The sequence below is a fragment of the Microbulbifer harenosus genome, assembly GCF_005771435.1.
Classification (GTDB): domain Bacteria; phylum Pseudomonadota; class Gammaproteobacteria; order Pseudomonadales; family Cellvibrionaceae; genus Microbulbifer; species Microbulbifer harenosus.
Genome location: NZ_VANI01000011.1, coordinates 228,495 through 273,729 on the forward strand (window position 1 = coordinate 228,495; position 45,235 = coordinate 273,729).

The window sequence follows — 45,235 nt, forward strand, 5'->3', positions numbered from 1 at the left end:
GAAGATGACGACTTTGTACAACCCGGCGTGCTGGTGCGGGAGGTGATGGACGACGCGGCGCGGGACCGCCTGGTTTCCAATGTGGTTGGGCATCTCAAGGCGGGCGTGTCCGACGAGGTCCTGAAGCGCGCCTTCGAGTACTGGCGCAAGGTGGACAAAGACGTGGGAGACCGCATTGAGCAGGGCGTGAAGAAAAAGTAAGGCGATGTGGATGATCGGGACGCGCCCGATCCCCCGGAAAGCTGGGCCAGGAAACTGGCCCTGGAACTTCAGCTTGTCTGATTCAGGTCGTCGAACTGGTCGATCTGGCGCACCATCATTTCCGCCGCCTTGGCGGTGTTGTAGTCCATCACCAACTGCGGTTCATCGGTAAATACACCGTCGACGCCCATGGCGGCGACGAGATGCAGGTCGTGGCCATTGTTGACGGTATACACGTAGTTTTTCAGCCCCCGCCGGCGGCCGTCCGCGATCATTTCCTGGCAGACGAAGTCCAGCCCTAGATGTTGGGAGTAGGCCTGCAGTGGCTCGGTGCTGGCGGCGAGGTCCAGTGGCACGCCATAGATAAGCACACCACGGCGTACCTGCGGGATCAGTTTGAGGCACTCGTGAATCTGGCGGTGATCGAAGGACGACAGGATGTACTGTTCGTAGCTGGCACCGTTGTCGCGGATGTAGGACTCGAGTTCCCTTGCGGCGAGCGCCGCGCAGTTGGGTCCCTTTAGCTCGATATTGAGCTGTACGTTGTTGCCCACCAGTTCCAGCACTTCCCGCAGAGTCGGTACCTGTTCGCCGCCGGGTAGCAGCATCTGGCGCAACACTGCAGGGGCCACCTCCGTCAGCAGCTCCTGGCCGGCGAGCAGTCGGCCCAGGCGGCGGTCGTGCTTCACGATCAGTTCCCCACCCACATTCCACACATCGATCTCGACGCCGTCGATATCAAATTCCAGCGCGTGGGTGATGGCCTGCAGGGTGTTTTCCGTGGCCCGTTTCGGGTAGCCACGGTGGGCAAAACAGAAGAGCGTATCGGTACTGTACATTTCGACGTCCACGGTTGCGGAGGCCTCCCAAGGGTGTACCAGAAGTATGAATGTGAGGTTACAGCGACACAAAGCCGTCGCCGTCAAATTCTACCGTGACTAGGGGGGTATGGCGCCAGAATGTACCGAAGTGGGGTATATGACCCTTACTCGCCCGCCAGCGCCCGGTAGCGGCCGCGGTGGAAGATCAAAGGCTCGCCGCCGCTGGCGGAGAATTCCAGTACCTCACCGAGCAGGATGGTGTGGTCGCCGCCGTCGATGTTCTGTGCGCGGCGGCAGTGGAACAGGGCGGCGCAGTCGTCCAGTTGCGGGACATTGCCCGGGCCTGCGTGCCATTTCACCTGTCCGAACTTGTCGGCGCCACGGCCGGCGAACAGGTTGGAGACGTGCTGTTGATCGCCCTTCAGTACGTGCACCACAAAACGCTCGCACTGGGTGAAGGCGGCGTAACCCAGCGAGCCGCGGTCGATGCTCCACAGAATCAGCGCCGGGTCGAGAGAGACGGAATTGAAGCTGTTGACAGTCATGCCCACCGGTTTGCCACTGGCGTCGAGAGTGGTGACCACGGTGACGCCGGTGGCGAACTGGCCCAGGGTGTCGCGCAGGGCGCGGCTGCGCTCCACCGGGGACTGCTCGGAACTGCCAGAATGGTCAATGCTGGCCTGGGCTGCGGAGTTGCTGGGTACCGTCATAGATCGATCAAAAGTTGTTCAAATTTTGTGCTGGCGGCCATTTTACGGGAAAAATGCCCGCGTTGCGTGATTTTCTTTGGACGCACCGGCTATGGGGGTAATAGCCGGCGCGTGCAGACAGCGCAAAACGGTGCAGAAGACTGCCGGGTCTTCAATCCATCAGGGGCGCGCAGCGCTTGCTGAGGGCGTCGCGCTCGGTGATGGCGTTGCCGGTCAGGGCAAATCCCAGCAGTTTGCCGGCGCCATCCAGGAACTCGGCGCGCACACCGGCAGCGGTTGCTGTGACTTGCCATTCTCCCTGGCTACCGTGCCGCGGCGGGCACACCACGGTGGGGCGCAGAGTTGTTTTCACGGCCACCGGCAGGCTGCCGTAGTGCACCGGAGTCGGTGTTCCGGTGAGGGTCTGCGCCAGGGCGCGGGCGCTCTGGGTGAGCGGGGCGACAAAGTAGAGACTGTGGCCGTCCACCTCGGCACAGTCGCCCAGAGCGAAGATATTGGCGTCGCTGGTGCGCAGTTCCCGGTCGGTGACGATACCGCGGTTGGTGGCGATACCCGCCACGTCAGCGAGGCCGGCGTTCGGTATCAGACCGAGCGCGGCGAGGGCGATGTCCGCTTCGATGATCGTGTCATCCCCGCTTGGGCCACCCGCCAGCTGCGCGCGGATACCGTCGGCGCGGCGGGCAATGGACGCAACGCCAGCGCCGAAGTGGAAGCGCACACCGGCCTGCTCGAGGGTCTGCTGGATATCGCGTCCCGCGGCCTCCGGCAGCAGGTTGGCCAGTGGCCAGGGTTGCAGGTCCACCAGATCCACCTCGTAGCCCGCCTGCACCAGGTCGTTGGCAAATTCGCAGCCGATCAGTCCGGCGCCGATCAGCAGCACGCGTTTGCGGTTGGCGAGAGCGGTGCGGAAGCGGTGGTAATCCTCCAGGGTGTTGACCCGGAACAGGCGCGACAGGCCGTCGCCTGCAATGGCGGGCAGAGGTGCACAGCTGGCACCGGTGGCAAACACTAGGCGGCCATAGCGCACTTCCGAGCGAAGGCCGCCGTTGTCGGAGACCAGGGTCAGCAAGCGGGACTCGCGGTTCACATCGGTCACATGGGTGTGCACCAGAATTTCCGCGTTCAGCTCCCGCGCCATGTCCTCGGCGCTGGCGGTGGCCAGTTGCGCCGGCGTCTTGCCGTGGGCGAGGGACGCGGACAGCAGCGGTTTGGAATAGAAGGTGCCGTCGTCGCCTGTGATCAGAAGCAGCGGCGTACGCTGGTCCAGCTTGCGGAATTCCTTCGCCAGGTGATAGCCGGCGAGGCCGGTGCCGATGATGACCAGCGGATCGGTGTCGTCCAGTGCCGGCACTTCCTGAGGCGGCGGCAGTTCTTCCGCTTCCGGCTGGCTCACCAGCACCATGTCGAAGTCTTCCTTACCCACGCCGCACTCGGGGCAGGTCCAGTCGTCGGGGATGTCTTCCCAGCGGGTGCCGGCGGGGATGCCTTCTTCCGGAGCGCCCCGGGACTCGTCGTACACCCAGCCGCACACCATGCACTCCCAGATGCGGCCGGCAGCGGCTTGAGGCTTGGCGGCGGCCGCGGGTTTGCTTTCCACGGCGGTTGTGGCCGCGGCTTTCGGCGCTTTGCTGACGACCGCGAGCATCAGGAATTCGTCTTTGCTGGCGCCGCACTCGGGGCAGGTCCAGTCGTCGGGTACATCTTCCCAGCGGGTGCCCGGGGGAATGCCGTCGTCCGGCGAGCCCTTGGCCTCGTCGTAAATCCAGCCACAAATCTGGCATTCCCAAACACGAAAATCGGACATGAAAACCTTTTATCTACAAAGTGGTGTAAATCGAGAGGCTGGGGAGTGTAGGGAAAAACGGGGGGAAAGTTAACTTGTGGCTAACGCAAACCGGTAGCCACAAGGGAAACGGCTTGAGTCAGTCCTTGGTGGGCTGGGCCAGGTTGGTGAGCGCGCGGTGGTAGATGTCCTGAATCTGCGCGGTGTTTTCCACTGTGACCTGCAGATCGTTGACCAGTCCGTTGGACAGGCCATAACACCAGCCGTGGACCGAGAGGTTCTGGCCGCGCTCCCAAGCGTCGCGCACCGGCGTGGTCTGGCACACGTGGATCACCTGTTCCAGCACATTAAGCTCACACAACAGGTCCACCCGGTCCTCTTCCGGGAAGAGTTCGATCAGGGTGTGGTGTTTGTCGCGCACATCCTTGATATGGCGCAGCCAGCTTTCGATCAGTCCCAGGCGGGTGTCTTCCAGCGCTGCGCGCACACCGCCGCAGCCATAGTGGCCCACCACCATGATGTGTTTGACCTTAAGCACCTCCACCGCATACTGCACCACCGACAGGCAGTTCAGGTCGGATGGCACCACCACATTGGCCACGTTGCGGTGTACGAAGAGTTCGCCGGGCAGCAGGTCGACAATCTGGTTGGCGGGCACGCGGCTGTCGGCGCAGCCGATCCACAGGTACTCGGGGGACTGCTGTTCTGAGAGTTTGAGGAAGAAATCGGGCTTTTCCCGGCGGGTGGCTTCGGACCACTCGCGGTTTTTCTGGATCAGGTCATTTAGCTGTGACAAAGCAATCATTCCGTCGTGTGCATTGACCGCGCAGGATAGCGTTTTTGGGCTGGCGCGCCAATGCAGTGCCGCGGCAAATGAAACGGGGCGGCGGATTCTGTATCGAACGCCGGTATCACATCTGCTAACCTGCCGCGTCATCGGATGTTCGCCAGCCAACCAATCCAGTCGTTCAGTGAAAGGAGAGGCCTGATGGGTCTTCGCAATACCGTGCTCCGCCGCCCGCGCCGTCTGAACAAACACAATGCCACGCTTTCGCGCCGGCGCCTGAAGATGCGCTGGCTGTTGGCCCAGCGCGCCCGTGTGCGCAATTACCGCCGCTTTTTTCACACCCAATGCGAAATTGCCGCGCTCGCCGAGACCAAGCGGCAGGCGGGCGAACAACAGCAATGACTTTCGAAAAACAAGTATTGGAGACAGAGGTTTGACGATTCAGGAAAACGCGCAATTGGAAATGGTGCTGGTGGATTACCGCGATCAGAAACAGGCCGCCGATCTGTTGGCCTTGCTGGATGAGTACGCGCGAGACCCCTTTGGCGGCGGCGAACCACTGCCGGATATCTGCCACCGTGAACTGGTCGAGCGGCTCGCCGCTTTTCCCGGGGCATTTTCCGTCATCGCCTATCGCGGGGAGCAGCCGCTGGGGCTGGCGAACTGTTTTATGGGGTTTTCCACATTCTTGTGCAAACCGCTGGTGAATATCCACGATGTCGTGGTGAGTGACGCGGCGCGCGGGCAGGGTGTGTGCACGCGGCTACTGGAAAAGGTGGCGCAGGAAGCCCGCGAGCGCGGCTGCGCAAAGATTACTCTGGAAGTGCTGGAAAAAAACCACCCCGCCCGCGCCGCCTATCGCAAATGCGGTTTTCGGCCCTATGCACTGGATGAAGAGTACGGGCAGGCGGAGTTCTGGCAGCGCTATCTGTAGCGCTGCCAGAGAATAGATTTAACGGTTCAGCAGACCTTTGATCGCGTGCGGCAGGTCCGCCGGGAAGATGATGTTTTTGGCATTGTCGGACGCGGAGAGATTTTCCAGCGCGCCGATATAGCGCTCGCCCAGCAGATACATCACCGGCAGCTCCTTGTCGCTGATCGCGCGGGTGACGCGCTCGATGGCCTCGCGGCTGGCATCGGCGAGAACGATCTGTGCCTGCGCATCCCGCTTGGAGGCTTCAAGACGGCCGTCCGCTTCCAGGATTGCCGCCTGCTTTTCACCTTCCGCACGGGTCACGGTCGCGCGGCGCTGACGTTCCGCCGCGGCCTGTTCTTCCATCGCCTTCTGCATGGTCGCCGAGGGGTTGATGTCCTGAATCTCAACCGTCTTCAGATTGATGCCCCAGTCCGCGATATCGTCGGAAATGCCTTCCTTAAGCTTCGCCTTGATCAGGTCGCGGGACGACAGCGCCGAGTCCAGTGACATTTCACCGACGATGGAGCGCAGTGCTGTCTGTACCAGATTCTGAATGGCGATCTCGTAATCCTCCACCCCGTACACGGCCTTCTCCGGCGACACGATATTGATATAGGCCACCGCGTTGGCAATGATCGTGGCGTTGTCTTCGGTGATTACCTCCTGGGAGGGAATATCCAGCACGATATCCTTGGTGGTCACCTTGTACGGCACCTGATCCACATAGGGAATAATGATATTCATACCCGGGTTCAGGGTGCTGTGGTATTTGCCCAGCCGCTGCACGATATGTTTGGAGCCCTGGGGCACAATCCGCACACCCATGCCAATGGTGACGATCACCAGAATCACCAGTGCGACTACTACAGATAATCCTTCCACGTTGGTTTCCCCCAAAAATCGGAATCGAAGTTGTTTGATAATGATGGTTTTATGACGGTGGTCAGCGGGTTCTCAGTGAGGGCTTACCACCAGGGTGTTGCCTGAAATATTGATGACCTTCACCCGCTCGCCAATGGCGATTTCACTGGTGCTCATGAACGACCATTCGTCCTCGCCGAGGATCGGCGCCGGGAAGCGCAGACGGCCGCGGGGTTTGCCGATATTCGATTCGATCACCGACCCCACCTGGCCGGTGAGCGCTTCCATCGCCATGCCGGAGGTGGTGCGGTCTTTCCAGTTGGGTTTGATGAATTTCAGCCACAGAAATACCAGAGCGGCCGACATTCCCGCCCACAGCAGCAACTGCGCGGCGATGGGCATGCCCACCAGTATCAGCAATACCCCCATGGCAAGTGCGGCGAGTCCGAACCAGAACAGGATAAATCCGGAAACAAAAATTTCCGCGGTGACCAACAACAGCCCGAGAACGAGCCAGTGCCAGTAAGCGATATGCGTATTGAGCCATTCGAGCATGTGGTCCTTCCCCCTGAATATTTTCCTGGCAAGTGTCGCTGTAACAAATTGGTAGCAGCAAACCCGGCGATTATGCCCGAAAGTTGTTCCGCACGGGCATCTCGTGTGTTGATGGCGAAAAGGCGCAGGCTTGGTGTGCCGACTCACGGGGTTTTCCCGTTCAGCAAATATTCAGCTTGGTGATACTGGCATCCTGTGTTCAGACCCAACAAAAAGTTCCCGCAAACGTCATAAATTCGCAGCAAATCCGTATGCCTGTGCAATACTTTTTGTATGCGAAAGCGCAAGAAAACATGCATCAAACTTGTGCGTGTGCACCGATCAAATCACTTTCAGCATCAAGAGAAATCACGGACGAAGATCTTATGCGAATGACTGCTAACCTGGCCCAGGGCCGCTACCAATACAGTTGCGATGGCCGAACCATGCCGGTGCATGATGACTGGCAGCTGGGGCGCGATGCAAAGGGCAATCTGGCGCTGGTCGCCCGGCGGTTGGTGGGCGACGAAGGGCACGGAATGGAAGTGCGTGCGCTGATGGCCGCGGGCCTGGTCACCGAGTGTCGCGTGTTGTGGAAAGATGAAATGGGCGAGGTTAATGCCCGCTATCGTCTCGCTCCCCGCGCCGGCGAGGTACCTGCTATGGGTTCCCCCATCGAGGCGGAGTGGGCCGGTCCCAACGGGTTGCAACAGAGTGTGCTCGACGGCGACAACCGGCTGCTGTTTCCGCTGATGCGGATTTTCATGGGGCCGCTGTTGCTGCGCCTGTGTGATATGGAGTTTGGCGTGGAAGTGGTCGCACCGGATATCGTCGACCCCTCACAGCGCGGTAAATTGTTGGCGCCCCGGGTGAATCACCGTCGCGCGGCCAGTTTGCCCGGCGATGCCAATATCCAGGGCGTTCACGATCTGGGGGCGGATATCCGCGTGTTTTCCTACCTCGGCGACGAAGCGGAGCGCGACGCGCATTGCTTCGTAGATCGGCGCGGCCTGCTGGTGGGTTACGACTGGCCGAGCAGCACCGGGCGCCTGTGGCAGGTGCGCCTGCGGGATCTGGAGTGGTCCCCGGAGCTGGTTTCCCTCTGTTGAGACGAATACGCTTCGGGCACAGATCAGGATCTGACCCGTTGCACAACTCTGGTTAATAAAGCGTGTACACTGGCACTCTGCATCTGTTCAGGAGCGCCTGTTTTGTCTGCACCGCGTCGTTATTTCCCTCTGATTCTGTTGCTGTTGTGTAGTGTCCAAATTCTGCCTCACGCTGCCGCCCAGGTGGTTGAGCCACCAAATGACGCGTTGCCACAGGAAGCAGAAGGCGGCGCCGACGAACCGGACGTCGAGCTGCTGCAGATGGACGATTCGCTGCAGAGTGAGGAGACGCGCCAGCAGAACTGTCTGCGGGAACAGCTGGTTACCGCACCCGCCAATATCACCCTGGAAGAAATGCGTATTCGCTGCAAACTGGCGGTGATACGCGACAATCCGCAAGCGGAGACCCCGCTGTTTGCCACGGTGCCGGAAGCGGAACCGCTCTCTGAAGGAGAAGTGTTGTTCAGTGAGCGCGCCAAGGCCATTCGCGAAGCGGCAGAAAACCCGTTTACTCTCGCATCCCACAAGGTCAACTACCTGTTGCCCGTCACCTACAACCCGTCGCCCAACAAGGCGGGCCTTGAAGGCGAATTGGTGAACGGCGAGCCCGTCGATCTGGATTCGATAGAGGTGCAATTCCAGCTCTCGGTGCAGGTACCGGTGTGGCGGGGATTTCTGGGTAAGGCGTCGTTCATGAGTGTCGCCTACACCAACCGCTCCTTCTGGCAAGCCTACAACTCCGACGATTCCTCACCGTTTCGCGAGACCAACCACGAGCCGGAGCTGATCATGACCTGGTTGAACGATTGGACAGTGTTCGGCTTCCAGAATGTCGCCAACCAGCTCGCCGTCAATCATCAGTCCAATGGCCGCAGCGAACCTTATTCCCGCAGTTGGAACCGTATTTACGCCAATTTGGTGTTTGAAAAGGACGAGTATTTTCTTGCGTTCAAGCCCTGGTACCGCATTCCCGAAAAGCGCGAAGACGACGACAATCCGGATCTCGAGTATTACCTGGGACACTTCGAACTCACCGGCGGCGTGGATCTGGGGCAACATGCGGTGTCGATCATGCTGCGCAACAATCTGCGCTCCGACAACAAGGGCGCGGGTGAGCTGCGCTGGAGTTTCCCCATGGGGCGGCGGGTGCGTGGCTACGTGAAGTACTTCAACGGCTACGGCGAGAGCCTGATCGACTACGATGAATCGGTACAGACCCTGGGGATTGGCTTTGAGCTGGCCCGGGGCACCGGAAGCTGAAGCGCCCTGCTGAAAATCTGCAAGGTCCAAGGATGGGATTTGACGACACCTACAAACTGAGCGCCCATGCGGTAATCACAAATGATGCCGGTGACGTGCTGCAAGTGCGCGCTACTTACGCCGACAAATCCTGGGGGCTGCCCGGCGGCGCACTGGATCTCGGTGAAACCATCCATGAGGCGCTGCACCGGGAGTGCCGTGAGGAACTCGGGCGTGACATCGTCATCGACTATCTGAGCGGCGTCTATTACCACCGCGTATACAACTCCCACGTGTTTATTTTTCGTGCACACTTTAAGGGCAATGGCGAAATTCGCCTGTCTTCCGAGCATTCCTCCTACGATTATTTCCCACTCGTCGAGTTAACCCCGGTACAGCGGGTGCGGGTAGTGGATTGCCTTCAATTCAGCGGTGAGGTGCGCAGCGCAAAATTTTGACTTGCGCTGTATTTGTGATCACAAATCCGATATGGTTCGGGTTTAGTGGAATGAGGGGGCAGATTGCCGCCGGCGCCATCTAGCGCCTTTTCCCTCCTTTTGCTTCCACCTTCTATGCTGAAAGATAAGAAGAAATGTTATGGATCTGGAAGTGACGATGCCTGATCTGGGCAACCTGAGCGAGCAGCGCCAGCCACTGGAATGCCGCGTGGCCCTGGTGAGCAGTGATCGCGAGCTGAGTAACAGTTGGGTGAGTGCGCTGAACGCCACCGCCGCGCAACACGAAAACCCCCTCGGGCTGCGGTTTGAGGCGGTGACCGTGGGGGCAGTGGAGAAGCGCCTCCTCAACGAGGACAAGCTGCAGGCACTGATCATCGATGGTGGCAGCAGTCCGGACGAGTTGAAGGATGCGGAACTGCTGGCCGATCGCATGCACGACCTCCGCGCGCAGCTGAATGTCTTCCTGGTGGCGCAAGATTCTTTCTTGAGCGACCAGGGCGGGGCGCCCGCGTCGGTACGCAAGCGCTTTGACGAGCTGTTCGATCGCCGCGAGGGCAACTTCAACCACATGTTCCGCCTGGTGCAGGCATTCATTGCCCGCCGGGCCTCCACGCCCTTTGCCGATACCCTCAAGGAATACGTGTTTTCCGCCCGCGATGCCTGGCACACCCCCGGCCACTCCGGCGGCGACAGCCTGCGCAACAGCCCGTGGGTGGGGGATTTTTACCGTTTTATGGGTGAACACGTGTTCAATACCGATCTCTCGGTATCGGTGCAGGTGCTCGACAGTCTGCTGGAGCCGCACTCGGTGATCCAGGAGGCGCAGGACCTCGCTGCCCAGGCCTTCGGTGCCGAGCACACTTTCTTTCTAACCAATGGCACATCCACCGCCAACAAGGTGGTTATCCAACAGATCCTCGGCGGCGGCGGCAAGATCATCGTTGACCAGGCCTGCCACAAGTCGGTGCACCACGCCATTGTCATGAACCGGGTGGAACCGGTCTATCTCAAGTCCACCCTGCATCCGGAATTTGGCATCTACGGCCCGGTGCGCCGCGCGGATATCGAACAGGCGCTGGATGACCATCCGGATGCGGGGCTGCTGGTCATCACCTCCTGCACCTACGACGGTCTGCGCTATGACCTGAAGCCGATCATCGACTATGCCCACGAGCGCGGTGTGAAGGTGTTGATCGACGAGGCCTGGTACGCCCACGGCTACTTCCACACCGAGCTGCGCCCCACCGCGCTCGAATGCGGGGCTGATTACGTCACCCAGAGTACCCACAAAATGCTGTCGGCCTTTTCCCAGGCGAGCATGATCCATGTGCAGGACCCGGATTTCGATGAATTCCGCTTCCGCGAGAATCTCAATATGTACGCGTCCACCAGTCCGCAGTACTCGATGATTGCGAGCCTGGATGTGGCCCGCAAACAGATGGTGATGGAAGGCTACGGCTGTCTGCGCCATTGCCTGCTCATGGTGGAAACCCTGCGCCGGGAAGTGGACGCCACCGGCGTGTTCCGCGCGCTCACCCGCGAAGACCTGATCCCGGCGCCGCTTGCCAATGACAATATCTGTCTGGACCCCACCAAGGTCACCATCGATGTCAGTGCGAGCGGTTATTCCGGTAAGGAGATCCAGGTAAAACTGTTCGACCAGTTCGGCATTCAGGTGGAAAAAACCACCTACAACACCGTTACCGTGTTGGTGACTCTTGGCAGTACCGAGAGCAAACTGCTGCGTCTGGTGCACGCACTGAAAGAGCTGGCACGCAACCCGCGTCGCCGCAGTCATATCAGCGCGTCGCGTCAGCTGCCGGAGTTCACCCAGCTGAACTGTCTGCCGGCGGATGCCTATTTCGCCGAGACCGAAGAGCTGCCGCTGATGGACAACGGCGTGGTGGCCGAGAAAAAACTGGTGGGACGCACCTGCGCCGATGAAATCGTACCCTATCCACCGGGGATTCCCGTGCTGGTGCCAGGGCAGGAAATTTCCGCGCAGATTGTGCAGTTCCTGCAGCAGCTGTTACAGGGGCAGAACACCACGGAAATTCACGGGTTGATTTTCCGCTCCGACGAGCCAATGTTGCGTGTTGTGAAGAAAAACTAAACTCTCGCGCTGATACCGCTCTCGCTATTTGGCTTCGTATCCTGACCATTTTCCGGGCTCCTCGTTAGAGGGGTCTGTTGATTTATGGTCACTTTTCTCCGTGTTTTATGACGAATCGTCAGCACTCCTGATTTTCTCGCAATCCCCTTGTATTCAATCTTGCGCCAGGCGGTAGGCGCAGCTATAGTTGCGCCCGCTAAACAAGGTGCGAATGATAATGTTTTGCGTTTAGTTGTGCGCATTGGCGCGGGTATGCCGCTCGCACATTCCGGCTTTCTCACACAATTCCATCGGAGCTGATATGTCACTGCGATCACCTGCGGCTGCCCGTTTTCTGGCGGCGTCACTTCTGTTTGTCGGTATTGCCGAGGCCAACGCCGAGCGCGCGGCGCGGCCGGGGGTAAAGGAAAACCTCGAAGAAGTGGTGGTGACCGCCACGGGTCTCTCCAAAGCGAGTTCGGCGACCAAAGCTGGTATTCCCATCATTGAATCGGCGCAGACCGTGTCTGTTATCAGCCGCGAAGAGATCGACCTGCGCGCTGCCTCCACCATCGCCGATGCCCTGTCTTACACTGCCGGTGTGCAGCCCGAGGCGTTCGGTATCGACAGCCGCACCGATGAAATTTCCGTACGCGGTTTTGGTGCCGGTGGCTTCTCTAGCAACAGCAACTTTGTCGATGGCTTGCGCCTGCCGGCCGGTGGCCAGTGGACCCGTTTCGGTTTCGATACCTTTGGCCTGCAGCAGGTGGAGGTACTGAAAGGCCCATCCAGCGTGCTCTACGGCCAGTCTGCGCCGGGCGGTATGGTGAACATGGTGACCAAGCGCGCAGATGGCAACACCACCCGTGAACTGTTGGTTCAGGGCCAGGGTTACACGGACCTGGACAATTTTTCCGGCCGCATCGCTTCCGATTTTGGCGGCAATCTGAATGAAGCCGGCACCGTCAGCGGGCGTCTCGTCACCGTCGCCGAAGACGGCGGCAGTCAGGTGAATGACGTCGACAAGAGCCGCTACTACCTGTCGCCGAGCGTGACCTGGAAACCGAGCGACGCCACTACCTGGACCCTCCTGACCCAGTATCAACGGGACGAGGGCGGCTCCACTTTTCAGTTCCTGCCGGCACTCGGTTCACTGGAGTCGTCTAACGGTCAGTACATCGAAAACGACGCGAATATTGGCGAGCCGGATTGGAACACATTTGACCGCGACCAGTTGCTGGTGGGTTCCTTCCTTGAGCACGATATCAACGACAGCCTGACCCTACGCAACAATCTGCGCTACACCCACATTGAAACGCTTTATCAGGTCACCGTGCTGTCTGGCAACACCATTGCCGATTGCTCTGCCACGGCTTTTGGCGACCAGTGTATCGACGGGCAGACCATCGGCCGCCGCGCCGTGCAGGGTGATGGCGAGAGCGACGGCTATGCCGTCGACACCCAGCTTGAGGGCCGTTTCGATACCGGCAACCTGCAGCACACCGTGCTCGGTGGCGTCGACTACTTCCATACCGAGTGGGAGCACTTCCGCGATCTGGTGAGCCTGCCGGGCCTGCCCCGCGGTCAGGTCGACCCCCTGTGGGACATCTTCAACCCCGAGTCCCGCGGCAGTGGCACCTATGTGGACAATATGAATCCGCAGGTATACAGCGCTGCGGTGAGCAAGCAGAGCGGCGTATACCTGCAGGACCAGATCAGCACCGGCAAGCTGCGTTTCAATATTGGCGGCCGCTACGACTGGACCGACGATACCAGCACCAATCTTCTGACCGGGAGCGAATTTGAGACCGAAGCGGATGCGTTCACCTGGCGCACTGGCGCGGTCTACCTGTTCGACAATGGTTTCGCGCCCTATGTAAGTTACTCGGAATCGTTTCTGCCGCAGCTGGTCGATCCGTCCAGCACTTTGAACGGCGTGCTGTTCGACCCGACCACCGGCGAGCAGATTGAGGCGGGGCTCCGTTTCCAGAGTGGCAACAATGTCTACGTAAGCCTGGGTGGTTTCGAGATAACCCAGCAGAATGTGTCCACCCCGGATCCGAACGGCGCCCTGTGCGGCAATTCCACCTGCCGCGTACAGACCGGTGAAGCGCAGGTGCGCGGAGTAGAGCTGGAAGGCCGCGCGGCGCTCGCGTCCGGCACCACCCTGATCGCCTCGGCCTCGTGCCTGGACGCCGAGGTGACCAAGTCCAACGATCCGATTGTTGGCAACACCATGCCGCAGGTGCCAGACATGCTGGCGTCGCTGTTTATCGACCACCGCATTGAGCAGGGCGCGCTGGCGGGGCTCGGATTCGGCGCCGGCGTGCGCTACACCGGTGAGAGTTTCGGCGACACCAATAACACGCTCGAAATCGGTGATTACACCCTGTTTGACCTGCTGGCCCGCTACGACTTCGGCGTGGCGCGTCCAGAACTGGATGGCGTATCCCTGTCGCTGAATGCGCGCAACCTGAACGATGAGCGCTATGTGGCAACCTGTACCGCCACCGCGGCCTGTTACTACGGCCAGGGCCGCGTGGTGACCGCGCGTCTTCAGTACCGGTGGTAACCCGCAGTAAAAGAAGCCTGACACTGCACCCTCCGTTCTGGCTGTTTAACTTCGTCGGGGATATTGCGAATTAACAAGGGAATAACCCAGTGACAGTGCTACTTCTGAGTTCAGCTGCATTGCTAATCGCGCTCGGTGCGGGGCTGTTGTACCTCGCCAGCCCGAATCAACGCATTTTTTCTTCTGTTCTGCCGGCGCGCCCTCTGTTATGGGCCGGACTGCTACTGCTGGCGCTTGCGCTGGTACTGCTGCTGCAGTATTCCGGCACCGCAACATCGGTGTTTATTCTTCTCACCGGTGTGATGTTCACGTGGACCATTCCGCCGATGGTCATTGCTTACCTTCGACACAAGCGGGAGGTGCAATCGTGAGCGCGAAACTGCCCAAAGCACAGCAGCTCTCCAGTGCCAACTGGTTCGGTAAGGCGAGTGCCGGTGTGATTGCCGGTTTTATGCTGACCCTGGCCATATGCGGATTACTGGCCCACTTCGGGCCACTCGACGTGGGGTATTTTTCCGCACAGTCGCAGATCAGCATGTGGCTGATGTCCCCGGTGTGGGGGCTGATCATGAGTTTCTGCTTTCTGTTCCGTAACGGCGTGCACGCCTGGGCCTGGTTGGGTAGTGGCAATGCGGTTCTGTGGGGGCTGCTGTTGGGCAGCCAGTATCTGGTGGGGCAGGGCGGATAATCGGGTAGAGAATCATGAAGATACGTAGCGACATTGTGCGCATGTACCGCGACATCCACAGCTGGGTGGGTATTGTCTGCGGGCTTGCACTGTTCATCGCGTTTTATGCGGGCGCCATCACCATGTTCGAAGCGCCGCTGAAGCGCTGGGCGTCACCGCCGATGCATGTTACCGAGCACACACCGCTGGAGCGAACTCCGGAACTGGTGGAAAAAGTGCTGATGGAATACCCCAAGGCCGCGCTCAATTACGACATCACACTTGCACCAGACCTGGAGCGGCCGGCGCGCATGAGCTGGAACAGTGGCCCGCGCGGTAGCGGCACCACTTACTACGCAGAACTCGCGCAAGACGGCTCCCTGCTGGTACACAGTGAGGGGCCAAGTGCGGTGGGCCAGTTAGTGGATGACCTGCACCGGCAGATCGGGATTCTGGTGGACCACGATATCGCCATGCCGATCATGGGCATCATTTCGTTTTTGTATTTTATCGCGCTGGTATCCGGTGTAATCGTGCTGCTGCCGACGCTGGTGAAAGACCTGTTCATCTTGCGTATCGGAAAAAATCTGAAACGTATGTGGTTGGACTTTCACAATGCACTCGGACTGTTCAGCCTGCCGTTCCACATCATTATGGCGCTGACTGCCGTGGTGTTTGCCTTCCACGATCAGTTCTACGATGCCCAGGGCGCACTGCTGGCAAAGAACGATCGCATCGCCATGGAGGAGCACGCAGAGCTACACCGCAACCAGGTGCCGCTGAACCCGCAGCAGATCGTGGCGCGTCTGAAAGAACAGTCGCCGGACTTTGAGCCCGTGTATATCAATTATCACTACGAGGAAGACCACGGTGTTGAGATGCGTGTGGCGGGCAGCAACCCCCGTTACGGCATGCGCGGCGCGACGTTCGGTTTTGCCGGCGTCGACGCTTACACCGGCGACCTCACCATGACCGGCTACATGCCCGGTGAGCAGGACGGCTGGTTTGCCACGGTGACCAGTTTCTTTGCACTGCACTTCGGCAACTTCGGTGGCAACCCCGTGCGTTGGGCGTACTTTCTGCTCGGGCTTGCAGGCGCGGTATTGTTCTACACCGGCAACCTGCTGTGGATCGAGACCCATCGCAAAAAGCGCCGCAAAGGGTACGAGTATCTTGATGTGCAGCAGACGCGCGCGTCGAAAATTCTGGGTGCGCTGACGGTGGGTATTTCCCTCGGCTGTATCGCCGGCATCTCTTCTACCATCGCCGCCGCCAAGGTGCTGCCACAGTGGACGGATGCAGTGGGCGCGTGGCACACCGGGATTTACTATGCCGTATTTTTCCTGTTCAGTGCCTGGGCATTCATTCGCGGTGCCGCGAGGGGGGCGGTGGAGCTACTGTGTGCATCCGCCATCGCGACACTGCTGATTCCTCTGGTGAGTCTATTTTCGGCCTTCCTCCCCGGTTTTGGTTGGAACCACGGCGGCAGCAGTTATCTGATTGATATCGTGGCTGTCATTGGTGCCGGCAGTTTGGCATTGCTCGCGCGCAAAACCCTGCAGCGGATTCACCGTGCGCCGGAATATAGCATCTGGTATGTGGGCACTGACGAGAGTGCACAGTCGGCCGGAGCAACTGAACCGGAAACTGACGCGGTGAACGTCGCTTCCAGCCCGACCTGATGGAACGACGGTATCGAGGCTGAAACGAAAAAAGCTGCGCTCGGATGAACACAGCTTTTTTGAAAGAATATCGAGATCGGGCATTACCTGCGCCGATCGGACTTCTAATGCTTCGCCAGTACCCGCACAGGTTGCTCCGCAAAAAACGGAAGCTGGCTGGCGGGATCGATCACCTCACCGTTCTGACGCAGCTCCCAGTGCAGGTGTGGGCCTGTGGCTTTGCCGGTGCTACCCACCAGACCGAGGATCTGCCCCTGATTTCGCTGAACTCGGCTCGGCCTAAGTCTCAGTTTTTGCTATCGGAGCCGCTGTGCTCTCCAATCGCGTAGCGGATGCCTCCGAGAATATGCTGCAGAAACAGTGGGTCCCGATAGCTCTCCCCGGTATGTCCGCCGGCGGTATAGAAAGCGCGCCCGCCGTCGTACTCGTGATACCAGGCGATGGGGTGATTCTCCCCGTTCTCTCCGCCCTCATAGGTGGACTCGTCGAGCTTCATCAACACCCGGATATCCGGGTTCACGGATTTGAAGTTGTACCACTCGTCAAAGCGCCGCCAGCGGTTGCCCTCCAGTTCTGCCTGCAAAAAACCGGTGGCCGGGTGCTCGAAATCCACCACCACCTTCTCCGCCTCCTGCTGTTGCGGATGGTTGGCAAAATAGGCTCCCACCAGCTTGTTGTACCAGGGCCACTCGTATTCCGTATCCGTGGCGGCATGAATTCCCACAAAGCCGCCGCCGGAACGGATGTAGTGCTCGAAGGCCTTGCGCTGGCTGTTACTGAAAATATTGCCGGTGGTATTCAGAAACACCACCGCGTCATAGCCAGCCAGTGTGTCGCTGTTGAAGAGTGCCGCGTTCTCCGAGATGTCCACCGCTAGCCCTTCTTCCAGCCCTAATTCCAGCAGGGCTTTTTTGCCAACGATAATGGACTCATGGCGCCAGCCATTGGTTTTGGAAAAGACCAGGATTCGTTTTTCCGCCGCGGTTTCTGCGGCCTGCGCAAAGGCGGGTGACAGCAGAGCGCCGATGGCCAGGGCGACGGCAGAGGGGGAGAGCCATTTATTTTTATTCGGCATTTTGGTTTCCTCGGGGCTTTCATTGCGTTCAGTAGCGCAGTCTCTCAGAATAGGGCCTTGAATTGAACATGCCTCGGGAGAAGAGTGCTTTGTGAGCCGTCGCCCGTTACAACGCTTCTGCTGGCTGGCCCTGGCCTGGTCTTCCCTGGGCCTGGCGGTGGCTGGCGCCGTCTTGCCTCTGCTGCCCACAACACCATTTCTGTTGCTGTCGGCCTGGGCTGCGGCTAAAGGTTCTCCGCGGCTGGCTCACTGGCTGGAGGAGCACCCCCGATTCGGACCGCTTCTGCACGCCTGGCGCACCCAGGGGGCTGTACCTCTCTCGGCCAAGATAACGGCGTTGGGGTTGATGGTGTTTAGCTGGCTGACGCTCTTCTGGCTCGGAGCGGGCTGGATACTGCTGGCCATGCTCGGCCTGCTGTTTGCCACCGCGGGCACCTGGCTCGCAACCCGCCCGCTGCCGGGAGAGTGAAGATCCCGCTCGTCCTTTACGATAATGTCAGGGGCCAATTAGGGCCTGAGTCACGGCTCCATTTAAACTTGCCAACTTGAAGGCAGAAGCCTTGAACAATCATGTTTAAACAGTTGTCGACATTCATCTCTCGAATAGCCTCTTTACATCGACACAGGTTACTCAGCTATGGAGCCGGGGATGTGGTCGCTCCCATGGTGGCTTGGGGCCTGTACCTGATTGCCCTGACCTGCTACTGCCTGGTTTACAAGCAAGTCCTTTTGTCCAGCCCTGTCAACTGGGCGGTGGCCTGGGATACCCTGGGTTGGGCTTGCCGGGAATGGGGGGCGTGGTTGATTCTCACCCCTGTTGCGCTCAGATTCTTGCGATGCTACACCCATGCCGGTGACAAGTCGGTCGAGCCGTGGCTGGGGGTGGCTGTGCTGCTGATTGTTGCCCTGCTGATCAGAATCAGTCTCGATCTGATGGCCAAGACAGGAGACGAAATCGCTAGTCTGGTCATTCTGTTTCCACGCTATCTGGTGGCGTCTTTGGTGGTGCTGCTGGTGTGGCGCTTCTACCTTTGCCCCAAGGCTGTCCGGCGGACTTCGACAACCCCGGACGCAAACGAGGCCACCGCATCGGAACAGTGCCCAGAGTCTATCCTGGTGAATAAAGGCAGCGGCCTAACTCTGCTGCCCATTAAACAGATCCAGTGGTTAAGCGCATCCGGCAACTATGTGGAAGTGCATTGCGAAGAAGCGAGTTATCTGGTTCGTTCAACCATGCAGCAATTACAACGAAAGCTGCCGGCAGACAGCTTCCTGCGCATTCACCGCTCTTATATCGTCAATCGGGAGGCCATCAGCCAGATCACCGCGCGATCATCGGGAGGTGGCGAGGTTCTGTTGAACAACGGGAAAACACTGGCCCTGAGCAAGAAGTTCCGCCGGGAATTGCAGCAGTTCAAGCTTCAGTAACGGGCTTTTCGGCATGCGTTTCCGCCGCCTGTCTGATGGCCTTTCGAATACGGGTATAGGTGCCACAACGGCAGATATTGGTCATGTTGTCGGAAATTTGCTGGTCCGTCGGCTGATTGATGCGCTCCAGCAGCGAAACTGCCGCCATGATCTGTCCGGCCTGGCAATAGCCGCACTGGGGGACGTCCTGATCCAGCCAGGCCTGTTGCACCGGATGTAACTGCCCTGTGGGCGCCAAGCCTTCGATGGTGCGGATCTGGCTGCCCTGCAACTGCCCGACGGGTAACAGGCATGAGCGTACTGCGGTGCCGTTAATATGTACTGTACAGGCACCGCACTGACCTATGCCGCAGCCGAACTTACTGCCGGTCAAACGCAATTTTTCGCGAAGAAACCAGAGTAACGGCATCTCCTCTTCGCCCGGGCCCACTTCGACCTCTTGCTGGTTCACGGAAAAGTGAATGGCCATAGTTAAATCCTGATGTGCTCTGAAAATGGCATGCGGCGCAAACGCAGGCCGCTGGCGGCAAAAATGGCGTTGGCCAGGGCCGCCGGCGCGGGTGGGACGGGGGGCTCGCCCACACCAGTGGGTTCCCTGTCGCTTTCGATGATTTCTGTTTCTATCTCAAGTGGCGTTTCCCCCATACGCATCCAGCGCAACTGGCCGAAATTGCGGGTCTGCACCCGGCTGTCTTCGATGACGGCTTCATTGAACAGTGCGGCATTCAAACCGTCGATAAACCCCCCTTCCATTTGCGCGCGGATATGGTTGGGGTTGACCGCAAAGCCGCAGTCAATAGCACCCCAGGCCTTTTGCAGGGAAAGCTGTTTGTTGTCATCCACATGCACCTGCAGCACAAAGGCCACATAGGTGCCGAAGGTAACGTGCCCGGCGATGCCCAGCCCTTCTCCCTTTTCCAGCTTCCGCCCCCAGCCCGCCATTTCGGCGGCGGAGCGGTAGCAACGGGCCATACGCCCTGAGTCAAGGTGGTCGGCGGCCCAGTAATCAATGGGGTGGGCTTTGGCCGGTTCCATCAGGGCCAGCCGGAACGCCAGCGGGTCGGCAGCGGCCGCATGGGCCAGCTCATCCAGCATGGATTCAATGGCAAAGGCCTGCTGCATTTGTCTTGGCCCGCGCCAGGTTCCCAGGGGAAACGGCTCGTTTCCAGCCAGGCTTTCTATCCGGCAATCCCTGACCAGGTGTGCGGGAAAATTGTGGGATTCCGCCTCACCGGCGGTTTGCGCGTGGCGCATATGCCAGCCGTGAATCCGCCCCTGTTTCACGCCGGCGCGTATCTGCACAGCCGCCGCGGGAGCGAAGAAGTCCCGCTCCATATCGTTTTCACGGGTCCAGATCACCTGGACCGGCTGGCCGACTTTGTGGCTGAGCCAGATGGCCTCGCGCAGATAATCCGCCTCGCCTTTGCGGCCGAAGCCACCGCCCATGCGCTTGTTGATGACCTCCACCTTGAGGGCGTCTATGCCGGCGATCTCCTCCACCGCCAGTGCCGCCGCGTGGGGCCATTGGTGGCCCACCACTACGGTGGCGCTGTCCTTGCGCACGTCGGCGATGCAATTGAGGGGCTCCATGCAGGCGTGGGCGAGAAAGGAGCGCTCATAGCAGTGTTCCAGGACTTTATCGGCCTGCTGCAACGCCCGCGTCACCTCGCCGTCGTCCCGCAGGTGTTTGCCCGGTTGATCGGACCGTGCCAGGGCCTTGAGGGTTTCCCTGTGCGCCTTTGAGTTCAATCCCGCGTATTGATGGGTATCTTTCCAGGTTGTTTTCAGTGCGTCTTTGCCCCGCATGGCGGCCCAGAAGCTGTCCGCGAGCACGGCGACACCGGCGGCGCGCAACTGGGTTTCTCCGTCGGGCCAATGGGGGCCACTTTCGTGTGGCATTTCCACAACCTGCCTGACGCCGGGCACCGCCAGCGCGGCCTTTTTGTCATAGCCGGCAATTTGTGCACCCATAGCCGGAGCCCTGTCTATGGCCACCCGTAGGGCATTGGCATAATTTTCATCTATACCAAACAGAGGTGCGCCGGTGACGATGTCCCTGGCGTCGATGGCCGGCTGGTTTTTGCCCATGATATGAAACTGGGCGGGCTGCTTGAGCTTCAGCTTATTGGTATCCACCTGCCGGCGCGCGGCCTTTTCGGCCAGATCCCCGTAGCTGAATTTACGACCGGTGGGGGTGTCGATTATCTGACTCAGCCTGGCCGTCAGCCGCTCCGGGCTGCAATCCCACCGCTCCGCCGCCTCTTCTATCATCATGCGTCTGATCGTCGCGCCGGCGGTGCGCAGGTAGGTCCAGTTGTTTTTCAGCGTCTGGCTGCCCCCTGTGCCTATTTGCGCGTGGTCGTAGACCAGGTCTCCCTTCCGGTTACGTGTCAGGTAGGTGGGCATATTGAGGTCGAAGCGGATCAGGGACCAGTCCAGATCCATTTCGTCTGCCAGTATCATCGGCCCCGCAGTGCGCATGAACTGCCCCATCTCCATAATGGGGGATTGCATGACAACGGAGTTGTCCCTATTGATGCTGACATACACACACCACTGGGGAGAGACCGGCTGTTGTGCACTACTGCTACGGGTGCGCAGGGGCAGGGTGACGGAAACCAGCATGGCGCCGGCTGACAGTGCCGATATTTTTAGGAAATGACGTCTGTGCGGGTTCTGCATACTCGCTCACCTGACAGGAAGGGGGGATTGGTTGGCCTGTTGAGAGTGGCTACAGCCTATAAAATCCTGGCAATTGGGATAAAGGACTGTGGGACAAGTGGACGAAATCCGTGTTGAAGGCGCGGGGAGGATCACCCAGGTGGTTTTAGGCGTCTAGTCGGCATCTGCACCCATCGGGGGAAGCGGTGCCCCCATGAGGGGGCTTGCGAAAGGAGGTCTAGGCAGAAAGGGGATTGCCCCGCTCGATGATGGTTTTCACATCCACGCCCACCGGCAGGGTACCGGTATTGCCGACGCCCTGCGCACCGAGGCGCGAGGCGATAAAGCCTTCCGCCACGGCGCTGTTGCCGGATTGCATCAGAAGGTGGCTCTGCATGGTCAGTGCGAGCTGGTCGACGATATGCCGCGCGCGGAATTCGATATCGTTGAAGTCGGCCAGCTGGTTTTTCAGTTGCGCGATAGCGCGGTCGTAGCGGAGGTCGCTGCCCTTGCTCTGTTCCAGTTCGTCGAACCAGTTGCCGAGCACTTCCGGGGTTTTGGTGATGGCGCGCAGCACGTCGAGTGCCTGGATGTTGCCGGAACCTTCCCAGATCGCATTGATTGGCGCATCGCGGTATAGCCGCGCAGTGATGAAGTTTTCGATCACGCCGTTGCCACCGAGGCATTCCATCGCCTCATAGGCGTGGTGCGGAGTGCGCTTGCAGATCCAGTATTTGCCCACTGCGGTGCCGAGGCGCATCAGCAGCTTCTGCCGCTCGCTATCCAGATGGTCCATGGCTTGGGCCATGCGCATGGTCATCGCGATGGAACCCTCTACTTCGAGTTGTAAATCGGCGAGCACGTTCTGCATCAGCGGCTGATCGATCAGGGCTTTGCCAAAGGCGCTGCGGTTTGCGGCGTGGTAGATTGCCTGCACCACCGCCTGGCGCTGGCCGCCACTGGAGCCGATCATGCAGTCGAAGCGGGTGGCGGAGACCATTTCGATAATCGCCGGTACACCGCGACCCTCTTCGCCTACCAGCCAGCCCAACGCGCCGCGCAGTTCAATTTCTGACGAGGCGTTGGAGACATTGCCGGCCTTGTTCTTGAGCCGCTGCACCTGGATTGGGTTTTTGGCGCCGTCCGGGCGCCAGCGAGGTACCAGGAAGCAACTAAGGCCGGCGTCTGTCTGCGCCAGCATCAGAAAGGCATCGCACATGGGTGCCGAGGTAAACCACTTGTGGCCGACAAGCTCGTAGCTGCCATCGCCAAGCGCTGTGGCGGTAGTGGTGTTGGCGCGCACATCAGAGCCGCCCTGTTTCTCGGTCATACCCATGCCGATGGTGAGGGCCGATTTCTCGGTGTGCGGGCGGTTGCTGGGGTCGTAGCCGCGATCGGTGATTTTGGGCAACCACTCCTTCGCCAGCGCCGGCGTCAGTTTGATTGAAGGCACTGAGGCAAAGGTCATGGTTACCGGACAGCCGTGGCCGGACTCCACCTGGCTGTGCAGATAGTACTTGGCCGCGCGCACCACATGGGCGCCGGGTTTGGGATCGGTCCAGGGCGCGGAGTGCAGCCCTTCACTCATGGCCAGCTGCATCAGCTGGTGGTAGGCGGGATGGTAGTTGACCTGATCGACACGGTTGCCCACGCGATCGTGGGGTTCGAACTCCGGTTTGTAGTGATTGGCCTGGAATCCGCGTTCGATCCACTCCGGCCGGCCGCAGATCTCGCCATAGCGCTGCAGGTCGTCTTCGCCCCAGTGGCCGCCGTTGCGGGCGACGGCGTCCCTGAGTGCGGCATCGCCGGCGTAGAGATTGTGGCCGTGCAGTGGCTTGGGCTGGTTGAGTACCGTGTGGGTACTGGCGAGGTCTGAAGGCGCTTGAGGTGCACTCATGGATCTCTCTCCGTATTGTTTTTTGCAGGCCGCAGGGCACAAGCATAGCCAGCGCGCGTGGCGTTGCGGGATATCCTAGAGGTTTGCGCCCGGTGGGGCTTGTCTTGCGGCGCCGGATTGATTGGCCACTTGCGCCAGATTTGTAAGGCACCGATCTGGCCGCAGGCCGACACATCGTCTTCGCGGTCATGCAAAGGGCTGTTCTGGCGGCGGAATCCGGTGTAAAACGCGCTCTCCCGGTGCCTGTTCTGGCGCCATTTTTATTCCGGTACCCTATCGTGCATCCAATTCTGACTGCGACCGCATTACTGGTAATCAGCAATGTATTTATGACGTTCGCCTGGTACTCCCATCTCAAGGAGCTGAGCCACAAGCCGTGGATCATCGCCGCACTGCTGAGCTGGGGAATTGCGCTGTTTGAATACCTGTTCCAGGTGCCCGCCAACCGGGTCGGCTACTCCGCGTTAAACGTGGGGCAGCTCAAGATCCTGCAGGAGGTCATCACGCTCTCGGTATTCGTGCCGTTTGCGGTCTACTACCTCAAGGAACCGCTGAAGCTCGACTATTTATGGGCCGGGCTGTGTATCCTCGGCGCGGTGTTCTTTATCTTCCGCAGTAAGTGGGCCGGTGCCTGAGGCCGGCCTGCAGGGTAAACTCCGCCCCCTCGGCACACGGCTTTCATACAACGAACAAGGAAAAAAAGATGACGGGATTTTACGTGGGCGCCTATGCAACGGCTCCGGTGACATCATCCTGGGACCCGGAGGTCCAGACCGCTTACTTCAACGGCCTCAAGGCCATCCCCGGCATCTGCGGGCTGGAGCACCCGTTCACCGGCGCGCTGCACGGACACGACGACGCCTGGTTCCTCACCAATATCGATCCGCACTGGGACTTCGTATTTACCGGCATTCCCGGGGTGATGGGGCGCCTGGGTGAGGACGCGGGCTTCGGTATCGCCTCCAGCGCAGAGGCCGGCCGCCAGGCGGCGTTGGCGTTCTACCAGGAGGCGCGACAGGCCATCCGCAAACTCAATGGCCACCTGGGGCGCCAGGCGGTCAAGGCGATGATGATCCACACCGCGCCGCGTCCGGCAGAGGGCGTTCGCCCGGATGCGGCGGCGCTGGTGGCGTCACTACAAGAGATGGTGTCCTGGGACTGGGATGGCGCCGCGCTGGTGATCGAACACTGCGATACCCGCATTGAGGGCCAGGTGCCGTCCAAAGGCTTCCTGACCATCGAAACCGAGATCGAGGCCGTCCTGGAAGTAAACCGCAATACCGGCGGCAATCTCGGCCTGTGTATCAACTGGGGCCGCTCCGCGCTGGAAACACGCAGTGTGGACGGGCCGGTACGGCACATTGAGGCGGCGCGCACTGCCGGCCTGCTGCGCGGGTTGATGTTCTCCGGCGTCTCCGGTGCCGAGGGTCCCTACGGTGCCTGGGCAGATACCCATATGCCGCCGGCAGGCGCGACGGGCGCCTTCGAGCCCAGCTCCCTGCTCAACGAAGCGGAATTCCGCCGCTGTGTGGAAGCTGCAGACCCACAGGCGCTGGATTACATGGGTATCAAGATCGGCGTGCGCCCCGAGACCCTGACGACAGAACAGCGCCTAGCCTACATCGAGAGCGCGCTGGGCATGCTGCAGCGCGCTGTCGGTTGAGCGTCTCGCGAATCCCTTGCCTCAAATAAAAAGCGGGCATTGCGCCCGCTTGTTCAGAATCGCGCGAGTTCGTCCCGCAGGTCCTGCCCCAGATCGTCCGACCCGGTGATCCACACGCTTTTATCCGCACCGGGAAACACCCCGATTTCGATGCCATCTTTGTCCAGCCCCGGGAGCCAGCGGCTCAGGAACTGGGGCAGGGGGATACCGCGGGGCTTCAAATCGCTGTCGTCTGCGGCGTAATCCCCGGCAAATGCGGCGCTCGGCCACACTGGCAGGTATTCGAACTCCCCTTGGTCTTCCGCATGCAGCTTGAGGAAGTGTTCCTCGCTGTTGACCAGAATCCACACCTCCCGCTCCTCGCCAACGGCGTCGAGAAAGTATTCGTAGCGGGCTTCGCAGTCCAGATCGAGGATCGCGTTCAGGTCGTCGTTGTTCATTGTTTGGATAACTCTCAGCTCCGGGTTAATGGGGCAAGGTTACGCTACTCCGGGGGCTCGTCCCAATGCTTTCTCTGGCGGACAAATGCCGCACGGAGCCCCGGCAGCGGCTCTCGCGTCTGCTAGTCTGGCTAGATCGGGTCAGCCGGATTTCCTCTGGTTCTGGCCGTCAAACCTTCTTCCCCCGAATGTTTCATTCAAAAACCTGTCGCGACCTGCGAGGAGAGCACGATGCCGACGATCACCACGAAAGATGGCGCTGAAATTTTTTACAAGGATTGGGGCTCAGGGCAGCCCATTGTGTTTCACCACGGCTGGCCACTGAGCAGTGACGACTGGGATGCCCAAATGTTGTTTTTCGTGCGTCAGGGGTTTCGTGTCGTCGCCCATGATCGCCGCGGCCACGGCCGCTCCAGTCAGATTGCCAGCGGGCACGACATGGACCACTACATCATGGATGTCGCCGCGGTCACCGAGCACCTGGGGTTGGCGGACGCCATTCATATCGGCCACTCCACCGGAGGCGGCGAGGCGGCGGGCTATGTGGCGCGTTTTGGTCGGGGCAGGGTAGACAAGCTGGTGATGATCGGCGCCGTACCGCCGATCATGCTGAAAAGCGACAGCAACCCGGAGGGCACGCCGATTGAGGTATTCGATGACTTCCGTAAACAACTCGCGGCCGACCGCGCGCAGTTTTACCTCGATGTTGCCAGCGGTCCCTTCTACGGGTTCAACCGCAAAGGCGCGGAGATTTCCGAGGGCGCCATACGCAACTGGTGGCGCCAGGGAATGATGGGCAGCACGCTGGCGCATTACGAAGGAATCAAAGCCTTCTCGGAAACTGACTTCACCGAAGACCTGAAAAAAATCGAAGTGCCCACGCTGGTGATGCATGGCGACGACGATCAGGTGGTGCCGATCAAGGCCTCCGGAATCAAATCCGCGGAAATTCTTAAGGATGCCACCCTCAAGGTGTACAAAGGCTACCCCCACGGCATGGCGACCATCCACGCGGATGAAATCAACAACGACATATTGAAATTCATCCAGGCGTGAGCAGTGCGTCGAGCTAGAACGTCGGGTGTGGGGGGACGAGATATTCGCGCCGTGCTCTGAATCAATAGGACCTGGTCAAAAAGGTTGTATTTTTCACTGTAGACAAGGTCTCCCCCCTAAAGTGAAAGGTCAATTCTGTCTTCGGCAATGTCAGGTCGCGCGCGCACACGCGGTAGGGAAACCAATAGGCACTGTCTTCCGCGAGGTCGATTTTCCGCGGGCCAAACAGGCGGAACTCGCCTTCCCCGCTAATTGACACATCCACAAAGCGCTGAGTCTCGCTGTATCCCTCCACCTTGACCTGATACACGTTACACACCGTGTGCTGATCCACCTGCCGGAACATCGCGCCGCGGTCGCGCCTGATTTCCACCAGCAACTGGGTAGTCTGGGTGAAGCCGTACAAGACCGCGGTAAAGGCCAGCAGCATTACCGCGGCATAGCCGGCCAGGCGCGGGCGAAGGAAGCGGGAATTTTCGCCTTGCAGCTGCGCCTCGGAGGCGAAGCGGATGAGTCCCGCGGGGCGTTCGAGTTTTGACATAACCTTGTCGCACGCATCGATGCACGCGGCGCAGTCGATACATGCGGCCTGCAGGCCATCGCGAATATCGATACCGGCGGGGCACACCTGCACACAGAGCCCGCAGTCGACGCAGTCACCACTGTTGTCGCTTCCTTTGCGCAGGTTCGCGCGGGGTTCGCCGCGGCGCGCGTCGTAACTGACGGTCAGTGTATGTTCGTCGAACATCACGCCCTGGAATCGCGCGTAGGGGCAGGCGTGCAGGCAGATTTTCTCGCGTACCAGCCCGGCATTCAGATAGGTTAGCCCTGCCATGATCAGGATCCAGCCGGAGACCGCCGCCGACAATTCGAATTGCACCGCGGCAGACAGGATCTCGCGCACGGGCACGAAATAGCCGGTGAAGGTGATGGCGGTAGCGAGGGCGAGCAGTATCCAAAGCAGGTGTTTGAGCAGCCGGCGGAGCATGATGTGCAGGCCAAGTGGCGCGCCGGCCTGCCGGGCTCTCTTGTCCGCCCGGCCTTCGGTCAGATCCTCAACGCGGATGAACAGCCAGGTCCAGATACTCTGCGGACACGCGAAGCCGCACCACACGCGCCCCCAGGCCACCGCGAGAAAAAACAGCAGGGCGGCACTGGCGATCAGCAATCCCGCCAGCAGGGACAGGTCGCGCCACGACAGCGCGTGGCCGAAGAGGATGATCCGGTGCTGTTCAAACGAAAACAGCAACCAGGGCTGGCCGTCGAACTGCACCCACACCAGCCCGAAGTACAGCGCGAGCAGAGGCCAGCTGATCAGGCGCCGCACATTCTGGAAGTAGCCTTCCGTCAGTCGCACATGAAACTTGCCATCGCGGGTGGGTGGTGGGGCGGAGTGCAGGGCAACCGGTTCCTGAACAACGGGAATTTTTTCCATGACAACTCATCCGCGCAGATTTAGACGGCGGCAGACTACGCCGGCCCGCCCGATAGGTGCAGGCATAAAAAAATAAAATACAATGGGTACAGATTGAGGGGCTGGAGTTGAGTGGGTGACACAGGAATTTCGCTACCAGCAGCTGGAGGCGTGGTTGTTGCAGGGCATCGAGGAGCAGCGCTGGCGGCAGGGAGAGCGCTTGCCCTCGATTCGGACCCTGTGCCGGGAGCACAAGCTCTCCAAGGCCACCGTGCAGCACGCGCTGCAGCGGCTGGAGGTACAGGGCCAGGTTGAGGCGCGGCCCAAGGCGGGCTATTTCGTATCCCTGCAAGCGCCTGCGGTAAACAGACCCGTTAGCCGAGCCCGCATCGAGGCGCCGCGGCCGGTAACGGTCAGTGAACTGCTGCAGGACATCATGCGCCGCAGTGCGGCCTTCGATCTGCTGCCACAGCATTCACCCGGCGATCTGCCCCCCGGTATCGTCGCCCTCAACCGCGCCATCGGGCGCTCGCTCAGGCGGCAAAGCGGCCAGGATTTCCAGTACTACGATGAACCCGCCGGCAACGTCGCGCTGCGCGAGCAGCTCGCGCTGCACATGGCCCGGCGGGGATGGCCGTGCGAGCCGGATGCGCTGTGCATTACCTCGGGCTGTCAGCACGCGTTGTTTCTCGCCCTGATGGCCTGCTGCACTCGTGGTGATGTGGTGGCGGTAGAGTCGCCGGGATTTTACGGCGTAATGCAGATCATCGAGCAGCTGGGACTGCAGGTGGTCGAAGTGCCGGCTTCGCTCGAAACCGGAATGGATATCGATGCGCTGGAAGATGTTTTGCAGCGCTGGAAGGTGCGCGCGTGCGTTGTCTCTCCCGCATTCGCCACCCCCGGTGGCGCATTGATGCCGGAATCGTCCAAGCGCCGGCTGCTGGCCCTGGCGGAGTCTTATGATCTGGCTGTTATCGAAGACGACATCTATGCCGATACCGCACTGGGGGCCGTCCCCGATCCGCTCAAAGCGCTGGACAGGGATCAGCGGGTAATCCTTTGCAGCTCCTTCTCGAAATGCCTCTCCCGGGATCTGCGGATCGGATGGGTTTCCGGTGCCCGCTGGCACGCGCGCATCCTCCACCTGAAACTGGTGACGCAGTTGTCCAGCAGCCAGTTTGTGCAGCGCGGCCTGGCGGAGTTCATGGCCGACGGCAGCTTCACCGCGCATTTGCGCCGGCTGCGGACAGAATTGCGAACTCAACGAGACCGCCTGCTGCAATTGCTGAACGACTGGCCGGGAAGTATCCGGGTGAGTAAGCCACAAGGAGGCCTGGCGGTTTGGGTGGAACTGCCCAGCGGGGAGGATACGCTCGCGCTCTACGCCAAAGCATTGCAACAGCAGGTGGTGATCACGCCCGGTCCATTGTTTTCGGCATCGGGGCAATTCAGAAACTGTATGCGCATCAGTTTTGCCCACCCGTGGAATCCGCTGAGAGAGCAGGCGCTCAGTCGGCTGGCGGCGTTATGCGCCTTGAGTCCATAGTGTTGTGGCCGTGATTCAGATCGCGGCCAGAAAACCGCCGAGCAGCAGAGTCAGGGCAATGGTGAGTAGCCCCTGGATGATCGCAATAAGAATACCCTTCAGAAAACCGGTGCCTAGCACCAGCATGTAGGCGATGGCAGCGAGTGGAATCGTGAGCAGTAATCCGAGCTCTGCGCTGACACCGGGAATTAACGCACCCACAAAATGCTGAATGATCACCGCCAGCAGCAGCGCGAAAAGGCAGGAAAAGACACCAGTATTGCGCGCGCCCAACATGCCGGCCGCTATTTTCAGCGGCAATACCAAAAGCGCCACGACAATGATCAGGAGGATCAAAAATTCCATTCAGGCTCCGCGTTGTTTGTCGTTGATTGGAAATTAAGGAGCTCAGACTATAGCGCGGTGTTGTTGATTTGGCATTTTCCAGTCATTGCGATGTTTTTCGCGCTCCATGGTTGGTGCCGAGATATCGAGACCTTGTGAGCGGAATGTGAAACAACGCGCAAACGGCGATGTTTTTGGGGGGCGCGGCAGTGGCGCAGGCGAGGAGCGGAGGAGCCGGTGAACGCCAGTACCAGAAACTCCCTTGCAGGATGAAAAATACGTCTACGCTTACTTAGGAACGGTAGACATCAGGAGTGCTGATATGGCATCGATGGAACAAATCGAGATGGATAAACACCGCAAATCCCTGGACCGGGATGTCTCGCATCTCGTGGATAAATATCTCAAGGCGATGGAGTGGGATATCCCCGATGTGGATGAGCCCGCCGCGCGGCAAATGATCCTCGATGAAATCAAGCGGGAAGTCGGGCGCATCGAATCCCAGCACTGATTCGACACGGCGCGGTTGCCGGTGGCCCGGCGGCCGCCCTTCCACCAGCATCGGAAGTCCACCAAATCGCCCCCGTTTGGGGGCGAAAGACGACTTGCCGTGGTTAGGCCACGCGACCTGCAGGCTGTACGGCATTCCGGTTACTACCATCTGCCAAGATGCTGCTCAGGCCGTTATCCACGGCGTAGACACCACCACCCTGAATGGCCAGCGCCACGGTTGCCGCCAGCAGCGCCAGCGCGAATTCATAACCGTTGTTGGACATGAACAAGCCGTTGTCGATATGAGTGCTGAAAATCGCCACCACCATGGTGAAGGCACTGACGGCGGCTGCCGGCCGGGTCAGCAGGCCGAACACCAACGCCAGGCCGCCAAAGAATTCCGCACTGCCCGCCAGCAGGGCCATCAGGTACCCCGGCTCCAGGCCAATGCTCGCCATCCACTGCCCAGTGCCCTCTAGCCCGTAGCCTCCAAACCAACCAAACAGCTTCTGGGCGCCGTGCGCGGCGAGGATGATACCGACCGGCACGCGCAGGGCCAGGGCGCCCAGTCCGGCGTTCGAGTTCAAAATCTTGTTGATCACTTGAGTGTTCATAACCGTTCTCCACATTGTTGGGTTTGGGCGTGGTGTAGGAACCTCACCAGCTTGAGATGCAGTCTAATGGCAACATTTCTGCATATAAATATGCGTTCTGTTGATCTATTATCAATAAAATATTGGCAATATGGCCGGGAATATCCCATGGACCGGATTAGCGCGTTGAACGCTTTCGTGGCAGTTGCAGACGAGGGTGGCTTCAGTAAGGCCGCGGACAAGCTGAATTTGTCGAATCAGCTGGTGAGCAAGTACGTGTCGCAGTTGGAGGAGCATCTCAAAGTGCGCCTGTTCAATCGCACCACGCGGCGTGTACGCCTGACGGAGGAGGGGGCGCAGTGCTATCAGTTTGCCCAGCAAATCTTGGAAAGCCTGGCGGACATGGAGAGCCAGTTGGGCGAGATGCAGAGCGAGGCGCAGGGACATCTGCGCATCAGCGCCCCGGTCACCTTTGCTACCCGCCACCTGGCGCCGTTGATTGGGGACTTTAAGAAAGCGCACCCGGCCGTTGGTATGGAACTGCAGCTCAACGACCGCAAGGTGGACGTGGTAGAGGAGGGGTTCGATGTGGCGCTGCGCATCGGTAAGCTGAAGAACTCGTCGTTCATTGCCCGGCGCCTGGCACCGATACGGCTGGTAGTGTGTGCATCCCCGGACTATCTGGCGCGGGAGGGCGTACCCGAAACTCCGGAGGATTTACGCCCGGAGCACTACCTGCGCTATAGCTATCTGGAACCCGACCCCGCCGAGTCACGACTGATGCTCGCGCTGAAAAGAAATAGTGCAGCCACTGCCGCAAGCCTGGCGAGCAACAACGGCGAAATCCTCATGCAGGCCGCCATTGCCGGACAGGGCTATGTATTGCAGCCAACGTTTATCGTCGGCGACGCGATCAAAGCGGGCAAACTCCGCGCCATTCTGCGGACGTTCGAGCCGGAGCCTCTCGGGCTTTACGCCGTCTATCCACACAGGAAACTGCTGGCGACAAAGCTCAAAGTATTTATCGAATTCATCAGCAGCTATTTTGGTGACCCGCCGTACTGGGATGACTTTGAGTGATGGCTGCCCCTGCATCGACTCATAAGATGCATCAACGCTTATCTGCAGGGTGATTAACCCCGTCATAGGTCGGGATTCCCTCGATCTTGAGCGGGTTGATACCCTCCAGGCAGGCCACGTTAAATCCGAACTGGGTCGGATTCGAGCGTCGTTGGTGGTGGGTGTAGATACCGCAGTTCCCACAGAAATAATGCTTCGCCATCTTGGTATTGAACTGATAGAGCTTAAGGTGCTCCGCGCCCTTCACGATCCTAATGCCATCCAGCGTCACAGAAGCCGCAATGGCGCCGCGCCTGCGGCACATGGAGCAATCGCAGCGGCGGACATCTACCAGCCCTGCTGGCAAATCGAGTTCCAATTCGACGGCGCCGCAGTGGCAGGTCGCCCGATGCTTTGGCTGTATTTTAACGCCATCTACTTCCGCTAAGTTAGTCGGCAATTTTTCTTCCCCTGCTTAGGCCAAGTCGTATAGCCGTTAACTTTAAACGCGTTTTTCCCACATTTCTTGTTCGCTTGATAATTCACCGCAACCATAAACCTCCCAGGCTGGGACCGGAAAACCGATCCAGGCGGCCGTGCTTGTTGGCTTAATTCCCGCTATGCTGGCGATATGTTGAGCCCAAGTGCCACAGTTGTGTCCCCCATGCCCTAATAAATTAAATTTGGGGGTTTGCGTAGCATTCTTCCACTCAGCTTTGGCAGCATTAAATGCTCTATTTCCGGAGTTGAAATCGACCAGCCAGCTTCTGTATTTTGCGCCTATCAGGAAGTTGCTCTCCGATACCTGCCTGGCCTGCTCCGCATAGTACCTTCCTTTGTGCAGGTTTCCGTCTTTTGGCTTTTCTGAAGCTTTTTTTCCGTTCTCTAAAGGAATGGTTCGTCGAAATCGTTCAATGCGTCCCGGTACTACTTGAGTCGATGACTGCCAGGATCCCAATTCATTGAGTGAGTTACCTTTCGCGGGGTATAAATGGAATCCTTTATGCTTTCGGTAACAGTCGTCAGTTCCATAACCATGGCCCCATTCGAATACGATTACCTGATGCCCGAAGGTAAACGAGCCTTGGGAGAGAATGGTAATTACCATTTCATTTTCATTCAGTGGGTAGCCTGTGTATCGGCTCCGAAGGGTGTGCCCTATAGGTGCCGTCTGCCATGCGGTATTCGGGTCCAATTCAGTAGCCATGATCTTCCCTGTGGTATTAAATTTTTTTAAAAACCGACGCTGGATGCTAGCAGGAATACTTTTCTGCGAACAGATTGTAGGCGTTACTTTCGACTCGGTATTTCGTGAGAATATTGGTGCCATTTGGCCGGGTGGGCAGCAGCTGGCTGCCAAAAATCTGTCGGAATTCGGGCGTAATTTTAACGTAATCGGTCGCGGGATGTTTTGGCGGGGATCCCCAAAGAAATCGGATGTAGCGTGAGTAAAATACCCGCACACGAATCGCTCTGCAGATTTGTGTGCGGAGACTTAAAATGGATATTTGGTTTAACCTGTCTTGTATGGGAAAAAGAGAGAATACCACTGCGGGATTTGGGAGCGTTGCGACGCTATGAATGCTGGTTGTCCATATCGACCTATAGGTGATACAGCTGAGCTTCCACCAGAGCTGCTTTTCGCGGGCGGCCGTGAACTGGTAAACGGCTGCACTATACCGGGGATTCCTACTTTTCGTCGGCCCAGGAAACAGTGACCAGTACCCGTCGGTACGGAGCCAGGCAGGCTATCTTTTCCGCGCGCGGCAGGCTAATGGGGCAGTTGCTGTCGGCCTGGCTTTCGCCCTGTGCGCTCGGCGCGATGGCGGCGTCGTCAGCACCCCGCTGGCGTAGCCAGTCGCTCACGCTCTGCGCGCGACGGGTGGAGAGTCGCCGATTGTCCTCGGCTCTGCCCATAGGATCCGCGTGACCCTCTACTCGAAACAACAGTTGCGGCAGCTTTTCCGCTGGCAGTTGCGCCAGGAAATTCTCCAGGGCTCTGAGCGCATTGCTGTCCAGTTGATACTGGCCGGAGGCGAAGGGTAGGGTGATGGACACAGGCTGAAAAGCCTGCGACTCGGGGGCGGGTTCGGGCTCCGGCGCGGTTTCGGCTATTTGTGGCGGTCCCGCCAGCGACGGGTCGCAGTCCGGCAGGGCGTGGTCCACCCGCCAGTCGGCATTGCGCCAGCAGTGGCCATCGCGGTCGCGCAGCAACTGGCCCTGGCGGTCGCTGGCATAGCCGGGAAAGTGGTCCGTGGGTTTGTCCGCGCCGGCGCAACCGGCCAGGAGTAGGACGGTGATAGCGGCGAGTGTTTTTTGTTTGTTCCGCATGGATGATTCCTTGTTTTTACCTGCAGGTGACTGTGTGCAGGGTGATTTGACCTACCAGCGATACTGGGCGCCAAGCTGCCCGCCGTGCACTTCGCTGTCGCCACCAAAGCGGCCGCGGTAGCCGGCCCACAGAGACAGTCTTCGGCTGATGTGCATCTCCGCCGACAACGATGTGTCCAACTGAGTGGCGTCTACGTCCGCGCTGTACAGGGTAAAGGTGTCGCCACCGGCGAAGCGCGCATCCTGTTCCGCCGAGATGTCGCCGAAGCCGCGCACCGCGGCCAACCCGGCTTGCACCTGAACCCAGGTGCCGTTGGCCAGGAAGGCCCGCGACAGATCCAGCCCCAGGGTTGCCTCGCCGCTGCTTTGGCTGTTGCCCTCCACGGTCAGCTCCGCGCTGCTAGTGCCTTTCTCTGTAAAGCCGTTCCGCTTCAGGTGTTCGCTTGCGGCCTGGGCATAGGGGCGCAGGTCCAGACCGGCCCAGTGCAGGTCCAGGCCCGCTTCCAGAGCCAGGCGGGTGCCGCGAACGGAATCGGATGCGCTGAGTCGGTCTGCGTCAACTTGGCGGCGATAATCCGTATCTCCGTCGGCATAGCTCAGATCCCCGCGCAGGTACAGCGGGCCGTCGCTGTCCCAGCGTGCGTAAAGTCCGAGGTAGCGGGCGGAAAGTTCGCCTTCGGCATCGCGGTTGCGGTAGTCCAGGTCTGCGTCCGCCGTTGCAAGCGCGGTGCCCAGCAGCCACTGCTCGTTCCAGCGCGCGTCTGCACCGGCCGCGAGCAGTTGGCCGCTCATGCGATAGCTGGCGTTGCCAGTGATCAGCTGCCCGTCCTCTTCGAAGCGAGTGGATTCCACCTGTACCCACGCGGCGGGGCCCTCGCCGTGCTCGCCCGGTGCCGGGCCGACAGCCAGGGCGCCCATGGGTGAACTCTGGCGGCGGAGTTCTGCGGAGAAGCGTCGCTGCAGTTCGCGGCTGGCGTTGATACCAGCGAGCAGGCTGTCGCCACTCAGGGCTTCGAAGGCAGTGGGCGCCGAGTCCGCGTCCAGGGTCACCACCCGCTGGTACACCGGGTGCTGGCGGCCCAGGGTCTCTATGCCGTCGGCTGTGGCGCGTTGGTTGCGGGTGCGCGCCAGATCGCCGAACGGCAGATCGTTGCGGGTCAGTTCCAGATAGACGTGGCTGGCGTCGTAACTCAGCTGCGGCGCGAGGAAGGCGTAGTTGGTGGTGACGGCGCCGAACTGGCCGTCGATCCCGCCGTCGGCGACAAGGATGGTGTAGTCGGTAAAGGGTTCGAAGTCGCCGCTGGCCACCACATGCACTGCCGAGCCGTTCCCCAGAGTCGTTCTGCCGCTGACATGAATCTGGTCGCCGTTGCCGTCAGCGTCCACGTCCGCCAGATAGACGGAGCCATTGCCGAAAGTGAGATCGCCGTACACGGTTAGGGTGCCGATGGTATTACCGGGGGCCAGAATACCGCCGCTCTGTAGTTGAGTGCTCCCCACTGTACCGCTGCCGCCGAGGACTGCAGCGTCCTGTACGGTGAGGGAGCCACCGAGGCTGCCATTTACCATCAGCAGGCCCGCGGCGATGGTGGTGTTGCCCGCAAAGCCGGCGCTGTTGCCGCTCAGGGTCAGGGTGCCCGCGCCGGTTTTGCGCAGGCCTTCGCTGCCGGCGACTGCGCTGTCGATGGTGGCGGTCCAGGTTTCACTGCCGACACCGCCGTCGCCGACGCGAATTTCGCTATCGACGCTTAGGGTCAGAGTGCCACCGGTGAGCCGATAACCATCGCTGGCGAATTGCAGGCCGGTGGCGGTTACCTCGCCATCGCTGGTGTCGAGGGTCACGGTGCCAGCTTCGCCGCCGAAAATGGCGAAGCCAGGTTGCGAACGCATGGCGCCGGTGAGGATGCCATGAGCGTCCGCCCAGACTTCCGCAGACGCGGACCAGGTGCCGTTGCCGCCGCCTAGTTGGCTTTCGCCGGCCTGGCCGTTGGCATTCCAGAAGTTCAGGACCATGCCGCTGGTGTTGAGCAGGTTGATCTGGCCGCCTGACGTTTCATTGGAGAGGTACTGGAAGGCAAGCACCGTCTCGTCCTGGGCATCGTCGAGCAGCAGGCCGCCGTTGCTCAGGGTGAGGCTGCCATCGTAGTCAAATAGGCGGTATAGGCCGGGGCCGAAGCCGCCGGTGTCGGTGATATCGAGGATGGTACCCTCCAGGGCCAGGTCGCCGCTCACCGTCACGCTGTCGCTGTCGCCGGGGGTATTGAAATCCGCGCCCGGGGCGCCGAACTCGAAGTCGAGGATAGAGCCCTGGGCCAGGGTCAGGTCGCCGTCCACGGTGAGGGTGCCGGTAGAGTTGCCGGGGGCCAGAATGCCGCCTTCTTCCATGGTGGTGCTGCCCACTGTGCCGCTGCCGCCGAGGGTGGCGCCGTTCTGCACGGTAAGGTCGCCACCCAAGATGCCGTTGACCGCCAGCAGGCCCTGCTCGACCAAGGTCGCGCCGGTAAAGCCGGAGCTGTCGCCCGAAAATTCCAGTGTGCCGCTGCCTGTCTTTTGAAAGGAGCCGACGCCGGTGAGGGCGCCCGCATAGGCGGTATCGCCCGTCTGATCGACGGTTAGCCCGGCGCCACCGATAGCCAAGGTGCCGCCCCCGCCGGAAAGGGAGGACATGACGTGGTCGTAGCCGTTGAGATCCAGGGTGCCGCCGTTGATGGTGAAGGCGGTGTTCTGGACCAAGGCGGTCGAGGCGCCGGCCAGCAAGGTGCCGGCCTCAATAGTGGTACTGCCGGTATAGCTGTTGGCGCCCGCGAGTGTCAGCGTGCCTGCGCCCAGCTTGGTCAGGCTGCCGCTGCCTTGCAGATCCGTGGCGATGCCGATGTCGAAGCCGTTGCTGTCGATATAGGCGCCGCCGGCGGCGATGGTCACATCGCCCGCGGCGAAGCTGGGCAGGAAATCTGCCTGGTTCGCGGTCGCGCGCAAAATGCCGCCATCGAAGGTGAAACTGGCGCCGCCGTCGCGTTTTTGCACAAACCCGGTTTCCAGCACCCCGCGGCCAGTTTCCGTGCCGGACAGAAGAAGCGCGCCGCTGCTACCGTCGGCATCGCCCATCGCAAGCGCGGCCCCACTCACCTTGCCGCCGTCTTCGATATTCAGCATGCCGCTGCCATCAATGCCGACAATGATCCAGCCGGAATTGGTCCAGCCCGAACCAGCGCCGGTCACCGTCACCGTGCCGGTGGAACTGGAGAAGCGGCCGATATAGCTGGAGCTATTGCTGACCGTGCCGCCGTTTTCGATATTCAGCGTGCCGCTGCCATTAATACCGACATAGAGCCAGTTGGAATTGGTCCAGCCCGAGCCTTTGCCGGTCACCGTCACCCTGCCGGTGGAACCGTGGTTGGCGCCGATATAGCCGGCGGTATTACTGACTGAGCCACCGTCTTCGATATTCAGCGTGCCGGTGCCATTAATGCCGACATGAAGGGCACTGGAATTGGTCCAGCCCGAACCTTCGCCGGTTACCGTCACCGTGCCGCTGGAACCGGCGTCGTAACCGATATAGCCATCGGTATTGCTGACCATGCCGCCGTCTTCGATACTCAGCGTGCCGGTGCCGCGATTGCCGACAGACAGGCTGCCGTTATTGGCCCAGTCTGAGCCCTCGCCCGTCACCGTCACCATGCCGCTGGAACCGGTGTCGACGCCGATAGTGCCCCAGAGATTGCTGACCTTGCCGCCGTTCCGGATTACCAGCCCGGCATCGTCGCCAGCCTGACGGCCGATAAAGAGGGCCCCCTCAAGGTTCCACGGGCTGTCCTGCGTGCCCGTGGTGCCGTCACCGCTGCCGTCCACTATCTCGACACTGGCGCCGTCGATTATCTGTACCGCCCCAGCCGGCGTGGCCGCCAGCGCCAGCGTCAGTGCGAGCGAGCGCAACCCGCGCCTCGGGCTCCGCGCGGCAGCCTTTTCGCCCGGGGTGGCGGAGCCGCTGCCCGCGCGCGAGGCGGTTGCCAGTTCCGAGACTACCTGAAACAGCCGCAGGCTGTGATTGAAGGTGATGCGGTAGTTGTGGTTCATGCCTCTTCCCCGATGAGAAATGCGTTCCAGTGCCCGCGCTTTGTGTGACACAGCGCGAAATCGGGCGGATTATGCGGGCGCCGGGAGAAGGGGTGTTATGCGAGGAGTCTCGGGGGAATTGCAGTATGTCTCAGCGCCGCTGCGCGCACCGTGCTGGCTATTTACAAGCGGGTTTTGCCGTGGATATCAAGGGGGGCGTCAGCCGTGGCGCAGCTCCCGCGGACTGATACCGAAATGGTGGCGGAACAAACGGCTGAAGCTAGCGCTGTCCAGAAAACCGCAGCGGGCGGCAATCTCGGCGATGGTGAGGTGGGGCGGGGCGCTTTGCAGCAACTGGTGAACCCGCTGCAAGCGGGCGTCGCGCAGGTACCCGGCCACGGTGAGGCCCTGTTGTGCGAAGGCGCGGTAGAGGCTGGCGCGGGAGCAACTCAGATGGCGGGCAATGGCGCGGGCGTTGAACTCGGGATTCGCCAGTTGCTGCTGGACAAGGTGCTGTGCGGCGAGGAACAAGCCGTTGCCATTCCGATGACCTGCGCCGTCCGGTTCATCCAGAGCGCTGCTGCCGAGCGCCGCCAGGGCAAGATCCTGGGTCTGTTCCAGCACCAGAGCGCGCTCGTGCGACGCCAGCCGGCCCCCATACTGCGCCAACAGCTGCAACTGGGCGTAAAGGAAGGGATACAGGCGGCTGTGGCGCAGGCCGGCGATCACCTGGCTGGGCGGGGGTAAGTAGCCGCCCAGGGCCTTGCGCACGCTTTCCCGCTCCAGTGTCAGATGCACGCCGCTGTGCTCTTCCCAAGCGGTGCGCGAGGGGTAGGCGGGGTCGTAAAAGATCAGTTCTCCGGGGCCGGCACTCTGCGCGCGGTCTCCAGCCTGTTCGTGGTGGCGTTTACCGGCGAGCACGAGTCCCAGGTTGATCGGTTCGCCTTCATACAAACGGCACTGGCGCTCGGTGCGCCTGCCGGATACGGCGTCAGACCGGTACCAGAAGAGGTTTCCGCGGGGGGTGAAGAGAGCGCTGGCGCGAGCGCTGAAGCCGCGTCTTTGGTTCGTGTCGGGACTGTCGGCATCCCAGCCGTGGAGCACGGTTTCCCGCCAGTAGTCATAGGCCTCGGCAGGATTCTGGCCGGCAGTGGAAATTTCCAGAGATACATTGGCGCTGGGCCCGCCATACTCCGGCGACCAACAGCCCAGCTTCGGATTCCAGCGCCAGATTTCCGGCGTCCAATCCCAGTATGCGGACTTGTCACCCTTGTTCGCGGTCAATCGAGTTCCTCGCCCCAGCGCTTTATGCAGGAGGTTATCGTGTCACAAGCGCTGCTGCGCAAGCAACACGATCAGGCTACCCGCGCTCCCGAGCACAATCAGCAGGCCCGGCAGCCCGGCCAGGTTGGCGAGCATCTTGATACCGTCGACTCCCAGAAAGGTGACGCTGCACCAGCCTACGGCCCCGATCACGCCCGCCCATAGCAGTTTTATTCCGAACGGCGAGTTCATCTCCCGCGCTGTGACCGCGCGCTTGCACAGGCCACCAATCGCATCCGTATTGGAATCTGTGGCGGTTATAAATGAGATAAGACAGGCAAAGATAAAAAACAGGCCGAGCGCAAAGCCGCCGGGCAGGTAGCCAAACAACTGGTAGGCCATGATCGCCAGACCTTCGCGCTGGTAGGCGCCGTACATGGCACCCTGATCCTGAATATCGAAATAAAGCGCGGATAGACCGAAAACGGAAAACCACAGTGCGCCAAAGGCAGACGGGAGCAGCAGGTTTACCAAGATGAACTGGCGCACGGTATAGCCTCGGGCAATCTTGCCCAGGAACAGACAGGAAAGGGGAGCCCAGGCAAACCAGCTTGCAAAGAAGGCCGTGGTCCACCACCCCGACCAGCGGCTGCCTGGTGGTTCGTCCAGCATCAGGTGACGAGGAATAAATTCTGATAGATACGTTAACAGGGACTCGCCACCGGCCCGCGCGATAAACGCGCTTGGGCCCAGTGCCAGCACATACAGCATCAACAGCAGAAAAAGCACGGTATTGACGCGGGCCAGCAGCTGTATACCCCGGCGCAAGCCGCTGGCGGCGGAGAGGAGCGCCACCGCGATGATAAAGGCCGAGGTTGCCGCATACACCAGCGGTGATTTTGCAATGCCAAACAGCATCTGCAGGCCGTCGCCGATCAGCAGTAGCCCGCCGCTCAGCACCGCCGACATGCCCACCACCGCGGAGAACAGCACCAGTCCATCCACCAGTTGCGCAAGCGGGCCGCGCAGGCGCGCACCCAGCAGAGGGTGCAATAGTGCATCCACGGAAAAACCGTAGCCACGGTTGTAAAAGCCCAGTGCAAACGTCAGGCCCGCCACCGTGTAGATGGCATAGGGAGCCAGTGTCCAGTGCACGAACACCGTGGACATAGCGAATCGCAGCGCGCCGTCACTGCCTGCCTGCACACCGGCGAAAGGGGGCGGCTCGCGAAAGTGCAGCACCGGTTCCGCCACCGCCCAGAAAAGGATACCCATGGCGATCACGGTGGTCAGGGATACGGAGAACCAGCGGAAGGGGGAGTAGATGGGTTTTGCGCCATCGCCGCCGATGCGAACGCGGCCGAGCGGGGATACAAATACAGCAATGCACAGCAGCAACAGGGCGAGCGCCGAATACAGATAAAGGGGCGATAATCTATCGACAATTGCGGCATTTAGAGCGCCGGCAACGCGCACAAACTGCGCCGGGTCGACGGCGATTGTCACCAGTGCCAGCAGCATGGCGGCGAGGGTGGGCCAGAAGGCGATGGGTTTCAGCTCTCGCCAAGGAGAGACGGGCCGGTCTCTGGTTGCCGCGGAGGTTAACATTTGGCCGTTTCCGGATTATTGAGCAGGGCGGATACCTTATCGCTGTGGCCGAAGCTGTGGCAAATTAGGAATGCAGAAATCTTGTAAACGTATCGCCGGGCCGGGGTATGCCGCATGCGGTAAGTAACATACCGATATTGCCTCGATGGTAGGTTCCGTGAATGATCAGATGATCCAGAATCTCACTGACGGACATGCTGCCGCGATCGCAGTCAGTAAATGTGAAACTGATGACTCTGTTATCTTGCAAGCGGTCAAACTCAACGGCGTAGTTGATCAGCCATTGGTCTGTACTCTGGATTTTGGCATTCAACTCGGCAAGCGTAGGAGTTTCCGGAGTATTGGTAGCGGTGTAGGGGTGATCTTCACCTTTCAAGTGGGCGATAAAAATCTTGTCCACCACATGAGTATGGTTGAGAAGACGCACAGCCATGGTCCACTGCTCGGGATGCTCTTCCCTGTTGATCTGACGAATGAGTTCCAGTAACTCCTGATTCGCCCACGCCTTGTAGCGGAACTTACTCTCCATGGCTGGTTTCCCTCACTTTTGCGTGGGAGCCGGTAATTTCATATTCAATGGCTTCGCATAAACAACGGCCGGTTAACTTTTGCATGATTCATTCCTTTCAAAAAATAAGGCACCAGTTTTTTCATTCTGTGCTTGCGGTGCGGTTACTCGCGGCTATCGGTTTTAATTGTTTGGCCACTGGCACTGCTCTGCTGCGCAAGGAGGACCAAGCGTATGTTGCAAAGAGCCTGTTCTGCGCTTACCGGGACTTCGCCGCCAGAAAGAACCGCCCGGGCCAATTGCTGGAAGTAGTGCTGGTAACCTCCGGTTTCAGTGGTGACCTGGGTCGTGCCGTTTGTCGTGTAAAGCTGGCCGTATTGCTCGGGAGCTTCATGGGCCCAATTTCTAGTCACCGGCAACAGCCCGGCTTTCAGGCGGTCTTCCTGCGGGTCCAGGCCATACTTCACATAGCTGCCGGCCTCGCCCTGCACTTCAAAGCGCAGGTTTGGAGAGGCGCAGAAAGGGCTGCTGCGGAGTACCACCAATCGCTCCGGGTAGTGCAGGGTGAGATGGAAAAAGTCATCGACCTCGGCGTGTGGTCGCAGTGCTTTTACCTGCGCAGTGATCGCGGTCGGAGGACCAAACAGCTGCAGCGCCTGGTCTAGCAGGTGCGGCCCAAGATCGAACAGGATACCGCCGCCCTCAACGTTTGACTCGCGCCAGCGCTTGCGCACCTCGGGCCGGAAGCGATCGAAATGGCTTTCAAAGTAACGCACAGTGCCCAGGCGGCCATCGTCAATCAGTTTCCGTACGGTCAGGAAGTCTCCATCCCAGCGCCGGTTGTGGTAAACACTCAGTACCCGCTGCTGTTTGCGGGCCAGCGCGATCAGCTCTTCGCCCTGTTCGACGCGGGTCACGAAGGGCTTTTCCAACACTACATGCTTGCCCTGCTGCAGCGCCAACTTGGCCAACGCAAAGTGTGCTTCGTTTGGTGCGGTGATGATCACCAGATCGGCATTACTTTCGGTCAGCAGCTTCTCGGCCTGTGTATAAACCTCTACACCCGGATGTTGTTGACGCACCACGTCCCCCTTGGACGTGCTGACCGCGGTGAACCGAAAGGGCGGCAGGTTCAGAATAAACGGCAAATGAAAGGTGGTGGCGGAGAAGCCGTAGCCGATGATGGCAGTTTTGATTTCGGCAGTTGTACTCATGGAAAACAGCGCTCCGCGGTGCTCATTTGAAAAACCATATCCACCGACACAATCTCAACGTTTAACGGTGCGTAGTGTCGATAAAAGCCTGCAAATATGGTCGCTTACCTAAATGGGGGGTGATCTTTATGAATTGGTTCCGGCTTGCCCATTGGCTTTGACAATAATCTCGTTCACCAAGTCTGCAGGAAACAGCGATTTGGACAAGTACTGCCGGCTGCCGGATTTGGCCACCAGTATCAGTCCCAAATCGGTTTCGATAACACGCTCGATATCAGACCATATCAGCGCTGTTTGCGCATAGGCGTTCTGCGTCTGGATACCATCTTCATCTATGGTTAATTTCACTTCGGCACCGGCACCTTTTCCCCACATCTGCCGTGTTAACCACCAAGCTCGCCGGAAGCGAATATGCAGCAGCTCCAGAACCGCCAACGCGATCAGCATGTAGCCGGCGACTTTAGATTGCTCGATGAACAGCAGTAACCCGGCACCAGCCGCAAACAGTAATACCGGGAACAGATAATTGGGCTTGGCGCCTTTCCCGTGGGGTAGAGACTGGTCGAAACACTCAGCAAGGTATTCTCGGGATAACGTAAATTGTGTACTAAACGGTTGCACTGGAGCCACTCGTTATTTTCGGTTGGTTGTCAGGTTTGATGTTATACCTGCCCCGGTGATGGTAGATAGGCCATTTGCGGGCCTACCTGCTCCCCAAGGGCAGCGTATTCTGCATCGGCGGATTATATGCCGAACGGCCAGGTCTCTGGTGGCTCCTGCTGGTCCCAGCCCTCGGTGAGATCCAGAGGTTCGAGCGCGGTGGTTTCATCCAGGTGAAATAGCACATCGAACTGGTCGCGGATATCTACGTAAAAATAGTGGCTCAGCCGTTCCGTTTCCGGCCGATAGATAACGCCGATGGCCCGCTCCAGCAGCGGCTCGCGCAGGGCGTCGCCCTGCAACGGGCTCATATCGAGATAAAAACGGCCGAGCCCGCTCTGATGGAACAGTGCCTCGGCACTGCCTTCCAGTGCTGGCCGCACCCAGCGATGGTCAGCAGTATCACCCCACTCTTGAGCCGCAGTGACATGTCCTGTGTAGGTGGTGAATCCTACCAGTAATGCCTCGCCAGCAGTTTTTTCACGCACCAATTGACCGACATTGAGTTCCCCGCGTTGCACCGATTCCGTGGCTCGCGCATCACCCAGGTGCGAGTTGTGCGCCCACACCGCGATGCGCGCCGGTCGTCCTCGCTGCCGCTCGATGTGCCGTCGCAGCGCCAGTAAAGTGTCTACCATATGTTCGTCACGCAGGTTCCAGGTGTTCACACGGGTGGAAAACATACCGCGGTAGTAGGCCTCCGCATGCTGCACCACATGCGCATTGCGCTCCGCATAGAACTGCTCGTCTTCGGCCAGGATACCGTCCTTTTGCAGCCACTGGCTGCGGGCCTGCATCATCTCCAGCACCTGCTCCACCGCCTTGTGCTGGCAGGATTCACTGATGCCCATTGCGGCGGTATAGCCGTAGCGTTGTGGGTCGCCGTGGTGATTCATGCACGCATAGCGCTCGCGCGCGCGTCCCGCGGCTTCGGGATCGACCTGGTCGAGATAGGACACCACGGCGTCGGCCGAGCGGTACATACTGTACAAATCCATCCCGTAAACACCGGTCTGTTGCTCTCTGGGTCGCTGGGAATTCCACTCATGCAGCCATTGGATAAATGACTCCATCACCGTATTACGCCACATCCACAGCGGAAAGCGCTCGAAATCTCCCAGAGCTTCCCCCGCGCTGGCGTCGCCGCCCAGCCCGCGCACAAAGCGGTTGATGCGGTAGACATCGGGCCAGTCCCCCTCAACGACTACAGCGTCGATACCCTGTTCCTCGATCATACGTCGGGTGATTTCGGCGCGGGCCGTGTAAAAGTCATGGGTGCCGTGGCTGGCCTCACCCAGAAGTATGAACCGGCGACTGGCGGCCTTTGCGAGCAGTGCATCGGTAAGCGCCGTTAAATCGACACACTTCCCCTAACCATACTGAGCCAAATTTTTTGAAACAGGCTTCAAGGGCACATTCCACGGCAGAAGGGCTTCGAGCTTCTCCAGCGTGTCGGCCTCACCGATTCGGTCCAGTACATAGTGGATGTAGGCTGAGGGCTCCAACTGATTGGCCTTG

General features: G+C 59.9%; 45 protein-coding genes (1 of these 45 running past the window's edge). 19 read left to right on the plus strand and 26 right to left on the minus strand.

Going from position 1 to position 45,235, the window contains the following annotated elements; all coding sequences use genetic code 11:
• Positions 1 to 201, plus strand: partial view of a catalase gene (locus FDY93_RS11795; RefSeq protein ID WP_138235941.1) — the 3' portion only. 1,245 nt of this gene lie to the left of the window's left edge; 201 of the gene's 1,446 nt are visible here — the last part of the coding sequence; the start codon falls outside the window, past its left edge; its stop codon occupies positions 199 to 201.
• A gap of 68 nt (positions 202 to 269) precedes the next feature.
• Here FDY93_RS11795 and FDY93_RS11800 read toward each other — a convergent pair whose 3' ends face one another.
• From FDY93_RS11800 to can, 4 genes are all read right to left on the minus strand, one after another.
• Positions 270 to 1,040: a glycerophosphodiester phosphodiesterase gene (locus FDY93_RS11800; RefSeq protein ID WP_246068561.1), complete on the minus strand. Its 771-nt coding sequence runs from the start codon at positions 1,038 to 1,040 to the stop codon at positions 270 to 272.
• A gap of 146 nt (positions 1,041 to 1,186) precedes the next feature.
• Positions 1,187 to 1,732 carry a flavin reductase family protein gene (locus FDY93_RS11805; RefSeq protein ID WP_138235943.1) on the minus strand — a complete coding sequence of 182 codons (546 nt, stop codon included), beginning with the start codon at positions 1,730 to 1,732 and terminating at the stop codon, positions 1,187 to 1,189.
• 151 nt (positions 1,733 to 1,883) lie between these two features.
• On the minus strand, positions 1,884 to 3,536 hold the full coding sequence (locus tag FDY93_RS11810) for an FAD-dependent oxidoreductase (protein ID WP_138235944.1): 1,653 nt from the start codon (positions 3,534 to 3,536) through the stop codon (positions 1,884 to 1,886).
• A 118-nt stretch (positions 3,537 to 3,654) separates the two neighbouring features.
• The gene (can, locus tag FDY93_RS11815) at positions 3,655 to 4,311 is read right to left on the minus strand and encodes a carbonate dehydratase (RefSeq protein ID WP_220446179.1); all 657 of its coding nucleotides are present in this window, start codon (positions 4,309 to 4,311) and stop codon (positions 3,655 to 3,657) included.
• Between the two features lie 192 nt (positions 4,312 to 4,503).
• Here can and FDY93_RS11820 point away from each other — a divergent pair, with 192 nt between their 5' ends.
• Together FDY93_RS11820 and FDY93_RS11825 are read left to right on the plus strand one after the other, a co-directional pair.
• Positions 4,504 to 4,704, plus strand: a complete 201-nt coding sequence (locus tag FDY93_RS11820; RefSeq protein WP_138235946.1) for a hypothetical protein — start codon at positions 4,504 to 4,506, stop codon at positions 4,702 to 4,704.
• A gap of 31 nt (positions 4,705 to 4,735) precedes the next feature.
• Positions 4,736 to 5,236 (plus strand): GNAT family N-acetyltransferase, encoded by a 501-nt coding sequence (locus FDY93_RS11825; protein ID WP_240914142.1) that lies wholly within the window; start codon positions 4,736 to 4,738, stop codon positions 5,234 to 5,236.
• A gap of 18 nt (positions 5,237 to 5,254) precedes the next feature.
• On the opposite strand, the gene FDY93_RS11830 is transcribed toward FDY93_RS11825, so the two are convergent.
• Both FDY93_RS11830 and FDY93_RS11835 read right to left on the minus strand, forming a co-directional pair.
• Entirely contained in the window at positions 5,255 to 6,100 is an 846-nt protein-coding gene (locus FDY93_RS11830) for an SPFH domain-containing protein (RefSeq protein ID WP_138235947.1), read from the minus strand.
• Between the two features lie 72 nt (positions 6,101 to 6,172).
• Positions 6,173 to 6,634 (minus strand): NfeD family protein, encoded by a 462-nt coding sequence (locus FDY93_RS11835; protein ID WP_138235948.1) that lies wholly within the window; start codon positions 6,632 to 6,634, stop codon positions 6,173 to 6,175.
• 365 nt (positions 6,635 to 6,999) lie between these two features.
• Between FDY93_RS11835 and FDY93_RS11840 the strand changes: the two genes are divergently transcribed.
• From FDY93_RS11840 to FDY93_RS11875, 8 genes are all read left to right on the plus strand, one after another.
• Positions 7,000 to 7,722 carry a hypothetical protein gene (locus FDY93_RS11840; RefSeq protein ID WP_246068562.1) on the plus strand — a complete coding sequence of 241 codons (723 nt, stop codon included), beginning with the start codon at positions 7,000 to 7,002 and terminating at the stop codon, positions 7,720 to 7,722.
• Positions 7,723 to 7,824: 102 nt separating this feature from the next.
• Positions 7,825 to 8,982: a phospholipase A gene (locus tag FDY93_RS11845; RefSeq protein ID WP_246068563.1), complete on the plus strand. Its 1,158-nt coding sequence runs from the start codon at positions 7,825 to 7,827 to the stop codon at positions 8,980 to 8,982.
• Positions 8,983 to 9,014: 32 nt separating this feature from the next.
• The gene (locus FDY93_RS11850; RefSeq protein ID WP_138235949.1) at positions 9,015 to 9,419 is read left to right on the plus strand and encodes an NUDIX hydrolase; all 405 of its coding nucleotides are present in this window, start codon (positions 9,015 to 9,017) and stop codon (positions 9,417 to 9,419) included.
• 139 nt (positions 9,420 to 9,558) lie between these two features.
• On the plus strand, positions 9,559 to 11,532 hold the full coding sequence (locus FDY93_RS11855; protein WP_138235950.1) for an aminotransferase class I/II-fold pyridoxal phosphate-dependent enzyme: 1,974 nt from the start codon (positions 9,559 to 9,561) through the stop codon (positions 11,530 to 11,532).
• Positions 11,533 to 11,833: 301 nt separating this feature from the next.
• Positions 11,834 to 14,083, plus strand: a complete 2,250-nt coding sequence (locus tag FDY93_RS11860; protein WP_138235951.1) for a TonB-dependent siderophore receptor — start codon at positions 11,834 to 11,836, stop codon at positions 14,081 to 14,083.
• Between the two features lie 89 nt (positions 14,084 to 14,172).
• Complete coding sequence (locus FDY93_RS11865) at positions 14,173 to 14,454, plus strand: hypothetical protein (RefSeq protein WP_138235952.1); 282 nt, start codon at positions 14,173 to 14,175, stop codon at positions 14,452 to 14,454.
• On the plus strand, positions 14,451 to 14,771 hold the full coding sequence (locus FDY93_RS11870) for a hypothetical protein (protein ID WP_220446180.1): 321 nt from the start codon (positions 14,451 to 14,453) through the stop codon (positions 14,769 to 14,771). The genes FDY93_RS11865 and FDY93_RS11870 overlap by 4 nt, the downstream gene beginning before the upstream one ends.
• A gap of 14 nt (positions 14,772 to 14,785) precedes the next feature.
• On the plus strand, positions 14,786 to 16,432 hold the full coding sequence (locus FDY93_RS11875) for a PepSY-associated TM helix domain-containing protein (RefSeq protein WP_138235953.1): 1,647 nt from the start codon (positions 14,786 to 14,788) through the stop codon (positions 16,430 to 16,432).
• 104 nt (positions 16,433 to 16,536) lie between these two features.
• Here FDY93_RS11875 and FDY93_RS19865 read toward each other — a convergent pair whose 3' ends face one another.
• Positions 16,537 to 16,722, minus strand: coding sequence for a M23 family metallopeptidase (locus FDY93_RS19865; protein ID WP_138236006.1), 186 nt, complete (start codon positions 16,720 to 16,722; stop codon positions 16,537 to 16,539).
• On the minus strand, positions 16,719 to 17,507 hold the full coding sequence (locus FDY93_RS11885; RefSeq protein ID WP_138235954.1) for a ThuA domain-containing protein: 789 nt from the start codon (positions 17,505 to 17,507) through the stop codon (positions 16,719 to 16,721). Before FDY93_RS11885 ends, FDY93_RS19865 begins: the two co-directional genes overlap by 4 nt.
• 91 nt (positions 17,508 to 17,598) lie before the next feature.
• On the opposite strand from FDY93_RS11885, the gene FDY93_RS11890 reads away from it, so the two are divergent.
• Entirely contained in the window at positions 17,599 to 17,976 is a 378-nt protein-coding gene (locus FDY93_RS11890; RefSeq protein ID WP_138235955.1) for a YbaN family protein, read from the plus strand.
• Between the two features lie 101 nt (positions 17,977 to 18,077).
• Complete coding sequence (locus FDY93_RS11895; protein WP_138235956.1) at positions 18,078 to 18,935, plus strand: LytR/AlgR family response regulator transcription factor; 858 nt, start codon at positions 18,078 to 18,080, stop codon at positions 18,933 to 18,935.
• On the opposite strand, the gene FDY93_RS11900 is transcribed toward FDY93_RS11895, so the two are convergent.
• The 3 genes from FDY93_RS11900 to FDY93_RS11910 form a co-directional block, all read right to left on the minus strand.
• Positions 18,922 to 19,404 carry a (2Fe-2S)-binding protein gene (locus tag FDY93_RS11900; protein WP_138235957.1) on the minus strand — a complete coding sequence of 161 codons (483 nt, stop codon included), beginning with the start codon at positions 19,402 to 19,404 and terminating at the stop codon, positions 18,922 to 18,924. The genes FDY93_RS11895 and FDY93_RS11900 overlap by 14 nt on opposite strands.
• A 2-nt stretch (positions 19,405 to 19,406) precedes the next feature.
• Positions 19,407 to 21,617, minus strand: coding sequence for a xanthine dehydrogenase family protein molybdopterin-binding subunit (locus FDY93_RS11905; protein WP_138235958.1), 2,211 nt, complete (start codon positions 21,615 to 21,617; stop codon positions 19,407 to 19,409).
• 217 nt (positions 21,618 to 21,834) lie between these two features.
• On the minus strand, positions 21,835 to 23,493 hold the full coding sequence (locus FDY93_RS11910; RefSeq protein WP_138235959.1) for an acyl-CoA dehydrogenase family protein: 1,659 nt from the start codon (positions 23,491 to 23,493) through the stop codon (positions 21,835 to 21,837).
• A 278-nt stretch (positions 23,494 to 23,771) separates the two neighbouring features.
• Between FDY93_RS11910 and FDY93_RS11915 the strand changes: the two genes are divergently transcribed.
• On the plus strand, positions 23,772 to 24,128 hold the full coding sequence (locus tag FDY93_RS11915) for a DMT family protein (protein ID WP_166214937.1): 357 nt from the start codon (positions 23,772 to 23,774) through the stop codon (positions 24,126 to 24,128).
• Positions 24,129 to 24,196: 68 nt separating this feature from the next.
• Positions 24,197 to 25,156, plus strand: a complete 960-nt coding sequence (locus FDY93_RS11920) for a DUF4862 family protein (RefSeq protein ID WP_138235961.1) — start codon at positions 24,197 to 24,199, stop codon at positions 25,154 to 25,156.
• A 53-nt stretch (positions 25,157 to 25,209) separates the two neighbouring features.
• Here FDY93_RS11920 and FDY93_RS11925 read toward each other — a convergent pair whose 3' ends face one another.
• Positions 25,210 to 25,596, minus strand: coding sequence for a DUF2750 domain-containing protein (locus tag FDY93_RS11925; protein WP_138235962.1), 387 nt, complete (start codon positions 25,594 to 25,596; stop codon positions 25,210 to 25,212).
• Between the two features lie 231 nt (positions 25,597 to 25,827).
• Between FDY93_RS11925 and FDY93_RS11930 the strand changes: the two genes are divergently transcribed.
• Entirely contained in the window at positions 25,828 to 26,652 is an 825-nt protein-coding gene (locus FDY93_RS11930) for an alpha/beta fold hydrolase (RefSeq protein ID WP_138235963.1), read from the plus strand.
• A gap of 61 nt (positions 26,653 to 26,713) precedes the next feature.
• Here the strand turns inward: FDY93_RS11930 and ccoG are convergent, their stop codons facing one another.
• Positions 26,714 to 28,087 carry a cytochrome c oxidase accessory protein CcoG gene (ccoG, locus tag FDY93_RS11935; protein ID WP_138235964.1) on the minus strand — a complete coding sequence of 458 codons (1,374 nt, stop codon included), beginning with the start codon at positions 28,085 to 28,087 and terminating at the stop codon, positions 26,714 to 26,716.
• Between the two features lie 115 nt (positions 28,088 to 28,202).
• Between ccoG and FDY93_RS11940 the strand changes: the two genes are divergently transcribed.
• Positions 28,203 to 29,612: an aminotransferase-like domain-containing protein gene (locus FDY93_RS11940; protein WP_138235965.1), complete on the plus strand. Its 1,410-nt coding sequence runs from the start codon at positions 28,203 to 28,205 to the stop codon at positions 29,610 to 29,612.
• A 15-nt stretch (positions 29,613 to 29,627) separates the two neighbouring features.
• Here the strand turns inward: FDY93_RS11940 and FDY93_RS11945 are convergent, their stop codons facing one another.
• A complete protein-coding gene (locus tag FDY93_RS11945) occupies positions 29,628 to 29,957 on the minus strand; it encodes a hypothetical protein (protein ID WP_138235966.1) in 330 nt (109 codons plus the stop codon).
• A gap of 301 nt (positions 29,958 to 30,258) precedes the next feature.
• Here FDY93_RS11945 and FDY93_RS11950 point away from each other — a divergent pair, with 301 nt between their 5' ends.
• Positions 30,259 to 30,447, plus strand: coding sequence for a BRCT domain-containing protein (locus FDY93_RS11950; protein ID WP_138235967.1), 189 nt, complete (start codon positions 30,259 to 30,261; stop codon positions 30,445 to 30,447).
• Positions 30,448 to 30,550: 103 nt separating this feature from the next.
• Here FDY93_RS11950 and FDY93_RS11955 read toward each other — a convergent pair whose 3' ends face one another.
• Positions 30,551 to 31,042 carry a DoxX family protein gene (locus FDY93_RS11955; RefSeq protein ID WP_138235968.1) on the minus strand — a complete coding sequence of 164 codons (492 nt, stop codon included), beginning with the start codon at positions 31,040 to 31,042 and terminating at the stop codon, positions 30,551 to 30,553.
• 147 nt (positions 31,043 to 31,189) lie between these two features.
• Between FDY93_RS11955 and FDY93_RS11960 the strand changes: the two genes are divergently transcribed.
• Positions 31,190 to 32,101, plus strand: a complete 912-nt coding sequence (locus tag FDY93_RS11960) for a LysR family transcriptional regulator (RefSeq protein ID WP_138235969.1) — start codon at positions 31,190 to 31,192, stop codon at positions 32,099 to 32,101.
• Between the two features lie 31 nt (positions 32,102 to 32,132).
• On the opposite strand, the gene FDY93_RS11965 is transcribed toward FDY93_RS11960, so the two are convergent.
• The 11 genes from FDY93_RS11965 to FDY93_RS12015 all read right to left on the minus strand — a co-directional run.
• Positions 32,133 to 32,540, minus strand: coding sequence for a GFA family protein (locus FDY93_RS11965; protein ID WP_138235970.1), 408 nt, complete (start codon positions 32,538 to 32,540; stop codon positions 32,133 to 32,135).
• 42 nt (positions 32,541 to 32,582) lie between these two features.
• Positions 32,583 to 33,287: a hypothetical protein gene (locus FDY93_RS11970; RefSeq protein WP_138235971.1), complete on the minus strand. Its 705-nt coding sequence runs from the start codon at positions 33,285 to 33,287 to the stop codon at positions 32,583 to 32,585.
• Positions 33,288 to 33,769: 482 nt separating this feature from the next.
• Complete coding sequence (locus FDY93_RS11975) at positions 33,770 to 34,411, minus strand: OmpA family protein (protein WP_138235972.1); 642 nt, start codon at positions 34,409 to 34,411, stop codon at positions 33,770 to 33,772.
• A 51-nt stretch (positions 34,412 to 34,462) separates the two neighbouring features.
• On the minus strand, positions 34,463 to 38,485 hold the full coding sequence (locus tag FDY93_RS11980; RefSeq protein ID WP_138235973.1) for an autotransporter domain-containing protein: 4,023 nt from the start codon (positions 38,483 to 38,485) through the stop codon (positions 34,463 to 34,465).
• 198 nt (positions 38,486 to 38,683) lie between these two features.
• Entirely contained in the window at positions 38,684 to 39,748 is a 1,065-nt protein-coding gene (locus tag FDY93_RS11985; RefSeq protein ID WP_138235974.1) for a helix-turn-helix domain-containing protein, read from the minus strand.
• Positions 39,749 to 39,790: 42 nt separating this feature from the next.
• Complete coding sequence (locus FDY93_RS11990) at positions 39,791 to 41,335, minus strand: BCCT family transporter (RefSeq protein WP_138235975.1); 1,545 nt, start codon at positions 41,333 to 41,335, stop codon at positions 39,791 to 39,793.
• Between the two features lie 64 nt (positions 41,336 to 41,399).
• Positions 41,400 to 41,864, minus strand: a complete 465-nt coding sequence (locus FDY93_RS11995; RefSeq protein ID WP_138235976.1) for a DinB family protein — start codon at positions 41,862 to 41,864, stop codon at positions 41,400 to 41,402.
• Positions 41,865 to 42,007: 143 nt separating this feature from the next.
• On the minus strand, positions 42,008 to 43,057 hold the full coding sequence (locus FDY93_RS12000) for an oxidoreductase (RefSeq protein ID WP_138235977.1): 1,050 nt from the start codon (positions 43,055 to 43,057) through the stop codon (positions 42,008 to 42,010).
• Between the two features lie 126 nt (positions 43,058 to 43,183).
• The gene (locus FDY93_RS12005) at positions 43,184 to 43,678 is read right to left on the minus strand and encodes a YcxB family protein (protein ID WP_138235978.1); all 495 of its coding nucleotides are present in this window, start codon (positions 43,676 to 43,678) and stop codon (positions 43,184 to 43,186) included.
• 122 nt (positions 43,679 to 43,800) lie between these two features.
• Entirely contained in the window at positions 43,801 to 44,952 is a 1,152-nt protein-coding gene (locus tag FDY93_RS12010; protein WP_138235979.1) for an erythromycin esterase family protein, read from the minus strand.
• Between the two features lie 135 nt (positions 44,953 to 45,087).
• Positions 45,088 to 45,235 (minus strand): transposase domain-containing protein (locus FDY93_RS12015; RefSeq protein WP_181954057.1); only part of this gene is annotated, 148 nt, incomplete at its 5' end.

Coding starts and splice junctions, on each gene's coding strand:
- FDY93_RS11800 (WP_246068561.1), bottom strand. CDS start 1,040: ATGTACAGTACCGATACGCTCTTCTGTTTTGCCCACCGTGGCTACCCG.
- FDY93_RS11805 (WP_138235943.1), bottom strand. CDS start 1,732: ATGACGGTACCCAGCAACTCCGCAGCCCAGGCCAGCATTGACCATTCT.
- FDY93_RS11810 (WP_138235944.1), bottom strand. CDS start 3,536: ATGTCCGATTTTCGTGTTTGGGAATGCCAGATTTGTGGCTGGATTTAC.
- FDY93_RS11820 (WP_138235946.1), top strand. CDS start 4,504: ATGGGTCTTCGCAATACCGTGCTCCGCCGCCCGCGCCGTCTGAACAAA.
- FDY93_RS11835 (WP_138235948.1), bottom strand. CDS start 6,634: ATGCTCGAATGGCTCAATACGCATATCGCTTACTGGCACTGGCTCGTT.
- FDY93_RS11840 (WP_246068562.1), top strand. CDS start 7,000: ATGCGAATGACTGCTAACCTGGCCCAGGGCCGCTACCAATACAGTTGC.
- FDY93_RS11850 (WP_138235949.1), top strand. CDS start 9,015: ATGGGATTTGACGACACCTACAAACTGAGCGCCCATGCGGTAATCACA.
- FDY93_RS11855 (WP_138235950.1), top strand. CDS start 9,559: ATGGATCTGGAAGTGACGATGCCTGATCTGGGCAACCTGAGCGAGCAG.
- FDY93_RS11860 (WP_138235951.1), top strand. CDS start 11,834: ATGTCACTGCGATCACCTGCGGCTGCCCGTTTTCTGGCGGCGTCACTT.
- FDY93_RS11875 (WP_138235953.1), top strand. CDS start 14,786: ATGAAGATACGTAGCGACATTGTGCGCATGTACCGCGACATCCACAGC.
- FDY93_RS11885 (WP_138235954.1), bottom strand. CDS start 17,507: ATGCCGAATAAAAATAAATGGCTCTCCCCCTCTGCCGTCGCCCTGGCC.
- FDY93_RS11895 (WP_138235956.1), top strand. CDS start 18,078: ATGTTTAAACAGTTGTCGACATTCATCTCTCGAATAGCCTCTTTACAT.
- FDY93_RS11900 (WP_138235957.1), bottom strand. CDS start 19,404: ATGGCCATTCACTTTTCCGTGAACCAGCAAGAGGTCGAAGTGGGCCCG.
- FDY93_RS11905 (WP_138235958.1), bottom strand. CDS start 21,617: ATGCAGAACCCGCACAGACGTCATTTCCTAAAAATATCGGCACTGTCA.
- FDY93_RS11910 (WP_138235959.1), bottom strand. CDS start 23,493: ATGAGTGCACCTCAAGCGCCTTCAGACCTCGCCAGTACCCACACGGTA.
- FDY93_RS11920 (WP_138235961.1), top strand. CDS start 24,197: ATGACGGGATTTTACGTGGGCGCCTATGCAACGGCTCCGGTGACATCA.
- FDY93_RS11925 (WP_138235962.1), bottom strand. CDS start 25,596: ATGAACAACGACGACCTGAACGCGATCCTCGATCTGGACTGCGAAGCC.
- FDY93_RS11930 (WP_138235963.1), top strand. CDS start 25,828: ATGCCGACGATCACCACGAAAGATGGCGCTGAAATTTTTTACAAGGAT.
- ccoG (WP_138235964.1), bottom strand. CDS start 28,087: ATGGAAAAAATTCCCGTTGTTCAGGAACCGGTTGCCCTGCACTCCGCC.
- FDY93_RS11945 (WP_138235966.1), bottom strand. CDS start 29,957: ATGGAATTTTTGATCCTCCTGATCATTGTCGTGGCGCTTTTGGTATTG.
- FDY93_RS11950 (WP_138235967.1), top strand. CDS start 30,259: ATGGCATCGATGGAACAAATCGAGATGGATAAACACCGCAAATCCCTG.
- FDY93_RS11955 (WP_138235968.1), bottom strand. CDS start 31,042: ATGAACACTCAAGTGATCAACAAGATTTTGAACTCGAACGCCGGACTG.
- FDY93_RS11960 (WP_138235969.1), top strand. CDS start 31,190: ATGGACCGGATTAGCGCGTTGAACGCTTTCGTGGCAGTTGCAGACGAG.
- FDY93_RS11970 (WP_138235971.1), bottom strand. CDS start 33,287: ATGGCTACTGAATTGGACCCGAATACCGCATGGCAGACGGCACCTATA.
- FDY93_RS11975 (WP_138235972.1), bottom strand. CDS start 34,411: ATGCGGAACAAACAAAAAACACTCGCCGCTATCACCGTCCTACTCCTG.
- FDY93_RS11980 (WP_138235973.1), bottom strand. CDS start 38,485: ATGAACCACAACTACCGCATCACCTTCAATCACAGCCTGCGGCTGTTT.
- FDY93_RS11990 (WP_138235975.1), bottom strand. CDS start 41,335: ATGTTAACCTCCGCGGCAACCAGAGACCGGCCCGTCTCTCCTTGGCGA.
- FDY93_RS11995 (WP_138235976.1), bottom strand. CDS start 41,864: ATGGAGAGTAAGTTCCGCTACAAGGCGTGGGCGAATCAGGAGTTACTG.
- FDY93_RS12000 (WP_138235977.1), bottom strand. CDS start 43,057: ATGAGTACAACTGCCGAAATCAAAACTGCCATCATCGGCTACGGCTTC.
- FDY93_RS12010 (WP_138235979.1), bottom strand. CDS start 44,952: ATGATCGAGGAACAGGGTATCGACGCTGTAGTCGTTGAGGGGGACTGG.